The sequence below is a fragment of the Bradyrhizobium sp. HKCCYLS20291 genome, from assembly GCF_051167715.1.
GTDB lineage: Bacteria > Pseudomonadota > Alphaproteobacteria > Rhizobiales > Xanthobacteraceae > Bradyrhizobium.
In genome coordinates this window covers 108,272-164,288 of record NZ_JBNPTO010000015.1, presented here as the reverse complement: position 1 = coordinate 164,288, position 56,017 = coordinate 108,272, and the positions used below count along the sequence as shown (strand labels likewise).

Here is a 56,017-nt window from a genome sequence, read left to right as displayed (position 1 = left end):
CGTGCCCGGGCGCGGGTACCGCGTGAGAACCTGGAGGCGATCGTCGCCGGTGCGATCGATGTGATGGTGGGCGGCAGATAGCGTCTCAGTACCCCCTCTCGCGATCCACCATGTTGCGCAGTGCGCCGCCGGCCTCGAACGACGCGATCTGCTCGGCAACATAGCGCGAGATGGCGTCGGCATCGGTGTCGGCGGCGTTGTGCGGCGTCAGCACCACCTTGGGATGGGTCCAGAACGGGCTGTCAGCGGGCAGCGGCTCCTGCCCGAACACGTCGAGCGACACCGACCCGAGCGTGCCGTCGTCCAGGCAGCCGAGGATGTCGGCCTCGTTCTGCAGGCCGCCGCGGCCGGCATTGATCATGACCGGCGCGCCGAGCGGCGACGAGCGCCGCAGCTTCGCGAACATGCTGCGATCGAGAATGCCGCGCGTATCCGGCGTCAGCGGCAGCAGCGACACCAGGATGTCGGTCCGTGCCAGGAATGCGTCGAGCTGCGCCGCGCCATGGAAGCTTTCGATGCCGTTGACCTGCTTCGCGCTGCGGCTCCAGCCGGCGACCTGGAAGCCGATGCGCTTGAGCACCTCGGCCGCATCGGCACCCAACGTGCCCAGCCCGAGAATGCCGACGTTGATCGCGGCCGCCGGCCATTGATATTTCGGCGCCCAGCGCTTCACGCGCTGCGACTCGCGCAGATACAGCTCCTGACGATGGTGCATCAGCACGTGCAGCACGACATATTCGGTCATGCGCGCGGTGAGGTCGTCGACGGCGACCCGGACCAGCGGCACGCCGGGCAGGGTCTTGTCGGCCATCAACGCGTCGACCCCGGCGCCGAGGTTGAAGATCACGCGCAGGTTCGGGAAGCCGGCGAGCTCGCCGGGGACCGGCTTCCACACCGCCGCATAGTGCACGTCGGCCGGATCGAGCCCGGCATCGGGCAGCAGCACCACGGGCCGATCGGCGCAGACGTCGTCGAAGCGCGCCTTCCAGCGCTGCGGCGACCAGTTGTCGGTGCCGCCATGGATCAGGAGCGCCAGCGCGCCTTTGGTCATCGGAGGATCCTCGAAGCTTGAGTGACCTGTCCCACATACCAGATCGGGCGGGCAGGCCAATCTCCGGTCATCAACACGGAGACATCGTCATGCGCAAACTGCTTCTCGTCACCGCCCTCGTCGTCGCATCCGCCTCGGCCCAGGCTCAGACCATCGACGTCGGCTCGATCCTGTCGGCCAACGGCATCTCCATCGGCAAGGGCGGCGGTCAGCCGCAGGCTGCAGGCCAGCCGGGCGGTGGCGCACCGGGCATGGCGCAAAATGCGGGCGGTCAAACTGCCGCAGGGCAAGGCCAAGGGCAGGGTCAAGGTCAGGGGCAGGGCCAGTCGCAACGTCAGGCCGGACGGGCCAAGCAGCCGCGCGAAAGCGCCCAGGAGACGCGGGCGCGCAACATCGCCGCAAAGTACGGCATCTCCTGGTAGCCGGAGCGTTTCCGCCGAGGGAACCCGCGAATTTTCTTCGCGGGCCTGTCGGCCACGGGCATACTCCGCCGTCTTGAAGACGAATGGAGATGTGTGCCGATGCTGTATGCGCTGCTTTGCTATCACGATGAGGATGTCGTCTGCGCCTGGAGCAAGGACCAGGACGCGGCGGTCATGGCCAAGCTCGCGGTGATCCAGGAGAAGCTCACCAAACAGGGACGGCTCGGGCCGGTGGCGCGGCTGTTGCCGACCACGGCGGCCACCACGCTGCGCAAGGAGGATCCGCCGCTCGTGCTCGACGGCCCCTATGCCGAGACCAAGGAGCAGCTGCTCGGCTTCTACATCGTCGATTGTGCCAATCTCGACGAGGCGCTCGCGGTCGCGCGCGACCTCGGCGAGGCCAATCCCGGCGGCTCCTACGAGATCCGTCCGGTCGGCACGTTCAGGCCGGGCGGAGCGCTGGCATGAGCGACGCGGCCTGGATCGATGCGGCCCTGACATCAGCACGCCCCCAGGCCGTCGGCGCATTGCTGCGCTACTTCCGTAACCTCGACACCGCGGAGGAGGCGTTCCAGAACGCCTGCCTGCGCGCGCTGAAGAGCTGGCCGCAGAACGGGCCGCCGCGCGATCCGGCGGCGTGGCTGATCATGGTCGGACGCAATGCGGCCATCGACGAGGTCCGGCGCGTCCGCCGCGAGCAGCCGCTGCCGGAGGACGAGGCCATCTCCGATCTCGACGACGCCGAGAGCGCGATCGCCGACCGGCTCGACGGCTCGCATTATCGCGACGACATCCTCCGCCTGCTGTTCATCTGCTGCCACAAGGATCTGCCGGCCACGCAGCAGATCGCGCTGGCGCTGCGCGTGGTATCGGGATTGACGGTGAAGCAGATCGCCCGCGCCTTCCTGGTCAGCGAGGCGGCGATGGAGCAGCGCATCACCCGCGCCAAGGCGCGCGTCGCGCAGGCGGAGGTGCCGTTCGAAACACCGGGCGCGGTCGAGCGCTCCGAGCGCCTGTTCGCGGTCGCCGCCATGATCTACCTGATCTTCAACGAGGGCTATTCGGCCAGCGGCGACACCGCCGCGCTGCGCAAGCCGCTCTCGGACGAAGCCATTCGCTTGGCGCGGTTGTTGCTGCGGCTGTTCCCGAGCGAGCCTGAGATCATGGGACTGACCGCGCTGCTGCTGTTGCAGCACGCGCGGACGGCCGCCCGATTCGATGCCGAGGGCGCGCCGATTCTGCTCGAGGACCAGGATCGCACGCTGTGGAACCAGTCGATGATTGCCGAAGGCGTGGCGCTGATCGACAAGGCGATGCGGCATCGCCGCAGCGGTCCGTACCAGATCCAGGCCGCGATCGCCGCGCTGCATGCGCGTGCGGCCAGGCCTGAGGACACCGACTGGACGCAGATCGACCTGCTCTATGGTGCGCTCGAGGTGGTGCAGCCCTCGCCGGTGGTGACGCTCAATCGCGCCGTGGCCGTCTCCAAGGTGCGCGGCGCCGAAGCCGCGCTCGACCTGATCGCGCCGCTCGAAAGCCGGCTCGGCAACTATTTCTATTTCTTCGGCGTGCGCGGCGCGCTGCTGATGCAGCTCGGGCGCAACGAGGAAGCGCGGACCGCGTTCGATCGCGCCATCGCGCTGGCGCACAGCTCGGCCGAAGCGGCCCACATCCGCATGCAGCTCGACCGCCTGATGCAGGACGGCACCACCGCTCGCGCGAGCCGCTGAGCCTGAGATGAGCGTCATTTTTTCCGCACACATGTCGGACGTATGATCCCTCTTTCGTCCTTGAATCAGCATCACCGGGAGGAGCTTGAAATGTCGACGATCACCCTGGACCAGCCAGTCTCGCGCGCCGAGTTGTGGGGCGGCCGCATCCTCAGCGGACTGGTGATCCTGTTCCTGGCGTTCGACGGCGCGATCAAGCTGATCCCGTTGCCGGTCGTCACCCAGACCATGGATCAGATGGGCTATGGCGGCAGCGACGCCATGGCGCGGGCGCTCGGGCTGATCACGCTGCTCTGCACCGCGCTCTATGCGCTGCCGGCGACCTCGCTGCTGGGGGCGATCCTGCTCACCGGCTATCTCGGCGGCGCCATCGCCTCGCATGTCCGGATCGGCAGTCCGCTGTTCAGCCACGTGCTGTTCGGTCTCTATCTCGGGCTGATGGTGTGGGGCGGCCTGTGGCTGCGCGACCGCCGGCTGCGCGCGCTGTTGCCGCTGCGCTGACATCTGACGTCTCAACCAAGGAGCATGACCATGATCTGTCCCTATCTCACCTTCAACGGCGACTGCGAGCAGGCCCTCAAGCACTATGGCGACGTGCTCGGCGCCAAGGTCGACATGATGATGCGCTATGGCGAGGCTCCGCCGGAGATGCCGTCCGCGCCCGAGCACAAGGACAGGATCATGCACGTGCGCTTCTCGATCGGCGGCGATGCCGTGATGGCCTCGGATTCGCCGCCGGAATACTATCAAGGCAAGCCCAACGGCATTTCGGTCTCGCTCCAGATCACCGATCCGGCCGAGGCCGAGCGCAAGTTCAACGCGCTGATCGCGGGCGGCACCGTGACGATGCCGTTCGGCAAGACGTTCTGGTCGAAGGGCTTCGGCATGGGCGTCGATCGCTTCGGCATTCCGTGGATGATCAATTCCCCGGCGGACGGCTTCGAGGCGTGACGCCGCTAGCGGCACGAGGCGTACATCGCCTTGAGCTCGCGCCCGCGCAACAGCAGAAGCCGCGACGTCAGGCCGCCGCGGCGCTCGATCCAGCTGCGCACCGGTGTTGGATAGGTCTTTAGCACCAGCTTGGAGGCCTCCGGCTCCGCATAGATGCGGCCGCGCCGGTCGACTGATCGCGCGGCGTGGAAGCCGAGCGACGCGCGGCGCGTCACGCAGATGCGATCCCCGGGCACGACGCTCAGCACCAGCGTGCAGGCCGACAGGCAGGGACCGTCGATCATGACGCGCTCGCCGGAGGCGCGCACCTTCTCGAACAGGTCGAGGAACGAGCCGACCTCGCCGCCGGGCGAGGAGATGATGCGGATATCCGCGCGCGCCAGCATCGTCGCGATCCCCCACAGGACGACCGCGAGCAGCAACGTCAGGATGATGCGCATCCGGCTCGGCATCTTAGTCTCATGCGTTCCTGCGTTGACCGCGCAACGTCGGCAGTCCGATTCCGGCGGCATCGAAGCCGCCGTCCACGGCCAGCACCTGTCCGGTAATATAGCTCGATCGCTCGGAGCTGAGGAAGAAGATGGCTTCGGCCAGCTCCTCTTCGAGACCGTAGCGGTTGAGCGGAATGGCATCGTGATAGTCGGCGCGGATTTCCGGCGTGTGCACCGCCTTGGCCATCGCGGTCTCGACCGGGCCCGGCGCCACGGCATTGACGCGAATGCCGGCCGAGGCGAGCTCGACCGCAAGCTGCTTGGTGAGATGCGCCAGCGCCGCCTTGCTGGTGCCGTAGGCGGAGCGCAAGGTCGATGCGCGCACGGCCGAAATCGAGGTGATGTTGACGATCGCGCCGCCATGCTCGCGCATCAGCGGCACCGCCGCGCGCGTGCACAGGAACGGCCCCGTCAGATTGACGTCGAGGATGCGCTGCCAGTCGGTCTCGCTGGTCTCCATGATCGGCGCGAAGCGCGCAACGCCGGCATTGTTCACCAGCGCGTCGAGGCGGCCATACCGTCCATTGATGCGCTCCAGCGCATCGGCCACCATCGCGGCATCGGAGACGTCGCAATGCAAGGCGAGGGTCCGCTCCGGGCATTTGAGTGAGGTGGTCGCGTCGGCGAGCAGCTTCTGCTCGATGTCGAGAAGCGCCACGCGCCAGCCTTCGTGCAGAAATCGCCTGGCGGTCGCCAGCCCGATGCCGCGCGCCGCCCCGGTCACCAGGGCCACCTTTTCGCTCTGCGTCGTCGTCGGTGAGTCCGTCACGGCAATCGGCTCCTTCGGCCGGCGGCCCGGCTCTTTCTCATTGCGGTTCCTAACATGGGCGGTGCGGACAGGCTGTGAAGGCCGTCACAAACGGTGAGTGTGCGTTCAATCCGGACCGCGACATAACGCAGCGAAGTTCGCGCACCTTGTCAAACAGCCAGGGGTAGCAACAGGGGCATCGATTCGCGTTCTCGCGGCGCGAAGCGCCCGAGCTTTGCTCGATTCGTCTCCCTCACCGATCGGAGGGAGCAGGGAAGACCGGGAGCTTGCCGCCCCCATGGCCCCCGTGCGGGAAGAATGCACGGGGCAGGAACCACAGGTTCGGCTGAGACATCCCGGCCTTCCCTGCGCGATGGTCTGACGGCTTATACGCGCTCTCCCCGGGGACCGGCTGTCTTGCCCCCGTTTCGGCCCCAATGCGCACACGCACCGGACACGGCACCAGCTTCGGGATGCCAGGACCACACGATTTCGCCGTACGCGCCACGTTGTTCGTCTGCGTGTCCATTTCTGAGCATGATCTTGTCGGAAAGCTGTGGCGCAATACGCGTCGACAGCCTCCGGTTCCGAATCATGCTCCACGCACCAACATCGACGCGTCCACCGCATCCCACTCCCAACGTTCGTGACGACCGCGAAACGTCCCTCTCGATCGGGAACAGGACATGGTTAAGAGATCAAATTTTCTGTAAAAACGAAAGTGGAAAATTTTGACGGCAAGGACTGGACACGGGTGATCGACTTGAAAGTCTTCACGAAAAAAGCTTCTTGGCGCGGCGGGTCGATGTCGGCGCCGACGCGTCCAACAGGGCGTTTTCTGTAAAACATGATACGGCGAGCCCGTCGGCTGATTTGCCCGTCGGGTCGGATTTGGACGAATCCTGAACCGGTAGCGTAGAGTTCGAGAGCCTCGGTAGAATCGACATGGGCGGTCAGTTCATCAGCCAGCGAATCACCATTCTTTCCCAGAGCAACGGTAGCCGGAGGCTGCCGGGCGGGCTGCTGTGCGCGCATCGCACGCTGCTGCTGTCCTGCGTCCTTCTCGGCCTGACGGCGCACGGAGCGTTGTCGGCGGACGGCGCGGTCGCTGCGAAGCCCGCGGTGACAGAGCAGGCGCTGCCCCACGACGCTGCATCGCCGCCGCAGGCTCCGCCGTCCCAGCCCGCGCTGCAACCGGCACAGCCGCAGAAGCCGGAGCAGGAGACGGTCGGACGTCCGTCTGAAGCGCAGTCGTCGAGCACGAAAACCGTCATGCCGTCGACCGAGCCTGCGAAGCCGGCGACCGCCGAGCGCAAGACCGATTCGAACAAGACGGATTCGAAGACCTCGGGGCGCGACGCCAAGGATGCGAAGAGCGGCAGGAATCTATCCGTCCCGCAGCGAGCACTGCCGGCCGATGTGGCGCAGATGATCGGCCGCAAGATCTGGATCAACGAGGCCGGCGGCCGGCGCGACGCGATCACGTCGTGGAATGCCGGCGAGGAGTTCGCCTCGCTCGGCATCGGTCATTTCATCTGGTACCCGGTCACTGCGAAGCCGCCCTTCGAGGAGGGCTTTCCAGGGTTGATTGCGTTTCTGCGCAAGAGCAAGACGCCGGTCCCGGCGTGGCTCGACAAGTCATCGGTTCCGCCGTGCCCGTGGAACAGCCGGGCCGAGTTCAAGAAGAACTTCAATTCGCCGCAGATGCGCCAGTTGCGGCAATTTCTGCTCGACACGATCGCCCAGCAGACGCAGTTCCTGGTCGCCCGCGCGCAAGGCGCGATGGACAAGATCCTCGCCAACACGCCCGACAGTGCCGAGCGCGAGCACATCGTCGCGCAATATTCGCGCGTCGTGCGCGCCTCGGACGATCTCTATCCGCTGATCGATTACATCAACTTCAAGGGCGAGGGCACCAACCCGTCCGAGACGGCCGTGGACAAGGAGACCGGGCAGCGGCAGGGCTGGGGTCTCAAGCAGGTGCTGCTCAAGATGAACGGCACCACGACCGAGCCCAAGGCCGTGCTCGCGGAATATTCCGACGCGGTGCAGGGCGTGCTGCAGCAGCGGGTTCGCAATCTGCCGTCGAACCGCGTCTGGGAGGCCGGCTGGCTGCGCCGTGCCGAGACTTACCGCCGTCCGATCGCGCAATTGGAGCAGGCCCCGGAACGGGCGCCGCGCAAATCGTCGCGCTACAGGGCCGACAACACGCAGTTCTGATCGGCCCGGCGCCGCGTCCGATTACGCCTTGCTCGCAGCAGCCTTCCTCTCAGCGACCACCTTCTGATAGGCCGCCTGCAGCCGCTCGCCGACGCTCGGTCCCGCCTTCCTGCGCCGCTTGATGCCGAGATGGATCTCGCGCAGCTCGTCCATGAAGTCGGCCCACATCTTCGGTCCGCCTTCCGTCAGCAGCCGGGCGCGGATGCCGAGCTCGTCTGACACCGGCAGATATTTGTAACCCCAGCCGGCCATCTGCGCGAGGATCGGCAGCAGCTCGATGCCCTGCTCGGTCAGGGAATAGATGCCCTTCTGCTTGTGGCTCGGATCGTCCTCGCGGCTGATGATGCCGGCGGCGAGCAACGTCTTCAGCCGGTCCGCCAGGATGTTGGAAGAGATGCCCTCCTCGGAGCCGCCGAGCAGCTCGCGGTAGTGGCGGCGGTTGCCGAACATCATGTCACGGATAATCAGCAGGCTCCATTTGTCGCCGACCACTTCGAGCGTGAGGTTGATCGGGCAGCCGGAGCGCTGAAGTTCGGACATCGGAATCTCATCGGGCAATGTGCGATAAACTGCTTGCAATATTGCACCGGTCCCGGCATTCTCCAACTGCTTGCAAAATGAAAGCGGTTAGGGAGGCGTCGATGGACGGCTGTTCAAGCTGGGGCACGCATGAAGCTCAAGCTGATCGATAGCACGGCGCTGTCGAGCGGCGTCTTGATCGCGGCGCTAAGCGCCAGCGCGGCAGGCGTGAGCGCTCGATGGCGCGCCAACCTCTCCCCGCCCCTTTGCGGGGGCGCGACGAGCTGCGCTCGCGCTGAGAGGTCGGATTGCGTAGCAATCCGGGTGAGGGGCATGGCAGTGACGAAGCTCGGATCACGGTCCGTCGGACGGGCACAACTGGTCCGCAGTGATGGAAGAGATAGGGCGTACTTATCCTAGCAATCTCGTTCACCGCACAGAACCTGCACCGCCCGTGTGGCTGCCCCTCACCCCGACCCTCTCCCCGTAAGAAGGGGGAGAGGGAGCGCGCACCGTCTTAGTTGTACGAGCGGGGCGCAAGCGAAAGTGTTGTCACATCTACCAACCAGGAGCGCGCCATGTTCCTTACCCTCTACTATCACCCGCTGTCGTCGTTCTGCTGGAAGGTGCTGATCGCGCTGTATGAGAATAATGTCGCGTTCACGCCGAGGCTGGTCAATCTCGGTGATGCGGAGGAGCGCGCTGCGTTCCTGAAGCTGTGGCCGGTCGGAAAATTTCCGGTGCTGCGCGACGAGCAGAACGGGCGCACCATCCCGGAATCGAGCATCATCATCGAATATCTCGATCAGCATCATCCGGGCGCGACGCGCTTCATTCCCGAGGATCCCGACCGTGCGTTGCAGACGCGCCTGCGCGATCGCTTTCTCGATCTCTATGTGCACCTGCCGACGCAGACCATCGTGTTCGACCGGCTGCGCCCGGCCGATGCGCGCAATGCCGTTGCCGTGACCGAAGCGCGAAGCCGTCTGAGGTCATCCTATGCGATGCTCGAGGCCGAGTTGCCGCCGCAGGGCTGGGCCACCGGCGATCGCTTCACGCTGGCCGATTGCGCCGCCCTGCCGGCGTTGTTCTACGCCGACAAGGTCGAGCCGCTCGGTGCCGACCTGCCCGCAGTGACGGCCTATCTCGACCGTCTCAAGGCGCGGCCGAGCGTCGCACGGGTGCTCGCGGAGGCCGAGCCTTACTTCCATATGTTCCCGCAGGAGCCGGGTTGATCCGGGAACGGCAAAAAATAATCTCGAACCGTGTCGGTCGGCGCGGCCGCGGATCGTCTTTCTGAGGAGAGCAGGGCAGTCCTGCCGAGAGCATCAGGGAGAGCGACCATGCGGTTCATGGTGATCGTGAAGGCGACCAGGGACACGGAAGCCGGAATCCTGCCGACCACGGAGGAGTTCGCGGCGATGGGCCGCTTCAACGAGCAACTGATCGAAGCCGGCATGATGGAGGCGGGCGAAGGTCTGCATCCGACGGCCAAGGGCGCGCGCATCGCGTTCTCCGATGGAACTGCGCGCGTCGCACGCGGGCCCTTCGACTACACGAGCGATCTCGCCGCCGGCTTCTGGATGCTCAAGGCTGGTTCGCTCGATGAGGTGATCGCGTACATGCAGCGTGCTCCGTTCCCGAGCGGCGAGATCGAGATCCGCCAGGTCTATGCGGCGGAGGATTTCGGCGAAGCGTTCACGCCGCAACTGCGCGAGAAGGAAGAGCGGCAGCGCAGATTGTCTGCAAAGCGCTGAGTGCCCGGCGCGCGGATCAGGAGGAAATACGCCATGCGATTCATGATGCTGATGATCCCGCTCGGCTATGAGCGCGCGCCGCCCGACGTGCAGCTCGATCCCGAGCGCGTCGCGGCGATGATGCGCTACAACGAGGCGCTGAAGGATGCAGGCGTGCTGATCACGCTCGAAGGACTGCATCCGCCGTCGATGGGCGCGCGCGTCTCGTTCGCCGGCGGCAAGCCCGTCGTCACCGACGGACCGTTTGCCGAAGCCAAGGAGGTGCTCGGCGGCTACTGGATGATCGAGGTCGACTCCCGTGCCGAAGCGATTGTCTGGGCGAAGCAGTGTCCGGCCTCCGACAACGAGATCATCGAGATCCGTCAGGTCCAGGAGATGACGGATTTTTCAGAAGAGGTGCAACAGGCCGCGGCGGGCTTTTCCGAACTGCCGCATGCTGGCCGCGCCTGATGAGTCCATTCACAGCAGGAAGGGAAGTGCCATGAGCGACAACAGCAATACCTATCTCGCCGTCTTTCTCGGCAGCAGGACCAGTTCCGCCTGGAAAGCCTGGGAGGCGATGTCGGAGGACGAGCGCAATACCAAGGGGCAGCAAGGCATGGCCGCCTGGCACGCCTGGGTCGAAAAGCACAAGGACGCGATCGTTGCGATGGGCGGCCCGCTCGGCAAGACGAAGCGGGTCGACAAGGGTGGCGTCAACGACATCACCAACGAGATGGGCGCCTTCACGGTGGTCCGCGCCGCCTCGCACGAGGACGCCGCCAGGATGTTCGAGAATCATCCGCATTTTTCGATCTTCCCCGGCGAGCGCGTCGAGATCATGCCGGTGCTGCCGATCCCGGGAGGTTAGGGAGCACTGGTGAGAGGGGGCAAGACCAGCGCCTCCTCTCGGCGTAGAACCGCAAACCCGCGTCTCGCGGCAAGTCTGGTGCCGACCCTCTCCTGAAGGGGGAGGGTCGGCTCGGATCCGCGAAGCGGAGGCGAGCCGGGGTGGGGTGACAGACCCTCGGCGATCTCGACGCCGATGTTTAACCGGTCACCCTTGGCTACCACGGTCTGTGTATTTCATTCTGACCCCCGCTCGCCCGCTGCGCGGACGATCGACCCCCCCCTCAAGGGCAGGGGAATCGCATGTGAACCAGCCCTGTAAGGCATTGTGATCTGGTCAAAAATCGATTCTGAAGGTGGCTCCTGAGATGGAAGGAGCTGCCGATGGATCGATTCTCGGAATGCTTCGAAGACCTGCCCGACCCGCGCGCGGACAATGCGCTGCACGATCTGACCGAGCTTCTGTTCGTTGCGCTGATGGCGACGTTGTGCGGGGCCACCAGTTGTACCGACATGGCGCTGTTTGCGCGGTCGAAGGCCTATCTCTGGAAAGATGTGCTGGTGCTCAAGCATGGATTTCCGAGCCACGACACGTTCAGCCGTGTGTTCCGCATGCTCGACCCAAAGGCGTTCGAGACGGCATTCCGGCGCTTCATGGAAGCCTTCGCCGAAGGCGCGAAGATCGCACAGCCGCGGGGCGTGATCGCGCTGGATGGAAAGGCGCTCCGGCGTGGTTATGAGCGCGGCAAGAGCCACATGCCGCCGGTCATGGTCACGGCGTGGGCGGCGCAGACGCGCATGGCCCTGGCCAATGTTCTGGCGCCAGACAACAACGAAGTGGCCGGCGCTTTGCAATTGCTGCAACTCCTGCAGCTCAAGGGGTGCGTTGTGACAGCCGACGCGCTGCACTGCCATCGCGAGATGGCCAAGCAGATCGTGGCGCGAGGTGGCGACTACGTCCTGGCGGTGAAGGAGAACCAGCCCGCTCTGCTGGCCGACGCACGTGCGGCAATCGCCGCAGCGGCGCGCAAGGGCAGCAAAGCGGTTGCTACGACCGATGCAGCCCATGGCCGCAAGGAAAAGCGCAGTGCGCTCGTGGTGTCCGTCAAGGACATGGGGGCGAGGCATAACTTTCCAGGCCTCAAAGCCGTCGCGCGGATCAAGAGCAAGCGCGGCAAGGACAAAACCGTCGAGCGCTACTTTCTGATGAGTCAGAACTTCAGCCGCACGGAGGTTCTGCGCATCGTTCGTACCCATTGGAGCATCGAAAACGGCCTGCACTGGCCGCTCGACGTCGTTCTCGACGAGGATCTCGCCCGCAACCGCAAGGACAACGGTCCCGCTAACCTTGCCGTGCTCAGGCGCCTGGCCCTCAATGTCGCCAGAGCCCACCCCGATACGTCCACCTCGTTGCGTCTCAAGCTCAAGCGCGCCGGTTGGAGCGATGACTTCTTTTTCGAACTCCTCGCTCACGTGCGATAGCCCTGCCCTCAAGGGGAGGGTGGCACCTGAGTCCTGGGCCTTGAAGACTTGGCAATTGCGAACGCCTGAAAAGTTTCTGGCGTCCCTTCATGCGGCTCATGTAAAAGCCCTTCACATGAGCTGGCGTAAGGAAGAGCGCCGCGCCGAGCGCGGCTATCATCACGGCAACCTGAAGGAGGCGCTGCTGCAGGCGGCGCTCGACCTGATCGCGCAGAAGGGCGCCGCCGGCTTCACCTTCGCCGATGCCGCGCGGATGGCCGGCGTCAGCCCGGCTGCTCCGTACCGCCACTTCCGCGATCGCGACGAATTGCTGTCCAGCATCGCCCAGCGCGGCTTCGAGCAGTTCGAGGCCCAGCTGTCGGCAGCCTGGGATGACGGTCGCCCCGACACCGTCACGGCGTTCGAGCGGGTCGGCAAGGCCTACCTTGCCTTCGCGCGTTCGGAGCCCGCGTTCTATTCGGCGATGTTCGAATCCGGCGTGGCGGCGGATTCCACACCCGGACTTATGGCTGCTGGGGAGCGCGCGTTCGGCGTGATCCGTGCCGCTGCCGAGCGGCTGGCGGCGCTGGCACCGGCCGGCGTGCCGCGGCCGCCGGCGATGATGATGGCGCTGCACATCTGGTCGATGGCGCATGGCATCGCCTCGCTGTTCGCCCGCGGCGACGCCGCCCGGCGCAAGCTGCCGATGTCGCCGGAGGAACTTCTGGAAGCCGAGGTGCTGATCTATCTCCGCGGGCTCGGCTTCCCGACCGATCGCCGGCCTGCCGCGTCCGCGGCCGCCGAGCCGCCGCCGTTGCCGGATGACGAAAAGCCGGCCGGGCCCTGGGGCCGGCCGAAATAGGTTCAAAGCCAACCCAAAAATAAAATCGAGCGGCGCGTCAGGTGGCCGCCTTGACAAAATGCCGGCTTGGTCTAGCTATGTAAATGTTATTTACATTCACACGGCATGGCGCCGCGAATGGAGAGGGAGATGGCCTACACCGCAGATGTCAATCGTTGGCGCGGTTCGGAGGAGGAGCAGAGGTACCGGCCCCACATGATGGAGTCGCCCTGGCACCCCGGCTGGATCGCCGTGACCGTGCTCGGCTTCATCATCTGGTGGCCGATCGGACTTGCCCTTCTCTTTTTCACACTCGGGAGCAGAAAGATGTCGTGCTGGAACGGCGGTGACCGCTGGTCGAACAAGATGGAGCGGATGCAGTGGAAGATGGACCGCATGCGCGACAGGATGGAGCGCCGCGGCTTCAACTTCGGCTTCTCGCAGCCGGCGACGAGCGGTAACCGCGCCTTCGACGAATACCGCATGGAGACGCTGCGCCGCCTCGAGGAAGAGCAGCAGGAGTTCCGCGACTTCCTGACCCGGCTGCGTCACGCCAAGGACAAGGAAGAGTTCGACGCCTTCATGGCCCAGCACAAGCCGCGTCCGACGCCGCCGACCGACCAGCCGCAGAGCTGATCGCCTGCCGATCCCTTGGCCTCGGGGCTTTCAGCCCCCGCCCTGACGGTCGAGGACGGTCGCAAGATCGGTTCAGAGACGCCCGCCCGCGGTTCCCCCGCGCCGGCGGGCGTTTCCGTGTCTGGCACCCGCCGCCCTGCGGCGGCTCGCCGCTGCCCGTCCGGCCACCGCACGCGCAAGAGTCTGATCACAAAGGCTCTATCTCGTTCGCCGGGCTCACCCTTTGACCTCCGTATCTTCCCGCGGTAACCCCGCCTTAACCCCGGAGGGGGTTTGGTTAAGGGGCGCTTACGGGCGCCGAGAGCCCTTGTTTTGACACGTTGGCAGAGGAAGCAGGCCGCTTGTGGCTTCGGCGGGCCTCTTAAAGCGATCAGTTCAGGGTTTCTCGCGTAGGCGTTTTCGCCGCGATGGCGTCCGTTGTGGAACGGCGGATGCATGGGTTCGGATACCCGGGACGGTTGGTTGAGAGGATTCTGCGGATGGACGGCGACTTCTCCCTGATTGCGCTGTTTTGGCAGGCGCATTGGGTCGTGAAGGGTGTGATGCTCGGCCTCATCGCGTGCTCGGTCTGGGTCTGGGCGATCGCGATCGACAAGCTGTTTCTGTACTCGCGGACGCGCCGCTCGATGGACCGCTTCGAGCAGGCGTTCTGGTCCGGCGAGTCGATCGAGGAGCTGTATCGCGCGCTGTCGGCCAAGCCCACGCAATCGATGGCGGCCTGTTTCGTCGCGGCGATGCGCGAGTGGAAGCGCTCCTTCGAGGGCCACGCGCGTTCGTTTGCCGGACTGCAGATGCGGATCGAGAAGGTGATGAACGTGTCGATCGCGCGCGAGGTCGAGCGGCTGGAGCGCCGCCTCCTGGTGCTCGCCACCGTCGGCTCCGCCGGCCCGTTCGTCGGCCTGTTCGGCACCGTCTGGGGCATCATGTCGAGCTTCCAGTCGATCGCGGCGTCGAAGAATACCTCGCTGGCGGTGGTGGCGCCGGGCATCGCGGAAGCGCTGTTCGCCACCGCGATCGGCCTGATCGCGGCCATTCCGGCGACGATTTTCTACAACAAGTTCACCTCCGAGGTGAACCGGCAGGCGCAGCGGCTCGAGGGCTTCGCCGACGAATTTTCCGCCATCCTGTCCCGTCAGATCGACGAGCGGGGATGAGCGCAGCTATAGTGGCGCCCCGAAGGTGAGTACCAGACGATGGGCATGAGCACGGGAAGCGCGTCCGGCGGCAGTGGTCGCCGCGGTCGGCGCAGGGCACCGGTGATGGCGGAGATCAACGTCACGCCGATGGTCGACGTCATGCTGGTGCTGCTGATCATCTTCATGGTCGCAGCGCCCCTGCTCACCGTGAACATCCAGGTCGACCTGCCGCAGGCGCAGGGCGGCTCCGCCTCGACCGCCGATTCCAAGCCGCCGCTCGAGCTCACCGTGAAGAAGACCGGCGGCGGCTGCGCCTCCAAGGTCGACATCTATCTTGGCGAGACGCCGATCGCGATCAACGAGCTCGGGCCGAAGATCAAGGCGATGAAGGAGGCGGGCGCCGGCGGCGGCGACAACGTCGTCAAGATCCGCGGCGACCGCGATGCCTGCTACGCCGACATGATGAAGGTGCTGGGGCTCGCGCGCGACGCCGGCTATCGCGCCAGCATCGTCGTGCTGCCGGAACAGGGCTCATGACGTTCTCCGACCTCACCCAGTTCGTCCGGACGCGCAAGGGCACGGTTCTGTCCGTGGTGCTGCACGTCCTCGTGCTGGGCTGGGGTCTGTTCAGCTTCTCCGCCCGCTCCATGGTGGTCCCGGCCGAGGACCTGGTCCCGGTCGACGTGATCTCCGAGGACAACACCTCGAAGGCCAAGGCCGGCGCGCTCATCGGGAAGAAGGAATCGCCGAAGCTGCTGGCCGACCGGATCGGCGAGAAGAAACCGACCGAGGACATCGTCGGCAGGGTCGACACCAAGCAGGTCACCGAGACCGATGCTGCGCCGGATCCGCAGCCCAAGCCGGAGAAGCCGGTCGAGAAGAAGCCCGATCCGCCGAAGCCCGTCGAGAAGCAGCCGGACACGCCGAAGCCGGTGGCCGAGAAGAAGCCTGATCCGCCCAAGCCCGCGCCGGCCGAAAAGCCGAAGCCGGAAGAGAAGAAGCCGGACGCGTTCAATCCGGATCAGATCGCCAATCTGCTCAAAAAGGACAAGCCGAAGCCGCAACAGACCGCCGCGGCCACGCCGGAGCCGCCGAAGCACAAGAGCGAACGCAAATACGATGTCGAGAAGATTGCGGCCGCGATCAACCAGAAGGATCCGACGCGGCAGGCGGTGACCGGTGACGAGATGAATGCGAATGCGGCGCTGGGATCGGTGCGCGGGACCTCCGAGGCCAACGTCGCCAGTTGGCAGAATGCCTTCCAAGAGGCGGTCAGCCGCTGCTTCAATCCGCCTTACAACGGCGTGGACGAGGACAAGATCGAGGTCGATATCGACATCCTGCTGCGCCCCGACGGGTCGCTCGCCGGAGTGCCCAACGCCGTGGCCATGCGCGGACCGACGCGGTCGGTCAATCTGGCGATGGCGGAAAGCGCAAAGCGGGCGGTCGAGAATTGCGCGCCTTATTCGTTCCTGCCGAAGAACCGGTACAGCGAGTGGAAGCTGATACCGACCACGTTCAATCTCAAAATGATGAATTCCATAAGAGGCCGAACTTGACGACACCTCCGACGCGGAACACCGGACAGATCACGCGACGCCAGGCCCTGCTGGCGGGCGGGACCGCCATGGCTGCGTTGGGCCTCGGCCCCGCCTGGGCGCAGCAGCAGGGCCGGATCCCAATCATCCCGAGCGGCGAGTTCAAACCGTTCCCGATCGCGATCCCGCCCTTTGTTCCGGGCGGTGCCGGCGACGTCGATGTCAGCAACGGCATTTCTCAGGTCATCACCAACAACCTCAAGCGCAGTGGATTGTTTGCGCCGATCGATCCGGCCGCCTTTCCCGAACGCATCAGTAATTTCGACGCGCCGCCGCAATTTGCCAGCTGGAAGCCGCTCGACTTGCGAGGCCTGGTGACGGGCCGCGCGACGCGCCAGCCGGACGGAAGATTGAAGGCCGAGTTTCGGCTGTGGGACCCGAGCTCGGGCCAGCAACTGACCGGCCAACAATATGTCACCGCCCCGGAATATTGGCGGCGGATCGCCCATATCATCTCCGACCAGATCTACACGCAGATGACCGGCGAGAAGGGCTACTTCGACAGCCGCGTCGTGTTCGTCGACGAGAGCGGGCCGTCGGAGCGGCGCGTCAAGCGGCTGGCGCTGATGGACCAGGACGGCGCCAATGTCCGCTATCTCACCCGCGGCGCCGATCTCGTGCTGACGCCGCGGTTCTCGCCGTCGAGCCAGGAAATCACCTACATGGAGTTCGGGCAGGGCGACCCGAAGGTCTATCTGTTCAACATCGAGACCGGCCAGCGCGAGATCGTCGGCAACTTCCCCGGCATGTCGTTCTCGCCGCGCTTCTCGCCGGACGGCCAGCGCATCATCCTGAGCCTGCAGCAGGGCGGCAATTCCAACCTGTTCGTGATGGATCTGCGCTCGCGCTCGACCACGCGCCTCACCGACACGCCGGCGATCGACACCTCGCCGTGCTACTCGCCGGACGGCAGCCAGATCTGCTTCGAGAGCGATCGCGGCGGCAAGCCGCAGATCTACGTGATGCCGGCCAATGGCGGCAACGCGCAGCGCATCTCGTTCGGCGAGGGTAGCTACTCGACGCCGGTGTGGTCGCCGCGCGGCGACTACATCGCCTTCACCAAGCAGGGCGGCGGCCAGTTCGCCATCGGCATCATGAAGACCGACGGCTCGGGCGAGCGCATCCTCACGTCAGGCTTCCACAATGAGGGCCCGACGTTCTCGCCGAACGGCCGCGTCATCATGTTCTTCCGCGATCCCGGCGGGACCCAAGGTCCGTCGCTCTACTCGATCGACGTGTCCGGCCGCAACGAGCTCAAGGTGCCAACGCCTGGCTACGCCTCCGACCCGGCCTGGTCGCCGCTGTTGTCCTGACCGACTGCGGCCCGCGGGCCGCAGCCGCTCACGCCCTGGTGGCGCGATTTGTTCGGTCGCGTCATGCGTGTTGTCGAAAAAATTGGAACCGCTCGTTGCAACAAATAGGTAGGGTTTGCCTAGTTTGCTGAATTTTCATTGGAATTTGGCTGCTTCGCGCCTGCGGCAACGGTCCGCTAACGATGTTCCCTCAGAAAGACTTCACCTGCGAACGGTAATAGTACGCACCGAACAGGACGCGTGCCACGAATGCAGGTCATCAAGCAGAGCGATGAAATCGACTACAGGTTGCAGTCGTCAATCAATGCTGCCCTGGTAGATTCGCTATTCCAGAATCCACAATCGCTCGCCGCCGGGGCCGCGCTCGTCGCGATGGCGGCCACGCTCACGGCGATGAAGACCGGGCTGCCCGCGTTGTGGGCCTGCGTCGCTCTGCTGGTGCTGAGCGGGGCGTGGCGAGCGCTCGACATGTACTGGTACCGCGTCGGCCGTGCGCATGCGACGGCGTCGCAGGCCGAGCGCTGGGAGATGCGATACCAGATCGGCGCGATCGTCTATGCCGCGGCACTCGGAGCCTGGTGCGCGATCAGTCTGCTGTTTTCCTCGGATGCCGTCGTGCACATGATTTCGATCGTGGTCACCGTCGGCTACATCGCGGGCGGCGTCGGCCGGACGTTCGGACGGCCGTGGATCTATCATCTGCAGATTGCGCTGTCGTTTGGGATCACCTCGATTGCGCTGATCTTCCACGGCACGGTCTACTACATCGGCCTGTCCTTCGTGGCCGCCGGCTTCCTGTTTGCGCTGCGCGAGATCACCAACAATCTGCAGCAGATCTTCGTCGATGCGTTGACCGCCCGCGACCGCGAGGCGGCACTCGCCAATCAGTTCGACACCGCCCTGAACAACATGCCGCATGGACTGTGCATGTTCCGCCCGGGCGGCCGTCTTGCGGTGATGAACCACCGCTTCGGCGAGATGATGGGACTTCCGGACGATCTGCTGCGCCACGGCGGCGCGGCGGCCGACATCATCAATGCCTGCGTGCTCTCGGGGGCGATCTCGGCCTCGAGCGGCCGGCTGATCCTGTCGGAGATCCAGAACACCAAGACCCACAACATCATCACGAGCGATCCCGACGTCGTGCGCGATCGGTCGCTGTCATGGACCTTCCAGCCGATGGCCGACGGCGGCGCCGTGGTCCTGCTCGAGGACATCACCGAGCGGCAGAATGCCGAGGCCCGGATCTCGCATCTCGCCCGTTACGACGAGCTCACGACACTGCCGAACCGCGTCAGCTTCCGCGACGAGATCGAGCGCCTGTTGAAGATTCCGCAGCGTCACGGCGAGTTGTCGGCGCTGCTGTTCGTCGATCTCGATCGCTTCAAGCAGGTGAACGATACGCTCGGCCACCCCTGCGGCGACCAACTGCTCTGCGCCGTCTCCGAACGGCTCCGCGACATGCTGCGGCCGGAAGATTTCGTGGCGCGCTTCGGCGGCGACGAGTTCGTCGTGTTCCAGCGCAACATCCGCTCCAACGACGACGCCGCCGTGCTGGCGCGACGCATCGTCGACCAGCTGAGCGAGCGCTACAAGGTCGACAATCATCTGGTCGAGATCGGCGCCAGCGTCGGCATCGCCATGACCGCGCCGGGAATCAGCGCCGACACGCTGCTGAAAAACGCCGACATGGCGCTGTATCGCGCCAAGGCGGAGGGACGCGGCACGTTCTGCTTCTTCCGCGACGAGCTTGCCCAGACCGTCGAGGCCCGGCGCATCCTCGAGCTCGACCTGCGCAAGGCGCTGGCGAACGAGGAGTTCGAGCTGTTCTATCAGCCGCTGGTCAATCTGAAGTCGGGCAAGATCTCGACCTGCGAGGCGTTGCTGCGCTGGAATCATCCGGTTCGCGGCACCGTCTCTCCGGTCGACATCATCCCGGTCGCCGAGGACATGGGCCTGATCGTGGATCTCGGCCGCTGGATCCTGCGCAAGGCCTGCCTGGAATGCATGAAGTGGCCGGACGCGGTGAGCGTCGCCGTGAACTTCTCGCCCCAGCAGTTCCATCAGCGCGACGTCCTCAGCGAGGTCCGCTATGCGCTCGAGGTCTCCGGCCTGCCGCCGCACCGTCTCGAGATCGAGATCACCGAGTCCTCGTTGCTGCGCAACACCCAGCTGACGCATGACGTGCTGTCGCAGCTCCATATGCTCGGCGTGCGGATCTCGCTCGACGATTTCGGCACCGGCTATTCGAGCTTGAGCTATCTGCACAACTTCCCGCTGGAGAAGGTGAAGATCGATCGCTCCTTCCTCGAGGGCATCGACAGTGATCGCCCGCTGACCCTGCTGAGGGGTGTGGCCCGGCTGTCCGCCGATCTCGGCATGTCCGTCGTGGTCGAGGGCATCGAAACCAACGAGCAGCTCGAGCTGGTCAGCGCCGATGGCACGGTCACCGAGGCCCAGGGCTATCTGTTCAGCCGTCCCGTTCCAGCCTTGCGGATTCGCCAGCTCCTGAACGCTTCGCACGGGCGGCGTATGGGTGAAGAGGTGCTCATGACCAGCGACGGGATCCGCTCCATCGCCTGACGGCGCACCCTGTTGGTACAATCGCAAATTGCGTCACACACGCAAGGAGATTTCGTATCCCAGGTGATTTTGCCTTAATATGCTACAGAAGTGAACCGAAACGGCTTTCGCCTCGCCCATCCAGCTCCGGTAAACCACGGGAATAGCGTCGCTATTCGAGTCGCTGTTAACTTTATACCACCGAATGTTTTGCGCCGCATTTTACGAGCTGTTAAGCTTGAGCAAGCTCGTAAAAGTTGCGTAACGTGAGGTTTCTCTAATGGGTGCTGCGACAGCGGCGAAAAGCGCGGCCAGCATGCGGGGTTTGGACCTGCTGGACCACGTGGACTACCGACTGGCTCAGACGGCGCAGGAACGGGACGAGATCTATCATTTGCGCTACCGGGCCTATCTTCGCGAGGGCGCCGTTCATGCCTCTGCGGACGAGCGCGTCTTCGATGAATATGACGAGCTTCCGAGCACCTGGATCTTCGGCGTTCATGTCGACGGCCAATTGTGCAGTTCGATCCGGATCAACATCGCCACGCCGACCTGGCGCAAGTCACCGTCGGTCGACGTATTCGGCGACATCATGCATCCCAAGCTCGACCAGGGCCTGGTGTTCGTGGATTCCACGCGCTTCGTGGCCGATCCGGACAAGGCTAGAACCTGGACGGCATTGCCCTACGTCACCGTGCGTCTCGGCTCGATGGCCGGCGTGCATTTCGATGCTGATTATGGACTCGCGATGGTGCGGCCTGAGCATCAGGCGTTCTATCATCGCGTCTTCCTGCATGAGACGTGGGGCCCGCCGCGCCTGTTCCCCGGACTGGTCAAGCCGGTCGGCCTGATGGCCTCGCATCTGCCGACGGTTCGTGAACGGGTTCTGGCGCGCTATCCGTTCCTTCATTCCACCATGTTCGAGCGTCGCATGTTGTTCGACCGGCCGTCGCCCGACGCCTTCTCTGATTCGTTCAGGATTCATCCGGTCGCCAGCGTCGGCTGACCAAAACGGCCGGCCACCAGCCTTCCGGCCGGTGCGGTCCCCGTCGACGCGTGGCTTTTGCGCCAAAACCAGCGGAAAAGCGCCGCCATGCGGGCGCGGCAACACTTGCCTTCACCCTGGCGCCACATTTACAACCCATTAACCATCGCGGTCGCTTTTTCGGGTTTCGTTAGCATTTGACGGGGTTCGGCAACACCCCATCAAGGTTGACGGAACGTTCGCTTAACCATCGCCCTGTAGACCGGATGGCAGTTGAGAACGTGAGCGTGGAGGCTCCGGGAATGAAATATCAGATGCGTATCCTCCAGGGATTGAAGTTGGCCGCCGTGCTCGCCGTCGCGCTGTCGATGGGCGCCTGCGCCAACAAGAATCTCACCGGGGCCGATGGTGCGATGGCCAGCGCTGCGACTCCAGGCAGCCAGCAGGACTTCGTCGTCAACGTCGGAGACCGCGTGTTCTTCGAGAGCGATCAGACCGATCTCACGCCGCAGGCGATCGCGACGCTGGAGAAGCAGGCGCAGTGGCTGCAGACCTATCCGCGCTACAGCTTCACCGTCGAGGGCCACGCCGACGAGCGCGGCACCCGCGAGTACAACATTGCCCTCGGCGCGCGCCGTGCGCAGTCGGTGCGCAACTTCCTGGCCTCGCGCGGCATCGACCAGGGCCGCATGCGCACGATCTCCTACGGCAAGGAGCGTCCGGTGGCGGTGTGCAACGACATCTCGTGCTGGTCGCAGAACCGCCGTGCGGTGACGGTGCTGAACGCCAGTTCATAAATCTGAACGGATAGCTGTTCATGAAGCCGGCGTCGGTGATCGACGCCGGCTTCATCTTTTCGTCTTCGCTTGAACGTCATTTGTCGCTAATCGGATTCTGACGTACAGCCTTCGCCCGCAGGGCTCGTTTTCACCGTTCGTCGATCCGGTCGTCAGGACAGCATGTCTTTGTCATTTCTCCCCAGGAGCGCCGCCGCGATTGTCGCAGCGCTCGTCGTCTTCTCGTGTCAGGCCTTGTCGTCGCGGGCGCTCGCCCAGACCGACGATGATCCGGAGATCCGGATCCAGCGGCTGGAAAACCAGCTTCGGCAGCTCACCGGCCAGAACGAAGAGCTGCAATATCGCAACCGGCAGCTCGAGGAGCGGCTGCGTCAGTTGCAGCAGAACGGAGCGCAGACCGCGGCCCCCGCAGCCCCGCCGGCCGCGGCGGCGCCATCGCCGCAGACCGCTCCGGCCTATGGGCAACCGGGCCAGCCGGCATACGGTCAGCCGCAATACGGTCAGCAGCAGCAGCCTTATCCGCAGCAGCAGGCCTATCCGCAACAGCCGCCAACCTACGCGCAACCGCAGGCCGCGCCGGCCGCCCCGATCGCGCTGGATCCGCCGGCGGCAGGGCAGGGCACCCGCCGCCGCGGTGATGCGTTCGATCCGAACCAGAATCCGAGTGCGCCCGGCGCACCGCAGGCGCTCGGTGGCGGGCAGCTGCCGATGCAGCCCGGTGGCCAGCCGGTGGCCCGGCCCGGTGCGGGTGCCCGCGTCGACCAGGCGCCGCCGGCCGCTGCGGCGGCCGCAGGACTCGACACCGCGCCGCCGACGCAGACGCCGCGCGACGAGTACGATCTCGGCATCGGCTACATGCAGCGCCGCGACTATGCGCTTGCCGAGCAGACGATGCGGAACTTCACGCAGAAATATCCGAACGATCCGATGATCGGCGACGCGAAGTACTGGCTCGGCGAGAGCTTCTATCAACGCCAGCAATATCGCGAGGCGGCCGAAGTGTTCCTGGCGGTGACGACCAAGCACGAGAAGTCGTCGAAAGCGCCGGACGCGCTGCTGCGCCTCGGCCAGTCGCTCGCCGCCTTGAAGGAGAAGGAAGCCGCCTGTGCGGCATTCGGCGAGATCTCGCGCAAATATCCGCGTGCGTCAGCTGGCGTGAAGACGACAGTCGACCGCGAGCAGAAGCGGGTGAAGTGCTGAGCGGGCGGTTCGCATAGGGCTCTCGCGCGCGATCGGCAACGCCGCTAGTCTTACGCGCCATGTCCAACGGCCGATCCGAAGACGAACTGCCGATTTCCGTCGGCGAAGCGGAGCGCCTGTTCGCGCCGCTCGCCGGCAGCAGTGCGCTCGTGCTCGCGGTGTCCGGCGGCCCGGACTCGATGGCCCTGATGTGGATGGCCGCCCGCTGGCGCAGCGCCTTGAGCGACGGGCCGCGCCTGCTCGCCGTGACGGTCGATCACGGCCTGCGCCGCGAGGCGCGGCGCGAGGCGCAGATGGTCAAGGATGTCGCGCGCCAGATCGGTCTCGCTCATCGGACATTGCGCTGGAGCGGCGACAAGCCTGAGACCGGAATCCCCGAAGCGGCACGCCTGGCGCGCTACCGGCTGCTGGCCGGCGCGGCGCATCGGGCCGGCGCCAGCCATGTGGTGACCGCGCATACCCGCGATGATCAGGCCGAGACTGTCTTGATGAGGCTGTTGCGCGGCAGCGGCATCGTCGGTCTCGCGGCCATGGCGCCGGTCAGCCACCGTCACGGGCTGCTGCTCGCACGCCCGTTGCTCGACATCCCGAAGGTGAGGCTGGTCGCCACGCTGCAATCCGCCGGCCTGCCTTGCGCTGATGATCCGACCAATCGTGATCACGCCTTCACCCGGCCACGGCTGCGCGCGCTGCTGCCGGCGCTGGCGGCCGAGGGCGGCGACGCGCGCACTTTGGTGACGCTGGCCGCTCGGCTGCGGCGGGCCAACGCAGCCATCGAGCTGATGGCGGATGGCGCCGAGCAGTATCTCGCGCAGCGGTCCGCCGCCGAGGAAACGGGGCATGCAGAAGCGGGGCAGATGTTCCAACCGCGCGCCTTTGCCGCACTCCCTGCGGAACTCCGGCTGCGGCTGTTGATGCGCGCCATTGATCGTGTCGGCACCGAAGGGCCGGTGGAACTCGGCAAGGCCGAAGCCCTGCTCGATCGGCTGGACCGGATTCTTGCGGGGACCGCGGATGGTGGTACAGCTGTGCCGGGCAGGTTAAAACAGACCCTTGCCGGTGCACTGGTAAGCCTGACGAAGGGCTCGCTCCGCATCACGGCCGCGCCGCCCCGGCGATCGCGCGGCAGATGATGCGGCCGACACCCCTTCGCGGAGCCTTAACCACCTGCATCGGCGATGCTTTCGGTAGCCATTTTTTGAGCGGGAATCAGGCTATGATGCGATAAATAGTCCTGTCTGGTTCCCTTGGCATTGCTGCGAGTGGTACCTAGATTACGAGATGGTCGACCGGGGGCTTCCCTCGTGGCTACCTAGGGATGAGTCCGAGGACAGACGGCCGCGATCCGCGCGACCACGAAGGAAAATCGATGAACGCCAATCTGCGCAATTTCGCCCTTTGGGTCATTATTGTCCTGTTGCTATTGGCGCTGTTCACGCTCTTCCAGAATCCTGGCCAACGCGCCTCGTCCCAAGACATCACGTTCTCGCAGCTGCTGAGCGATGTCGATGCGGGCAACGTGCGCGACGTCGTGATCCAGGGGCCGGAGATCCACGGCACCTTCAAGAACGGGTCCTCATTCCAGACCTACGCGCCGAGCGATCCGAACCTCGTGAAGCGGCTCTACGACGCCAAGGTGTCGATCACCGCCAAGCCGCCCGGCGACAACGTGCCGTGGTTCGTCTCGCTGCTGGTGTCCTGGCTCCCGTTCATCGCACTGATCGGCGTCTGGATCTTTCTGTCACGCCAGATGCAGGGCGGCGCCGGCAAGGCGATGGGCTTCGGCAAGTCGCGGGCGAAGATGCTGACGGAAGCGCATGGCCGCGTCACCTTCGAAGACGTCGCCGGCGTCGACGAGGCCAAGCAGGACCTGCAGGAGATCGTCGAATTCCTGCGTGACCCCGGCAAATTCCAGCGGCTCGGTGGCCGCATTCCGCGCGGTGTGCTGCTGGTCGGACCTCCCGGCACCGGCAAGACGCTGATTGCGCGCGCCGTCGCCGGCGAAGCCAACGTGCCGTTCTTCACCATCTCCGGCTCGGACTTCGTCGAAATGTTCGTCGGCGTCGGCGCCAGCCGCGTCCGCGACATGTTCGAGCAGGCCAAGAAGAACGCGCCCTGCATCATCTTCATCGACGAAATCGACGCCGTCGGCCGTCATCGTGGCGCCGGTCTCGGCGGCGGCAATGACGAGCGCGAGCAGACCCTCAACCAGCTGCTGGTCGAGATGGACGGCTTCGAGGCCAATGAGGGCGTGATCCTGATCGCCGCCACCAACCGTCCCGACGTGCTCGATCCGGCCCTGATGCGTCCCGGCCGCTTCGATCGTCAGGTTGTCGTGTCCAATCCGGACATCATGGGCCGCGAGCAGATCCTCAAGGTCCACGTCCGCAAGGTGCCGCTGGCGCCGGACGTCAACCTCAAGACCATCGCCCGCGGTACGCCCGGCTTCTCCGGCGCCGACCTGATGAACCTCGTCAACGAGGCCGCGCTGACCGCCGCTCGCCGCAATAAGCGGATGGTGACGCAGGCCGAGTTCGAGGAGGCCAAGGACAAGGTGCTGATGGGCGCCGAGCGCCGCTCGATGGTCATGACCGAGGAAGAGAAGATGCTGACCGCCTATCATGAGGCGGGCCATGCGATCGTCGGCCTCAATGTCCCGAGCCACGACCCGATCCACAAGGCGACCATCATTCCGCGCGGCCGCGCGCTCGGCATGGTGCAATCGCTGCCCGAGGCCGACCGTCACTCGCACACCCGCGAATGGTGCGTGTCGAAGCTCGCGATGATGTTCGGCGGCCGCGAGGCCGAGGTGCAGAAGTTCGGCGCCGAGAAGGTCACCAACGGCGCCACCGGCGACATCCAGCAGGCCACCAACCTCGCCCGCGCGATGGTGATGGAATGGGGCATGTCGGACAAGCTCGGCCGCGTCCGCTACCAGAGCAATGAGCAGGAGGTGTTCCTGGGGCATTCGGTGGCGCGTTCGACCAACATCTCGGACGACACCGCGCGCCTCATCGACTCGGAAATCCGCGGCCTGATCGAGGCCGGCGAACTCGAGGCGCGCCGCATCATCACCGAGAAGCACGACGACTGGGAGGCGATTGCCCAGGCGCTGCTCGAATACGAGACGCTGACCGGCGAGGAGATTCTCGACCTGCTCAAGGGCAAGAAGCCGAATCGCGAATCGGCGATCGAGCCCTCGACGCCGCGCGCATCGGCCGTGCCGCCCGCCGGCAAGCCGCGTCCGCGGCCCGATCCGGATCCCGGCCTGGAGCCGCAGCCCCAGGCGTAAGGCCGATCATGTCAGCGGGGCGCGCGACGTGCCCCGCGACACAGGACATCAAGAGATTGAGACGACAGGCCCGGTTCGCAACCGGGCTTTTCGTTGTCTGCAACCCATTGTCGTTGTTAACGAATACCTAAGGGCTGGGTATTCGGATGATGATGATTTTGCGTACGGCACGCCGTCCGGCGTGCAGGTTTTTGCTGTTGTCTTGCGTCGGTTTGGCCGTATTTGGCGGCCGTGATGCTGCCGCGCAGGGCGTTTTCGATACCGCTGCAGCGGGTCCTTTCACGTCGAGCTATTTTGGCGAGGCGACCCACGCGACCGGCAGCAGCTGCTTCGGCTCCTACATTTACGGCACGGGGGTGAGCGCGTCGGGGCTCGCGGTCGGCAGTGCCGGCAAGATCTGTGAGACGCCCTATCTGCGCGTCAGCGCGATCGAGGTGCCGATCGTCTGGACGCCCAACACCGCGAGCGGCGGGCTGGACTCGGGCGCCTTCACCGAACTCGCTCTGCCCACGGCGCGGCTCAGCAATTTCGTCAGCGGCGCGGCCACTGGCGTCGACGCGGCCGGAAGGACCGTCGTCGGCGTTGTGCTCGGCGCCGATGGCAGCCAAGCCAACTACGACATCTACCCCTACATCTGGCAGGCCACCACCGCCGGCGCGTTCGCCGGCGTGACGCCGACGCAGCTGCCGCTGCACGGCGCCGACACCGATGGCGCCGCCTACGGCATCAGCCCGGCCGCGACCTATGCCACCGGATGGAGCGGCAACCTGCAATTCGGTTCGAGCTGGCCGCACGACATCCTGACCGGCACCAGCACGATGCAGGCCGCGATCTGGAATCTCTCCACCAATTCGGTGCAGCTGCTCGGCGCGACGCCCGATCCGGTCAACGCCCCTGCTAGCGCGGGCAAGGCGGTGGCCGACAACGGCACGGTCGTCGGCTGGTACGGGCTGTTTCCGCGCGGTGCCTTCACCAACGACATCAACCTCGCGCGCGGCTCGGGCCTGTTGCTGTCGGACACCAGCGGATTCGGCGACTACACGACGATCTGGCAGCCTAAGCCGTTCGTCTGGACGCTCGCATCCGGCACGATGACCCAGCTCGGCATGACGCCGCTGAACAACAGCTCGACGACCTACACCTATGGCGAGGCGCGGGCGCTCAACGCGGGCACGAGCAGTGTTGCCACCGCGAGCGTCGCTGTCGGTTGGCTCGGCAACACGGCCAGCAATTTCGAGGCGGTGCGCTGGAGCACGACCGACAATTGGGCGACGCATTCGACCCTGCAACTCGCCACGGTCACGCCGACCGATGCCGACAATCTCGGCCGCATCGGCACGGTCGCCAATGCGGTCGATGCCTCCGGCAACAACGTAGTGGGCCGCGTCGAATACGCCTGCACGGCGAGCAGCAGCGGATCGTGCTCGCAGGCGGTCTACTGGTCGGTCTCCGCCGACGGCCAGTCATCGTCGGACGCCACGCTGGCCTCGATCCTGGCGAGCCTCGGCGTCGGCACGAGCAACGTGACGCTGACCGACGCGACCGGGATCGTGGTGTCCACGAGCAATTCGTCGTCGCAAGTCCTGATCCTCGGCAACGGCACGCGCAACGATGCTGACAGCACGCGGGACCTGTTCCTGATCAAGCTCGATCGGGTCTCGTCGACACCGACCTCCGGCGGCATCACCAGCGTGCGCGAGCAGCAGGGCTCGCTCGCAAGCCTGGGCGTCATCGCCAACCAGGGCGTGACCGCGACCGATGCGGCGATGGGCGCGCTGGCGACTGCTGCGGACCATTATCGTTGTGCCAAGACGGCAGGCGGCGAGGCGGCGCAATGGTGCGGCTTCGCCTATGGGCTGGTGGCTGGCAACGCGAGCTACGGCAGCAGCGGCACCGAGCTGTCGGGCACCTTCGGCCTGGCCCGTGCGCTTGCGCCGTCGACTTCGATCGGCCTGTCGGTCGGCGTCGCCGGGCTGCGCAACGGGCTCGGCTACGGCGGCCGCTTCGATGCGCCGGGCGCGACCTTCGGCGCCTACCTCGCGCATCGCCCGGACAGCGGATTTCAGTTCCTGGCGATGGCAGTGGCCTCGCTCTATCCCGAGCTGACGCTGACCCGCGGCTATCTGAACGGCACCGCGCTGACGGGCTCGCAGGGCACCACCCATGCCAATTCGGCCGGCGCGATGGCGCGGGTCGGCTGGGCGCTGCCGGTGCCGGGAGGCAAGGCGACGGTGACGCCGTTCGCGCAGTTGTCCTACGTCAACGCGCGCGTCGGCGGCTTCGTCGAAAGCGGCGGACCGTTTCCGGCGATGATCTCGGCGTTCAACGCGTCGGCGACTACGCTGCGCGTCGGCACGCAGCTGCGCGGCACGCTGACGACGCGGATCACCGCATTCGGCGGGCTCGCCTGGGCCAGCAATCTCGGCAACGATGCGCCTGTCGTGCGAGGCTCGCTGCTGGCGGCCGATTGCACCGGCGCCGCGCCGCTCACGGCGTTCTGCGGCCTGTCCGGATCGGGGCCGCGCCTGAGCCGGAGCTGGGTCGAGGGCCAAGCCGGCCTCCGCTTCGAGCTTGCGCCAGGCTCTGCGGCGATGATCAGCGCCAATGCCGCAAGCCAGAACACGCTCACCTATGGCCTTCAGCTCGGCTACAGCCGCGCCTTCTGAGCGCGGCGGAGGCTGCGCTTAAGCCTTCTTCAAGCGTCGGCGCCTATGTCTCGACGAGGTGCGCGCCTTGTCCGGGGCGCCGGGCGAGGGTGCCGATGGCCCACACTTCTGATGCCACCGCGACGCCGTCGACGCGTCGTGCCATTCCGTCCAGCCTGTTCGCAGCGTGCTTCGCGCTCGCCTGCATCAATGCGACGTTCTTTCCGGCCGGTCTTTTGTCCGGCGTCTGGATCTGGGGGGCTGACGGGCTCGGCATCCCCACCGACTTCGTCAACGTCTGGGCGGCCGGCAAGCTGGCGCTGCAGGGCCAGCCGGCGCTGGCCTGGGACTGGGACGTGCAGCGTCGGATCGAGCTCGATCTGCTGGGGCAGGATTTCCCGGGCTATTTCGCCTGGCACTATCCGCCGCCGTTCCTGTTCGTTGCGGCCTTCCTCGCGCAATTTCCCTACGTCATCGCCTTTGCCGCCTGGGCCTATGCGAGCTTCATCCCGTTCGCGCTGGTGATGCGCGCCATCGTCGGGCGGAGCTTCGGCCTGCTGCTCGCGGCGGGCTTTCCGGCGCTGTTCTCGAACACTTTGGTCGGGCAGAACGGATGTCTCACCGCGGCCCTCGTCGGCGGCACCTTGTATCTGCTGCCGGTGCGGCCAGTGCTGGCCGGGATCTGTCTCGGGCTGCTGACCTACAAGCCGCAATATGGCCTGCTGTTTCCGATCGTCCTGATCGCAAGCCAGCGCTGGACTGCGTTTGCCTCCGCGAGCATCACCGCTGTCCTGCTGGCGCTGGTGTCCTGGCTCGCCTTCGGGCTGGAGAGCTGGCAGGCCTTCGTGCACTGGATGCCGGCGTTCTCCCAGGCGTTTCTGACCGAGGGCAAGGCCACCTGGTGGAAGTTGCAGAGCCTGTTCTCCATGGTGCGCTATTTCGGCGGCTCCGAAGCGCTGGGCTGGACTGTGCAATGGGTGTTCACCGCGGCGGTCGCCGTGGTGCTGGTGATCGTGTGGCGGAGCCCGGTCCGCTACGCGCTCAAGGCCGCGGCGCTGGCCGTCGGACTGCTGCTCACGACGCCCTATCTGTTCATGTACGACATGATGGTGCAGGCGATCGCGGTGGCCTGGCTGGTGCGGATCGGTCTCAGCGAAGGGTTCCGCCGCTATGAGCTGCCGGCGCTCGGCGGCAGCGCCGCGCTGCAGATCACCTTCATGGTCAGCGGAATTCCTCTTGGCCTGGCGTCCAACCTAATCGTCGGCGGCCTCGTTCTGGCTCGGGCGGGCGGATGGTGGCGGCGGCAGCCAGCGGACGTCCACGCGGTCCCCGCCGCGGCTTGAGGGCCGGGCTTCGGCCCCTGCGCAACAACGCTCTTGTGTTGTGCTCTGAACAGGTGTTCAGTTCTTCCCGAGATTTGGGAGGACCTTCCTCCAAAAAAGACTGAACCAGCATTCGCCAGGTCCTGCCTGGACGACATGCGTCCGGGACGAGAAACGCCATGGTCTACCGGCGAACCCACCAGGTCGTGAAACGGCTCGCCGCGCGCCGCAGCGCCATCCTGGCCGCCGCGCGTGACGCCGCTGCCGAGGGCGGCATGTCGGCCGTCCAGATCGCCCCCGTGGCGGTCCGCGCCAATGTCGCGGCCGGCACCGTGTACCGCTACTTTCCTTCCAAGGCCGACCTGATTTCGGAGCTGATCGCCGAGGTGTCGCGCGACGAGCTCGCCGCCGTCCGCCGCGCCGCCGATGCGGCGCCCGGGCCGTCCTCGGCTCTCGCCGCCGCCGTGTCGACGGTCGCCGTCCACGTCCTGTCCCAGCGCAAGCTCGCCTGGGGCATCCTGGCCGAGCCAGTCGACGTCGATGTTACCGCCTCGCGTATCGCCAGCCGTCGGGAGATCGTCGGCGAGATTGCCTCCCGGATCGATGCCGCCGTCCGCGCTGGCCATCTGCCGGCGCAGGATACCCAGCTGGCGGCAACGGCGTTGCTGGGCGCGCTGCACGAGGCGCTGGTCGGACCGCTCGCGACCGATATCCATGAGGATCCCGCCAAGCTCCGTGACACCGTTCAGGCCGTCACACTGCTGGCGTTGCGCGCGGTCGGTGTGATGGATGCGCGTGCCCGCGGTCTCGTCGTGCAGGCCGTGTTGCCGGTGAAGAGCCTGGTCGGCGCCTGAGCGCCACCCCCGGCGCTTAAGCAAGGATTCATGCCTGGCCGCCATGGTCGAGTGCGGCGCCGGGACGGCCGCCGTGGCTCTCGATTCCCAGGCGTTGCTCCCGCATCCATGGCCCTCGCACGCAAACAATTGGCGACGCCGCTCGTGATCGCCGGATCGGCGGCCGCAGGCGCCATCTATGCCTACCTCGCCGGCGAGGACATCAATTGGGATTGGCAGAACTATCACGAATATGCCGGCTACGCGCTGCTGCATGGCCGCTTCGACGTCGACGTCGCGCCCGGCGGTTTTCAGAGCTACCTCAATCCGCTGATCTATGTGTTGCCTTACGTTGTCCGGCACGGGCTCGCTGCGCCCTGGTGGGGGATCGCGCTCGGCGCGCTGCACGGGCTCACGCTGGTCATCGTGTACTGGGTTGCGCGGATGCTGCTGGGGCGCATGGCCAATGCCGCCACGCTCGCCGCCGCTGTCGTGATCGCCGCGCTCAGCCCCATGGCGCTGTCCGAGGTCGGTACCAGCTTCGCCGACATCCTCACCGCGATGCCGATCCTCGCCGCGATCGGGCTGATGTTCAGTGATGACGAGCAGCGCGGGCGACGGTTCGTGCTCGCCGGATTGCTGATCGGCGCGGCCACTGGATTGAAGCTCACCAACGCGATCTTCCTGGTCGGTGCCGGCGTGTCGCTGCTGCTGGTCGCGCAGCCGTTGCGCGCCATGATCGGCTTTGCCGGCGGCAGTGCGCTGGCCGGGATCGTCACGGCGGGACCATGGGCGCTGAAGATGGCGCGTGATTTCGGCAGTCCGCTCTATCCGTTCTACAACAGCATCTTCCGCTCGCCCGAGGCGCCGCTGGTCTCGATCGCCGACACGCGCTTCATGCCGCATGGTGTGCTGGATGCGCTCGCCTATCCGTTCTACTGGGTGATCGGCAAACATCCGTCCTCGGAGGAGCCGTTTCGCGATCCGCGCTTCGCCACCCTCATCGTGCTGCTGATCGCGCTGGTGGTCACCGGCCTCTGGCAGAAGCGCGAGGTGCTGCCGCTGCGCGATCGGCGTCTCATCATCTTCTTCTGGGTCAGCTACGTCCTATGGCTGCTGGCCTTCTCGATTCAGCGCTATCTGATGCCGCTGGAATTGCTGTCGGCGCCGTTGATCCTGCTGCTGCTGCTGCGCCTGATCGAAGCCTGGCGCGAACCGGTCTCGCCGGGCGCGACATCAGGGCGGGTGCAGGGCGCCGTCATCGCCGTGGCGCTTCTCATCGCGCTGACGTCCATGCCGACCGACTGGATGCGGCGGCCCTGGTCGGATCCGTACCGGCCGCAACTCGCGCAGGCGCTGCAACAACCGGCCACCTTCCTGCTGCTGCACAAGCCGCTCGGCTACATCGTCTCGCTGCTGCCGGAAGGCTCGCGCGTGTATCAGCTGTCCGAAGTGGTCGTTCCGATCGTCCCGGGCGGCGTGCGCGACCGCCGCATTCGCGCCGGCCTATCAGATGCGCTGCCCGGCGGCGTGTGGGCGTTGTATTTTTCCAAGTACCGGGACGACAATCCGCCACGGCTCGAGGCGCTCGCGGACTACGATCTCGGGATCGACGATCCCGATCATTGTGAGCGCATTCCAGCCGTCGACAGCATCGACATCCTGGCCTGCCGGGCAACGCCGCGCGGCGCGGCCGCGGCATCGACCGCGGGCCTGAAGCCAAGTAGCAGCACCGACTGATCAGCTCAGACTGATAAGCTCAGAGATTGGCTTCGCTGGACGGCCCGACATAGGCGATGCGCACCATGTTGGTGGTGCCGGGTGTGCCGAGCGGAACGCCGGCGACCACGATCACGCGCTGGCCGGCGCGCACGAAGCCGTCGCGGAACGCGATCGAGCCGGCACGTTCGACCATGTCGTCCTGGTCACGGGCATCCTCCGCCACCACGCAATGCACGCCCCACACCACCGAAAGCCTGCGGCCGGTCGCCAGATTGGGCGTGATCGCCACCACCGGCGGCTTCGGCCGTTCGCGCGCGACGCGGACGGCGGTGGAGCCGGACGATGTCCAGCAGATGATGGCGGGCAGGTCGAGGGTCTCGGCGATCCGCCGCGCGGCCTCGGCGATGGCATCGCCGGCGGTGGATTCGGGCTCGGGGCGCTGGGCTGCGATCACCGAGCGGTAGACGGCGTCGCGCTCGACCTCTTCGCCGATCCTGTTCATGGTCGCGACGGCCTCGACCGGAAACTTGCCGGCCGCCGACTCCGCCGACAGCATGATCGCATCGGCGCCCTCATAGACGGCGGTGGCGACGTCGGAGACTTCCGCGCGGGTCGGGACCGGCGACTGGATCATCGATTCCAGCATCTGCGTCGCGACCACCACCGGCTTGCCGGCGCGGCGCGCCAGCCGCGTCATCTGCTTCTGCAGGCCGGGCACGCGCTCCAGCGGCAGCTCCACGCCGAGATCGCCACGCGCCACCATCAGGGCGTCGGAGACGTCGACGATGTCATTGAGACGGTCGATTGCCTGCGGCTTCTCGATCTTGGACATCACGGCGGCGCGGCCGCGGATGATCTTCTTCGCCTCGAGCACGTCGTCGGCGCGCTGCACGAAGGACAGGGCGATCCAGTCGACGCCGGTGTTGAGCGCCGCGTCGAGATCGGCGCGATCCTTCGGCGTCATCGCCGAGACCGGCAGGTCGGTGTCGGGAAGGCTGACGCCCTTGCGGTCCGACATTTTGCCGCCGATCACCACCCGCGTGACCGCGCGGGTCGGCGAGGTCTCCTCGGCGATCAGCCGCACCTTGCCGTCGTCCAGCAGCAGCGCGTGACCGGGCTGCAGCGCGGCCAGGATCTCCGGGTGGGGCAGGTGGACCCGGGTCGCGTCGCCGGGCGTCTTGTCGGAGTCGAGCAGGAAGCTCTGGCCGTTGTTCAGCTGCACCGGCCCGTCGGCGAAGGTACCGACCCTTAGCTTCGGCCCCTGCAGATCGACCAGAATGCCGATCGGCCGGCCGTAGCTGGATTCGACGCTGCGGATCGTCGCCACCATCTCCCGCAGCTTGTCGTGCGGGGTGTGGCTCATGTTGATCCGGAAGATGTCGGCGCCGGCCTCGAACAGCTTGCGAATCATCGCGCTGTCCGACGATGCCGGGCCGAGCGTGGCGAGGATCTTGATGCGTCGCAGCCGCCTCATGGTTTCGGCGCTAGCCCCGGCGCGCCCGCGGGCGGCGTTCCCTGCGCCCCATTGGGCAGACCCGGCACATTGCCTCCTGGACCCAGGGTGCCCGGAATGCCGGGAACGCGCTGCTGCGCCGGCTGCTCGTTGGCCTCGGTCAGCTGCACCGTCCAGGCGCGCTGGTCCCCGGTGTCGACCTCGAAGAAGCCGGTCCGGTCGAAGCCGCGGGCCAGACAATTGTCGGTGCCCTTGATGGTGAATTCCTTGTCCCGCGAGCACATGAACGCCTGGCCCGACCATTCGCCGCCGCGGTCATAGTCGAGCGCGTAGATGTAGTAATAGCGCGCCACCAGCGTGCCCTTGAGCAGGGTTTCGCAACTGCGAGATGACACGTTCCACCAGCCTTCGGTGGTCCAACCCTCGGCATCCTTGTAGCCGAGGGCGATCCCGACCCGGCTCGAGGTGTTGTTGCACAGCCGGAAATCGGCTGCCGCCGGGCTGGAGGACAGACACAACGCGGCGAGCCCAAGCAGCGAAAGCAGTCCGAAACCGGGGCGGCGGGGAATGCGATGCAAGAGGGAGGAGGTTTTGGGGATCATTGCGCGACGCTATATCAAACGTTGGATGATGTCGCGTGACTCGGCTGCGGCTGTCAACGGCAAGGCGACATCGTGGCAACGGCGGATGCGCGCGCGATTCTCGCCCGTGACGGTGCTGCGATATGTAAAAGCCAGCGACGACGCCGCATCCTATAGCAGACATCCGTCATGGCGCGGAACAGGGAACGAAAGAGACGACGATGGACACCACCACCAGAACCGAGCTCGAAGCCGCCGCTTTCCGCCGGCTCGTCGAGCACCTGCGGACCAGAACCGACGTTCAGAACATCGACCTGATGAATCTGGCCGGGTTCTGCCGCAACTGCCTCTCCAACTGGCTGAAGGACGCAGCCGATGCCAAGGGGGCGGCCCTGACCAAGGATGAGAGCCGCGAGGCCGTCTATGGCATGCCCTATGAGGAATGGAAGGCGAAGTATCAGCGCGAGGCCAGCGCCGAGCAGATCGAGACGATGAAGAAGGTGCATCCGGGCCACTGAGCCCTCCAGCCCGGGCTGGCGGTCTGCGAATCGGGCTGCTGTCCGGGAGACGCACAAAAGGCAAGCAGCGTGGCCGATGATGTGGCCGCGCTGCTCGTCGTGCCCAACAACATGTGGGCGCTCTGTGGATGAGGGCGATGTCAGCTTGACGCAGGGCACGCCAGATTTGAGGGTCGCGCCGAGCACGCGCGCCTCACCGGCGCCTTCACAGGACACACGAGTTCCACTCAGGAGTATCAGATGGCCACCTCCGCCGCCGCGAAGGACGACGACTCGCCCGCGACCCGCTTTGCCGTAGATCAGCTCAAGTCGATCATCGAGCGCATCGAACGGCTGGAGGAGGAGAAGAAGGCAATCTCCGAAGACATCAAGGACGTGTACGCCGAGAGCAAAGGCAATGGCTTCGACGTGAAGGCGCTGCGCACCATCATCCGGCTGCGCAAGCAGGATCCGAATGAGCGCCAGGAAGAGGAAAGCATTCTCGAGACCTACATGCAGGCGCTCGGGATGATCTGAGCCGCCGCGCCCCCCACGCCCGAGGACGTTCGATGCCCCCGAAATCAACCGCCGGGGGCATTTGCGTTGTGAGGTCGTGTCGCAGGAGGCGCCTGCCTGCTCAGCGCAACGCGGCGGCGCGCATCGTGAAGCTTCGGGTTTCGAGCTTGATGATCGCAGGCCCGCTGAACTGGTCGTAGCTCAGTCCCGGCGTCGGATCGGCGGCGAAGCCGAGGGCCAGCGCCACCTGCGGCTTGACGAAGAAGCTGCGCATAACCGTCAGGTCGGCATCGCCCATCTTGGTGACCGACATCGACGACGACGCGCTTGGCGTCAGCATGATCGCCCGCATCCAGGTCGAATCCGGACCCTTGGCAGCCGCGATCCGCGTCGACATCGTGATCAGGCCATCCTGGCCCTGGCCGTTCCTGGCGGCCGGCGCTGCCGTTTCCGGGGCGGGGGCTGCACTGCGAGTCGCGGGTCGGGAGTTGCGCGCGGGAATCGGTGCCGTCGCGGCAGTGCTACGATCGACGGAGGAGGGCGGCGGAGCGAAGGCCATCGCCTCCATCAGGCTGGCAGTCTGCGACGGCTCGATCGTCGACAGCGCCCGGCGGGCGTTGATCGCCGCCACCTGCTCGGGCGTCGCCTGCCTGGGCGTGCTCGGATTGTCGCCCCAGAAGCCGCGCGCGTTGATGATGTCGGCAACGCTCTGTGGCGCGCCCTCACGTGACCCGCCGGCGATCGCGCTCGTGGTCTCCGGCTTCGCATCCGGCTTGGATTCTGACTTGGCTTCAGACTTGGCCGCCACCGGCTGCGCGCCCTGCGAATCGGCCGAAGCGAGCTGCAGGGCATTGGTGATCTTGCCGCGAGCCGTCGACTTGGTGTCTGCCTGCTTCGCAGTGAGCGCGGCAGTCTGCACCGGCTTCGTCTCCGCCTCCGACGCTTCCTCGTCATCCTCGGTCGGGCGTCCGCGGAACAGCCGCGCGAACAGGCTGGGCCTGCCGCCCGAGGCGTCGTCGCCGTTGCCGCGCTTCTCGATCTCGGCCTTGGCGAGCTCATAGCCCTTCAGCGGCACGCCATTGGTCGGAACGTGCACGGTCTTGCCGTCCGGGAACACGCGGGCGAGCTGGTCGGCGGTCATGCGCGGCCAGTGGCGGATGTTGCCGGTGTCCAGGTGGACGAAGGGCGAGCCGCTGGTCGGATAGAAGCCGACGCCGCCGCGCTGCAGGCGCAGGCCGGCGAAGCGGATCTGCTCCAGCGGCACGCCGGGAATGTAGAAGTCCATCGCGTGGCCGAGCATGTGCTGGCTGTGGCGGGCGACCCCGGAATGCGCCGAGCGCCGGCGCAGCATCGAGTTGGTGGCAGGAGAACGGTATGACGAGATGATCTGGATTGGCTGCTTGCCGTCGACGTCGCGATAGACTTCCCAAAGGATGTCGAACAGCCGACGGTCCATGACCGTCTCGTCCTGGGTCCGCCAATCGCGCAGGAAGTGGTTGAGCTTCTTCAGCGAGTCTTCGTCGTAGCGGCCTTCGCGCTTGAACGTGACCGTCAGATCTTCGCCGGAATGGGTGTGGTGGAAGGCGAGGGTCTTGGTCTCGTTGAGGGCCGCCGCATCATGCACCGTTCCGGCACCGAGCAGCAGCAGCAGAGCTGCCAGCCCGTACTGGCATCCAGCCTTCCAACCCGAAACCGATTGGCGCGCGAAAACAGACAGCAAATGCAGCCCACCCCGTCGACGAGCGTTTACGCAATACCCTCTTGCGGCCCGTCCGGCGGAAGAGAGAGGAAACGCTTACCTAAGGCGGGATGGTTAAGGGATACTGACCGACCCGCCCCCCAATTACCCTTAACATATACTCTTGAGTGTGGCGAAAAAGTGCCATCGAATCGTGGTTGATCATTGTGGTTAACCTAAAATGAAAGACCTCGCCGGCGGAAGCCCGCCGGCGAGGTCTTTGATCTCTCATCGAAATTCAGGTTGGGCCGAAGCCCTGATCAGCGGGTGAAGACCCGCCGTGCCGGGCGTCCGACCGGGGCCGGCGGGGTCGGCTGACCGCCACCACCGAACAGACGTTCGAAGAAGTTGGGGCCGGGGGAGGGGCCGGACGAGAAGCTGTTGTCGCTGACGTTGACCGCGTTGGGCAGCGGTCCCTTCGGCCGCGAATAGTTCGGCTGCGCGTGGGCGACGACGTTCTCGAGATCCTTGCCGCGGCTGTTCTTGAGGATCGAGATCATGGCCGCGTCGCGGCCATAGACGTCCTTGCGGAGCTGGAGCTTGCCGGCATCGTCGACGAAGGCGGTCTGGTAGGTGATGTTGACCGGGATCGGCGTCGGGAATTTCAGGTCGATCTCGCTCGAACCGTACATGCTGCGGATGCGCTCCGGCGTGTAACGCTCGCCCGGCATGGTCAGGTTCAGCAGCACCGATGCGTATTGATCCGGGTACTGAACGCGCATGCAGCCGTGGCTGAAGGCGCGTTCGTCGCGCGCGAACAGGTTCTTGTCCGGCGTGTCGTGCTGATAGACCAGGAACTTGTTCGGGAAGTTGAAGCGGATGCGGCCGAGCGCGTTGGCTTCGCCCGGTGGCTGCGAGATGTGGATCGAGCCGTCGCGGGCGCGCTCCAGCCGCAATCCCATGCGGTCGAGCACGGTCGGATCCTGCTGCAGCGCGGGCAGATACTCGTTGTAGATGATCGACGGCGGCACGTTCCAGGTCGGATTGACGGTGATGAACTTCATCGTCTCGCTGAGCAGCGGCGTCGCGTGCTGGCCCGGCTTGCCGGTCACGACGCGGGTGGTCCACACCTGGGCGCCGTGCTGCATCACCTTGAGTGTATAGTCCGGAACGTTCAGGATCACATAGGCATCGCCGATCGCGGGCGCGCCGAGGTCACGCGGCAGCCAGCGCCAGCGCTCCATGTTGACGACGATCGTGTCGATCTGCTTGTCGCGCTTCGGCGTGTTCAGCGCCTTCACGGTGCGGTCGTCCAGCACGCCGGTCGGCTTGAGATCGACGCTGTCCTGGAATTTGCGGACTGCGGCGGCAACCTTGGCGTCGTAGCGGATGTCGTCGAGGTTCTCGGTCATGCCGAGCTTGGCGCGCAGCTTCGGCACGCGCGGGTCCGACATCTGCGCCTCGGCCTCCGGCGCATTCTTGCCGCGCGCCGGCGTGTATTTCAGCGGCTCGCCTTCGTCGATGATGATCGGGGGGCCGTCCTGGCCGCCGCGCAACTCGGCGAGCTTGGCGCGAAGCAGCTTGTAGAGCTTGTGCGGCGGGTTGTAGCCCTCCAGCGCCGCGGAGGCGTTCTTCGCCCCGGTCACGTTGGCGAGCACCTCGTTCGGGTCGATCGGGTGCTCGGGATACTGGATGTCGGCGGAGACCTGCGACCAGTGCATCCGACCGCTCTGGGCCTGACGCGCGTAGTCCATCATGCTCTCGGTGAGCTTGAGGTCGGCCTCCGCGAGCGCGTCCGGCGCCGAGCCGGCAGCGGCGAAGTCGGGCACCGGGTAGTCGGCGGGGTTGAGGCCGTCGGCAGCGGCGTCCTTGAGCCGGGCAATCACGCCCTTGGCGGCCGGAGTCAGAGTGCCCGCCTGCGTCCAGATCGGCGCGTAGTCGCGGCCGGTGTAGAACTTCTCGACCGCCGCGCGCTCCGCCTTGCGATCGAAATAGCGCTGACCCTTGGTGGCGATCAAGTCGCGCAGGCGGTCCGCAACCGGCTGGTCCGCCGCGGGAACGTTGCTCGCCGCCTTGACCGGATCCTTGGCAGGCTCGGGCGCGGTCGCAGTGGCCGGGGCCGCCGCCGGCGGGTTTGCAACGTTCTTGGCCGGATCGGCCGCAGGTGCTGCGGCGGAGTCGATGGGCTTGGTGGGTTCGGGCGCCTTGGCCTGGCTGGGCGAGACGGTCGCGGTCGTGTCGGGCTTGAAATCGCTGGCGGTGGGCGGCGGCACGTTGGCAGGCTCAGGGATCGGGACTGCCGCATCGATGGCCAAGTCGGCAGCGCTGCGCGGCGTATCCCCCTGGGCGAGGGCCGCGGTCGAGGACATCGCGAGGAAGGCTGCCGCAACGGCCATCAGCACCCGGTCATATCCGCCGCGGGTGGTCACACAATCTCGCATCGTCAATCCCTCGGATGATTCTGTTCCGCCAGGAACAGGGTCGGTAACAAGGTCGCTTCTGCCCGCCGGCTTCGGCTCAAGTACCCGCGAGTGAGAATGGGTCACGCCTGCACGCAAAGAATCACGCTCAAACGGTACTCAAGCCCCACTTCTGCGGCCAGCGCCACACGGGACAACTCACGACAAACTGACTCTTGGGAAACCCCGGCCAAACCGATCGTGCGTTTGTGCCACGCGTCTTTTCCTTTGTCTGTCACCGCAAGGCAACGGTTCAGAGGTTCTATCGTTGCGCGGTGTTGCGGCATTTTTCGGACATGAGCCGAGCGCAACGATGTCTCCTGACACAATCGGCTCAGCCAAGCGGCGGGCTCTCCGTGGTGGGCGTTTCGCCATTGGCCTCGTCGAGCTTGCGGTACAGCGTGGAGCGTCCGATCTTGAGACGCCGCGCCACCTCCGACATCTGGCCGCGATAGTGGGCGATGGCAAAGCGGATGATCTCGTGCTCCAGCTCCTCGAGCGGCCGCACCTCGCCGCCGGCGGTCAGCAGCGGCAGACTTCCGTGAGAGGGCAGGGGTGCGATGGGTACTTCACTACCCGGCACCATGGCGGGAAGCGACGAGATGGGCCGGTCCACCGTGAGCGGCGGCGCCGGCTCCACCGGCGGCGCATGCGTGGGGATCAGAGGGAAATCGGCCACATCGAGCTGGTCGGCCTCGCTCATGACCACCGCACGATAGACGGCGTTCTCGAGCTGGCGGATGTTGCCGGGCCAGTCGAGATTGGCCAGATAGGCCACGGCCTCGCCGGCAATGCCCGAGACGGCGCGATTCTCCTCCGCTGCGAACCGTGCCAGGAAGTGCCGCAGCAGGTGAGGAATGTCCTCGCGGCGCGCGCGCAGCGGCGGAATCGTCAGCGGCAGCACGTGCAGCCGGTAGAACAGATCCTCGCGGAAATGGCCTTCCTTGACGCGGTCCAGCAGCCGGCGGTTGGTCGCCGAGATGATGCGGACGTCGACCTTGACCGGCTTGCGGCCGCCAACCGCCTCGACGGCGCCCTCCTGCAGCGCGCGGAGCAGCTTGACCTGCGCGGTGAGCGGCAGCTCCGAGACCTCGTCGAGGAACAGCGTGCCGCCATGAGCCTCGACGAACTTGCCCATGTGACGCTCGGTCGCGCCGGTGAATGCCCCCTTCTCGTGGCCGAACAGGATCGACTCCACGAGATTGTCCGGGATCGCGCCGCAATTGACCGCGACGAACGGCTTGGTCTTGCGCTCGCTGGTGCCATGGATGGCGCGGGCGAACAGTTCCTTGCCGACGCCCGATTCGCCTTCGATCAGCACGGGGATCGACGAGGCCGCAGCCTTCTCGGCGATGCGAAGGATCGGCGTCATGGCTTCGGCGCGGGTGATGATGTCCGAGAAAGTCAGCCGCCCTTCGCGGCTGTGCCGTATCCGCTGCAGCTCGCCCTTCAGCGCCGAGGTATTGAGCGCATTGCGCAGCGAGACCTGCAGCCGCTCCATGCCGACAGGTTTGACGACGAAATCCAGCGCTCCGGCGCGCATCGCGGAGACCACGTTGTCGATGCCGCCATGTGCGGTCTGCACGATTACCGGAATCGCAATTCCGGCCTCGCGCATCTTGGAGAGCACGCCCATGCCGTCGAGGCCGGGCATCACGAGATCGAGCACGATCGCATCGATCGGACCGGCATCGGGATGGGTCAGCTTCTCGATCACGGCGTCGCCGGTCTCGACGACGACCGCCTCGTAGCCGCATTTCTGCACCATGTTCTCCACCAGCCGGCGCTGGACCGGATCATCATCGGCAATCAAAATGCTGGCAGCCATGGCTTTCCTTGCACGCTACGACTATCTGTCTCGAATCGGGGCACTCTCGCCGACGCCGATTAACGCAACCTTAAACCTCGCTGATCGGGATAAACGTTCGAACAACAGGTTACCCATCCGATGACCTCGCGCGCCTCTTCTGCCCTTCGCAAGCCCACCAGATCCGCTCCGTCTTCCAAAGCCGCCAATTCCAAAGCCAAGCCGGCCAAGAAGTCGGCGGCCAAGCCGGCCTCCAAGGCCAAGCCTGCAGTGTCCAAGACTTCAGTGTCCAAGCCTGCAGTCTCGAAGACTGCGCGTGGTGCAACAGCCAAATCGTCGGCCAAGCCCGCAAAGAAGGTGGTCACGGCAAAGGCCGGCATCGGTGCGCTGCCCGAGTGGAATCTCGGCGACCTTTATACCGGCATCGACGCCCCGGAGATCGCTCACGATCTCGCGAAGATGGACGCCGAATGCGTCGCGTTTGAGACCGACTACAAGGGCAAGCTCGCCGAGCATGTCGCGCGCGAAGATGGCGGCGAATGGCTCGCAGGAGCGGTGCGTCGTTACGAAGCAATCGACGATGTCGCGGGACGGCTTGGCTCGTTCGCAGGTCTCGCGCATGCCGGCGACAGTGTCGACCCGGCGATCTCGAAGTTCTACGGCGACATCTCCGAGCGGCTGACTTCCGCGTCGACGCATCTGCTGTTCTTTCCGCTGGAGCTTAACCGCATCGACGACGCGGTGATCGAGCGTGCGATGGAAACCCCGGCGCTCGGCCACTACCGGCCGTGGATCGAGGATCTGCGCAAGGACAAGCCCTATCAGCTCGAGGATCGCGTCGAGCAGCTGTTCCACGAGAAGTCGCAGACGGGCTATTCCGCCTGGAACCGGCTGTTCGACCAGACCATCGCGGGTTTGCGCTTCCAGGTCGGCGGCAAGGAGCTTGCGATCGAGCCGACGCTCAGTTTCCTGCAGGACCGCGACGGTGCCAAGCGCAAGGCCGCAGCCGAAGCGCTGGCCAAGACTTTCAAGGCCAATGAGCGCACCTTCGCGCTGATAACCAACACGCTCGCCAAGGACAAGGACATCTCCGACCGCTGGCGCGGCTTCCAGGATGTCGCCGACTCGCGGCATCTCAACAACCGCGTCGAGCGCGAGGTGGTCGATGCGCTGGTGGCATCGGTGCGAGCAGCCTATCCGAAGCTGTCGCACCGCTACTATCACCTCAAGGCGCGCTGGTTCAAAAAGAAGAAGCTCGCGCATTGGGACCGCAACGCGCCGCTGCCCTTCGCGGCCAACGCCACCATCGCATGGCCGGAAGCCAAGAGCATGGTGCTGACGGCCTATCGCGGCTTCTCGCCCGAGATGGCCGACATCGCGCAGCGCTTCTTCGACCAGAGCTGGATCGACGCGCCGGTGCGGCCCGGCAAGGCGCCCGGTGCGTTCTCGCATCCGACGACGCCGTCGGCGCATCCCTATGTGCTGATGAACTACCAGGGCAAACCGCGCGACGTGATGACGCTCGCGCACGAGCTCGGCCACGGCGTGCATCAGGTGCTGGCGGCGAAGAACGGCGCGCTGATGGCGCCGACGCCGCTGACGCTGGCGGAGACCGCGAGCGTGTTCGGCGAGATGCTGACCTTCAAGCGCCTGCTGTCCGAGACTAAGGACGGCAAGCAGCGCCAGGCGCTGCTCGCCGGCAAGGTCGAGGACATGATCAACACGGTGGTGCGGCAGATCGCGTTCTATTCGTTCGAGCGCGCCGTGCACACCGAGCGCAAGAACGGCGAGCTGACCGCCGAGCGGCTCGGCCAGATCTGGATGTCGGTGCAGACCGAGAGCCTCGGCGAGGCGATCGAGATCAAGCCGGGCTACGAGAACTTCTGGATGTACATCCCGCACTTCATCCATTCGCCGTTCTACGTCTACGCCTACGCGTTCGGCGACTGTCTCGTGAACTCGCTCTATGCCGTCTACGAGCACGCCGCCGAGGGCTTCGCCGAGCGCTACCTCGCCATGCTCGCGGCCGGCGGCACTAAGCATTATTCCGAGCTGCTCAAGCCTTTCGGGCTCGACGCCAAGGATCCCAAGTTCTGGGACGGAGGCCTGTCGGTAATCGCCGGCATGATCGACGAGCTGGAGGCGATGGGGTAGGGGTGTAAAACATTTGTTGAACGGATCAAGGAGGCGCGTTATACATTTGTACAACGTGCCTCATTGCGTTTGGGCGGGCCTCAATGAAGATCGAGATCAAGAAGATCGGCAATTCTGACGGGCTACTGCTGCCGCGCGAGTTGATGCAGCGGCTCGATCTCAAACGCGGTCAGCAGCTGCATATCGTGGAACTGCCCGGCGGGGGGTTCCAGGCGCTTCCCTACGATCCGGATTTCGATAGGACGATGGAAATCGCCGACGGGCTCATGGACGAGTATCGCGACACGCTTGCCGCGCTCGCCAAATGAGCGAGCAGCAGGAGCCGCTCTGGATCACCTACGAGCAGGCCATCGCGATCCATGCGCGACAGCTGCGCCGCTTCGGCGGCGCGCCGGGATTGCGCGATGAAGGCATGCTGCGCTCAGCTCTGGAGCGCCCGATCAACAAATGGAGCTATGAGCAGGCCACGCTGCCAGAGCTTGCCGCAGCCTACGCGTTCGGGTTGGCCAAGAACCACGCCTTCGTCGACGGCAACAAGCGCATCGCCTTCATGGCGATGATGACATTTCTGCGCAGAAACGAAATCGCATTTGCACCGGACCCTGCTCAGGCGACTGCCGTCATCCTCGCCCTCGCCGCCGGCGAGGTCAGCGAGGCCAGTCTGACGCGCTGGATCCGTGACAATTGGCCTCGCCAATAGGTCGATCGGAAAAACCGATAAAACTGCCTTGCATGCCAGCCGTTGCCCTTGCATTGGCTTTGGGGTATGCGACCTTAACAAAGCATATTCTCTCTGGGGGACCCCGATGGCAGACCATGGCCAGATCGCCTACTCGACGGCTGACGGCAACGACTACGCGGCGCATGAAGCAACCTATGAGGGCTTCATCGCGCTGGTGAAGTACGGCACGATCGGTGTCGGCCTCATCGTCATCTTGATGGCTATTTTCCTCGCCTAATGTCGTTTTCGGCCCGCTGGCGTGACCGTCGGCGGGCTTTCAGCTGAGCGCTGTCAAGGCTGCCTGCTGAAGACAATGGACGTCCCGCCCTTAAAGCTCGCGCGCGCATTCGCGCCGGAGGCCTCATGAAGATTGCCGTCGCCAAGGAAATCGACCCGTTGGAGCCGCGGGTCGCCGCCTCTCCCGATACGGTGAAGAAGTTCAAGGCTTTGGGCGCCGAGATCGCGATCGAGCCCGGCGCTGGCATCAAGTCCGGCGTGCCGGATGCGGAGTTCACGGCGGCTGGCGCGACCGTGAGCGCGGATGCGCTCAAGGACGCCGACATCATCATCAAGGTGAAGCGGCCCGAGGCCTCCGAGCTCGCCAGTTACCGCCGCGGCGCGCTGGTGTTCGCGATCATGGACCCTTACGGCAACGACGCAGCCCTGAAGGCGATGGCCGATGCCGGGATTGCGGCCTTCGCAATGGAGCTGATGCCACGCATTACCCGCGCGCAGGTGATGGACGTGCTGTCGAGCCAGGCCAACCTCGCCGGCTACCGCGCCGTCATCGAAGGCGCCGAGGCGTTCGGCCGCGCCTTTCCGATGATGATGACCGCCGCCGGCACCGTGCCGGCGACCAAGGTCTTCATCATGGGCGTCGGCGTCGCCGGACTGCAGGCCATCGCGACCGCGCGCCGGCTGGGCGCCATCGTCTCCGCGACCGACGTGCGTCCGGCCACTAAGGAGCAGGTCGAGAGCCTTGGCGCCAAGTTCCTCGCCGTTGAGGACGAGGAGTTCAAGAACGCGCAGACCGCGGGCGGCTACGCCAAGGAAATGTCCAAGGAGTACCAGGCCAAGCAGGCGGCGCTGACGGCGGAACACATCAAGAAGCAGGACGTCATCATCACGACCGCACTGATCCCGGGCCGCCCGGCGCCGCGGCTGGTCACCATGGAGATGGTGAAGTCGATGCGCCCCGGCTCCGTGCTGGTCGATCTCGCGGTCGAGCGCGGCGGCAACGTCGAAGGCGTCAAGCTTGGCGAGATCGTCGACATCGACGGCGTGAAGATCATCGGTTTCCCGAATCTGGCAGGCCGTGTCCCTGCCTCGGCCTCGGGACTCTACGCCCGCAACCTGTTCTCCTTCATCGAGACGATGATCGACAAAAAGGAGAAGACGCTGGCGGTGAACTGGGACGACGAACTGGTCAAGGCCACGGCTTTGACAAAGGACGGCGCCATCGTCCACCCGAACTTCCAGCCCAAGGCCTGAGGAGCAAAGCCATGGAACATGTCGTCCAAGCCGTCGATCCCTTCGTCTTCCGGCTTTCGATTTTCGTGCTGGCGGTCTTCGTCGGCTACTTCGTGGTGTGGTCGGTGACGCCGGCCCTGCATACGCCGCTGATGTCGGTGACCAATGCGATCTCCTCGGTGATCGTGGTCGGCGCGCTGCTCGCAGTCGGCGTTCCCATGCTGTCGAGCGGCAGCGGTCTGGCGCGGGCGTTCGGCTTCGTCGCGCTGATCTTCGCTTGCGTGAACATCTTCGGAGGCTTCCTCGTCACCCAGCGCATGCTCGCGATGTACAAGAAGAAGTCCAAATAACAACGTCGCTTAACAACGCCGCACGACGCGGGATGACAGGCACAACGGGGCATCTGCAATGAACGCCAATCTGTCGGCACTCCTTTATCTCGTGGCGGGTGTGCTGTTCATCCTGTCGCTCCGCGGGCTGTCGAGCCCGGCCAGCAGCCGCCAGGGCAATTTCTTCGGCATGGCCGGCATGGCGATCGCTGTGGTCACCACACTCGCCGGCCATCCGCCGGCGGATGCGGTGGCCTGGATCCTGGTGATCCTGGGCGTCGCGATCGGCGGCGGTATCGGTGCGGTCATCGCGCGCCGGGTGCCGATGACGGCGATGCCGGAGCTGGTCGCGGCGTTCCACTCGCTGGTCGGCATGGCCGCGGTGCTGGTCGCCGCGGGCGCGTTCTTTGCGCCGGAAGCCTTCGACATCGGCACGCCCGGCAACATCCATCCGCAGAGCCTGGTCGAGATGTCGCTCGGCGTCGCCATCGGCGCGCTGACGTTCACCGGCTCGGTGATCGCCTTCATGAAGCTGTCGGGACGGATGAGCGGCGCACCGATCATGCTGCCCGCGCGCCATCTCATCAACATTGCGCTCGCTGTCGCGCTGGTGTTCTTCGTCGTCCGCCTCGTGATGACCGGCGGCGGCTTCGACTTCCTGATGGTCACGTTGCTGGCGCTGGCCCTCGGCGTGCTGATGATCATCCCGATCGGCGGCGCCGACATGCCGGTCGTGATCTCGATGCTGAACTCCTATTCGGGTTGGGCGGCCGCCGGCATCGGCTTCACGCTCGGCAATTCGGCGCTGATCATCACCGGCGCGCTGGTCGGCTCGTCCGGCGCGATCCTGTCCTACATCATGTGCCACGCGATGAACCGGTCCTTCATCTCGGTCATCCTCGGCGGTTTCGGCGGTGAGACGGCGACTGCGGGCGCAGGCACGGGCGAGCAGAAGCCGGCCAAGCTCGGCTCGGCCGACGACGCGGCCTTCATCATGAAGAACGCCTCCAAGGTTATCATCGTGCCCGGTTACGGCATGGCGGTCGCCCAGGCCCAGCACGCGCTGCGCGAGATGGCCGACACGCTGAAGAAGGAAGGCGTCGAGGTGAAGTACGCGATTCATCCGGTTGCGGGCCGCATGCCCGGCCACATGAACGTGCTGCTCGCCGAGGCCAACGTGCCCTATGACGAGGTGTTCGAACTCGAGGACATCAACTCCGAGTTCGCCCAGGCAGACATCGCCTTCGTCATCGGCGCCAACGACGTCACCAATCCGGCGGCGGAAGAGGACAAGACCTCTCCGATCTACGGCATGCCGGTGCTGCAGGTCTGGAAGGCCGGCACCGTGATGTTCATCAAGCGCTCGCTCGCCTCGGGCTATGCCGGCATCGACAATCCGCTGTTCTATCGCGACAACACGATGATGCTGCTCGGCGACGCCAAGAAGATGACCGAGAACATCGTCAAGGCGATGTAGGCGAGACCAGCAGGAGCCATGACGATCCTGAAATGGCTCCTGATTGTCCTGGTGGCACTCTATGTCACCGCTCTTGCCGTGCTGTTCGCACGCCAGCGCGCCATGCTGTTTCCGATCCCGCCGGTCGGCCGCACGCCGCCGGCTTTGGCGGGATTTGCGCAGGCTGAAGAGCACGTGCTGACGTCGGCAGACGGTGAGAAGATCATCGCTTGGCACGTCCCGGCACAGCCCGGCCGCAAGGTTGTCCTGTACTTTCCGGGGAACGGCGATTTCCTCGCCGGCGTGGTCTCGCGCTTCAAGGCGATCACCGCCGACGGCACCGGTCTCGTCGCGCTGTCGTATCGCGGCTACGCGGGATCGAGCGGCAGCCCCAGCGAGACCGGCCTGCTTCAGGATGCCGCAGCCGCCTATGCATTCACGCGGGAGCGTTACGATGCGGCGCGCATCGTCGCCTGGGGCTTCTCGCTCGGCAGCGGCGTGGCAACCGCCATTGCCGCCGACCATCCCATCGCCAAGCTGATCCTCGAAGCGCCGTACACGTCGACTGTCGATGTCGCCTCGGAGATGCTGAAAGTGGTTCCCGTCGGTCTGCTGATGCTCGACCGCTTCCATTCTGACCGGCGCATCGCCAAGGTGCATGTGCCGCTTTTGATCATGCATGGAGCGAAGGATCCTGCGATCTCGATCCGGTTCGGGGAACGATTGGTCGCACTTGCGCATGACCCCAAGCGCTTCGTACGGTTTCCCGAGGGCGGCCACAACGATCTGGATCTTTTTGGTGCGACGGATACGGCAAAGAATTTCATCAACGACCCGTAGCGCTCACGTCTCAGGATGGCCGGCTCTGCTCCTGGCCGTCGTTGGTTTCGCATGTCTCCCGATCCCGGCGAACGCCGCTGAGCTGAACGGCGCAACGATGTCCTGGCCGTTCGCGCTGCCGTTCGGGGGCCTGCTGCTGTCGATCGCGCTCGGGCCGCTGCTGTTCGCCAGCTTCTGGCATCACCACTACGGCAAGATCGCCGCTTCATGGGCGTTGGTCACGCTGGCCGCCCTGGCCTGGCAGGCCGGACCGGCGGCTGCAGCCGCGGCGTTCATCCATGCGCTGCTTGCCGAATATCTCAGCTTCATCGTGCTGCTGTTCGCGCTCTATACGGTGGCTGGCGGCATCCTGGTGACCGGCGACATCCGGGGAACGCCGGCGACGAACACGGCCATTCTGGCACTCGGGACCATCATCGCGAGCGTGGTCGGCACCACGGGCGCCGCGATGATCCTGGTGCGACCGCTGATCCGCGCCAATCTGGCGCGGCCCCACAACGTGCATGTGCTGATCTTCTTCATCATCCTCGCTGCCAACGTCGGCGGCGCTTTGAGCCCGCTGGGCGACCCGCCGCTGTTCGTCGGCTTCCTGCGCGGCGTCGACTTCTTCTGGACGACGCGCAACATCTGGCTGCAGACCGCGATCGTCGCCGGATGTCTGCTCGTGATCTTTGCCGCCATCGATGCTTGGCGCTTTCGCGCGGAGAAGCCGTCGGCCACGCAGGGCAGGGGAGAGCCGGTGCGGATTCGCGGGCTCATCAACATCGTCCTGATCGCCGCGATCGTCGCCAACACACTGGTGTCAGCCACGTGGAAGCCTGGCGTCTCCTTCGACATCGTGGGCACGCATATGGAGCTGCAGAACCTCGTCCGCGACGCCCTCCTGATCGTGATCGCCGGCCTGTCGCTCTGGCTGACGCCTGACGAGCACCGCGAAGCCAACGGCTTCAACTGGGAGCCGATCCGCGAGGTCGCCAAACTGTTCGCGGCGATCTTCACGGCCATCGTGCCGGTGATCGCGATGCTCAATGCCGGGCATGAAGGCGCGTTCGGCTGGCTGCTGAATGCCGTGACCACACCGGCCGGCGCGCCGCGCGAGGTCGCCTATTTCTGGTTCACCGGCTTGATGTCGGCCTTTCTCGACAATGCGCCGACCTACCTGTTGTTCTTCGAGCTGGCGGGCGGCGATCCCAAGGTGCTGATGGGCGAGCTCTCGGGAACGCTGGCCGCGATCTCGATGGGCGCCGTGTACATGGGCGCGCTGACCTATATCGGCAATGCGCCGAACTTCATGGTTGCGGCCATTGCCAATGAGCGCGGCATCAAGATGCCGAGCTTCTTCGGCTACATGCTGGCGGCGGGCGCCGTGATGATTCCGCTGTTCGTGCTTTTGACCCTGCTGCCCATCCACCCGCTGCTCAGCTCCCATTGATCTGATCGGCGGCACTCGCGAGCCGTCCCGCGGCGGACGATCGCCGGGGCCGGGTGACGATCGCCGCGGCATCGCGCATAGTCGGGCGGAACAGGGATCGAGGACCAATTCATGAGCGTGAAGAGCGCGACGCCGGCATCGTCCGTGATCTTTCCGGGCCTGGCGATCGCACTGGTCGCGGCCGTCACCGTGGCGCATTACGACTTCACACCATCGGCGGCCGGGGTGGGGTTTGCTGCCGTGCTGCTGATCATCCTGTTCGGCACGGTGTTCGCGGCGGTCCATCACGCCGAGGTGATCGCGCATGAGATCGGCGAGCCATTCGGCACACTGCTGCTGACCCTGGCGGTGACGGTCATCGAAGTGGCGCTGATCGCGACCATCATGCTCGGCGACAAGGCCGCGCCGGCGCTGGCGCGTGATACGGTCTTTGCCGTCGTGATGATCGTCTGCAACGGCCTGGTCGGCCTCTGCGTCTTCATCGGCGGCCTGCGTTATCGCGAGCAGGATTTCCTGCTCTCCGGCGCCAATCTCTATCTCAGCGTGCTGTTTACGATGGCCACCATCACCCTGGTGCTGCCGAACTACACCTTGACCTCGCCGGGGCCGGTGTTTTCGGCGGCCCAGCTCGCCTTCGTCAGTGTGGCGACGATCCTCCTCTACGCCGTATTCCTCTACACCCAGACCAGGAGGCACCGGGATTACTTCGTCGGCAGCGCGGCCGGCTTCAGCGATGACGATGTACGTTTGCCACGGCGGCAGCTGCTGCTCAGCGTCGGGCTGTTGCTGCTGGCCTTGCTCGCGGTGGTGATGCTGGCCAAGAAATTCTCTCTGGTCGTCGATGCCGGAGTCGCGGCGACCGGCGCGCCGCCGGCTGTGGCGGGTGTGCTGGTGGCGCTGCTGATCCTGCTGCCGGAGAGCGTGGCGGCGCTGTCCGCGGCGCGCGCCAACGACCTGCAGAAGAGCATCAACCTGGCGCTGGGGTCCTCGCTCGCCACGATCGGCCTGACCATCCCGGCCGTCGCGGTCGCCGCCTACGCGCTGCAGAAGCAACTCGTGCTCGGGCTCGATGCACAGGGAATGGTGCTGCTGGTGCTGACCTTCATTCTGAGCATGCTGACCTTCGGCACCGGGCGGACGAACATCCTGTTCGGGCTGGTGCACATGGTGGTGTTCGCGATATTCCTGTTCCTGCTCTTCGTGCCCTGATTTCCTGCGAGGTCCCCATGCTCAGCGCCCAATCCGACGTCCAGGTCGACACGCCCGAGGTCCGCGTCACGGAGTGGCGGCTGGCGCCCGGCAGCGCGACGGGGCGCCACATTCATGAGATGGACTATGTCATCGTGCCCGTCACCGCGGGGGAGATGACGATCGTGGCGCCGTCGGGCGAGCGCTCCAAGGCGCAGCTCGCAACCGGAAAATCCTACTTCCGCAAAGCCGGCGTCGAACACGATGTGCTGAACGAGACCAGTTCCGAGATCGTTTTCCTGGAAGTTGAATTGAAGCCGTAACCAATTGTTTACCGGGATGCCGCTGATTGTGGTATCTTGAGCCGGCGATCCGGAGTGCTGTTGCAGCGCCGTTGTGATGTTGAACGGCCGCAGGGCTCGCGTTCCAAAGGCTTTCAGAATAACGACTTTCGGCGGCCCCGCGCTTGTGTGCATTGCAGGTGGCGAGCTTCGGAAGGTGGGGAATGGTCCCTTAATTGTGCCTCAAAGTTCCCGCAAATACCGCGCGGGAGTGGTCAGCATGCTGAAATATCTCACAAAGTTCGCCATGGAGATCATCCCGTCGGTGGTGGCCACCATCATCGGGGCCTACATCGTCAACCACTACATCAATACCAAGCCCGACTCGCCGCCATCGACCGTGGCGGCCATGGCGTCTGCGGCCTATGCCAAGCTCACGGGCTCCAAGAGCGACACGTCCAAGAGCGACACTTCCAAGAGCGACACGGCACAGTCTTCAGCCAAGGGGACGGAGCCTGCGAAGCTGGAGGCAAAGGCGGACCTCAAGGCAGATTCCAAGGCTGCCGCCAAGCCGGCCGAAACGTCGGCCGAGGTGTCCAACATCCCGGCTCCGGGCATCAAGGCCAAGGGGGTCTCCGAGAAGTCGCTGGCCGACAAGGCTTCGGAGAAGGCCGTCGACGTGAAGCCGACCGAGACGGCAAGCCTCCCCGCCGAGGAGAAGGCAGCGCGACGCGCCGTGTCGGCGCGTGAGAAGTTGATTTCTCGGGGAACGCAGACCGAGGCGCCGGCGACCCCTCCGGAGGATCGCCGCGACGCCGCTGATCTCGCCCGCGCTGCGATTGAGCGGCTGCGTGCGAGCGAAAGTGCCGGAAAGACGGCTGCAGACAAGTCCGCGAACGATTCGGCTCGCGGTGCCGGCGAACCGCCGCGGATCGCGACAATGGCGCCCCAGGTGTCGCCGGTTCGCCCGTTACCGCCGCCGGTCACGGTATCAGCGCCGCCGGCCGAGCAGGGCTTCGCCATGCCGTCGGCGACGAGCCCGAGCTACACCGGAGCATTGCAGCCCGATGGCCGTCCGACGCCACCGGCAGAGATTCCCGCGCAGCAATTGCGTCCGCTCGACCTGCGTGCCGACAGGGCTGATCCGTCGATCAAGGATCAGATGTCCAACGTCGCGCACGACATGGTGTCTGCGGCCAAGTCGGTTTTCCACTCGGTGCTTCCGAAGTAGATCGGACGCGATCTGGCGTTCCCCGCGAAGCGGTAGACCGTTGGTCTGCCGCTTTTTTGTTTTCAGCGGGAGGCCTCTGCAGCGCGATCGAGAGGCCGTCACCTCGAGGCGCGCGCGATCGGCGCGACGCCGAAGTTCGGTAGTTCAACAAGGCCCAAAACGAAAAAACGCGAGCCCAGGGCCCGCGTTTTCAGAGTTCTACAATCGAAGTGGCAGATCAGCGCGGCGCACCGGGGCGAGGGCCACCAGCGCCCGGACCACGACCAGCGCCGCCACGGTCACCACCTGCGCCAGCGCCGAACACCGGCTTCGGCTTCATCGGCAGCAGACCTTCACGCTGCAGCTTCTTGCGGGCCAGCTTGCGCGCACGGCGCACGGCTTCGGCCTTCTCGCGGGCTTTCTTCTCAGAGGGCTTCTCGTAATGGCCGCGGAGCTTCATCTCGCGGAAAATGCCCTCGCGCTGCATCTTCTTCTTGAGCGCCTTGAGGGCTTGATCGACATTGTTATCGCGAACGAGAACCTGCACGCGGCATCCTCTTTCTCAGTCTATCGGTTTGAAATCTGGTGAAAGCCAGGGCTGGCAGAAGGCCGCGCCCTTAACCTTGAGGGCGCCCGTGTATCAGACAACACCAGGGCTGTCCACCCGGTGCCGGGCTTTGGCTGAAAGATTAACGCTCAGGACCGCGGTTTTTTGGCCGGCGCAGACGGGGCGACCAGGGTTACATGACCCATTTTGCGGCCCGGGCGAGCGGCGCCCTTGCCGTAGAGATGGACGGTCGCGCCGGGAACCGTGAGCCATTGCTCGTAGCTGTCGATCTCGTCCCCGATCAGGTTGGTCATGGTGACGTCGCCGTGCCGCACCGGCTTGCCGAGCGGCCAGCCCGCGATCGCTCTGATGTGCTGCTCGAACTGCGAAATCGACGCCCCATCGAGCGTCCAGTGACCGGAATTGTGGACGCGGGGAGCGATCTCGTTGACCAGAACGCCCGGAGTGGGGCCGCCCGACACCACGAACATTTCGACCGCGAGCACCCCGACATAGTCCAATGCGGTCGCGATCCGGCTCGCGATGTCGCGGGCCTCGTCGGCGAGGGCATCCGGAATGGCGGCCGGCGCGCGTGACACTTTGAGGATGTGATCGCGATGCTCGTTCTCGGTCACGTCGAAACACTCGACCTGACCATCGGCAGCCCGCGCCGCAACGACCGAGATCTCGCGCTCGAACGGCACGAAAGCCTCGAGAATGGCGGACTTGGTGCCGAGCTCGGCCCAGACCCGCTCGAGGTTGTCGCCCTGCTGGATCTTGACCTGGCCCTTGCCGTCATAGCCGAAGCGGCGGGTTTTCAGCACGGCCGGCAAGCCGATCCGCAGGATCGCCTCCCGCAGCGTTCCGACCGAGGAGACGTCGGCGTAGTTGGCGGTGCGGATGCCGAGCGAGGTGACGAAATCCTTCTCGGTCAGGCGGTCCTGGGTGGTCTCGAGCGACGACCGGCTCGGCAACACCGGACGGCGCGCGCCCAGCACGAGGGCGGCAGCGGAGGGGACGTTCTCGAACTCGTAGGTGACGACATCGACGTCGTTGGCAAACAGCTCCAGCGCCTCCACGTCGGCATATTCGGCGCAGGTCGCGTGCAGGACGACGTCGAAGGCCGGTGAGTCCGGGTCGGGCGAGAACACCTGGCAGCGCAGCCCGAGCCGGGCCGCGGCCAGCGCCAGCATGCGGCCGAGCTGGCCGCCGCCGAGAATGCCGATGGTGTCGCCGGGCTTGAGCTTGACCCGATTGGACCCGGTCACGCCGTGCCCTCCGGACGTTCGGCGATTGCGTTGGTCTGGGCCTGTCGCCACGCCGCGAGGCGGCTGGCCAGCGCCGGATCTGACAGCGCCAGCACGCTGGCAGCCAGCAGCGCCGCGTTGATCGCGCCGGACCTGCCGATGGCGAGGGTTCCCACCGGAATGCCGGCCGGCATCTGCACGATGGAATAGAGCGAGTCGATTCCCGACAGGGCCTTGGATTCGACGGGAACGCCGAATACGGGCAGTTCTGTCAGGGATGCCGTCATGCCGGGCAAATGGGCGGCGCCGCCGGCACCGGCGATCACGACCTTGTAGCCGGCAGCCTTGGCGCCCTTGGCAAACGCGTACAGCCGGTCCGGGGTGCGATGCGCGGAGACGATGCGGGCGTCATAGTTCACGCCCAGGGCATCGAGTGTCTCGGCGGCGTTGCGCATGGTATCCCAGTCGGACTGGCTTCCCATGATGATGGCGATCGGGGCGGTCATGAACTCAATTCGTCTCGGGAATCCAGAAGCATGGGCCGGAGTATAGGATCGGTCCCGACAGCGGCAAACCATGGCATGGAGGTCTAAATGGACTATCCTGACTTGGTTTGGCCCGGCAAGCCAAAATGACGGCGGGGGTGAGGGGTGGGATGAAAAAGAAGCGCATGAAGATGGCCGCGTCAGCCGGCCGGCGCCGATCCCGCTACCACCGCAAGGGACCACTGGGACGGCGTGCGCCGGGCCCGGGTTCGGCGCCGGCCGGCGCGCGGCAGGCCATCCGGCGCCTCAAGGCCGAGCTCGCCATCGCGCACGTCCGGATCGAGGAACTGTCGGCGACCGCCGAGCGCGATTTCCTGCTCGACATCTTCAACCGACGCGGCTTCGCCCGCGAGCTGCACCGTTCGATCGCGTTCATCAAACGCTACGACGCGACCGGCGCCCTGGTCGTCCTCGACGTCGATCGTCTCAAGCCGATCAACGACACCTTCGGGCATGCCGCAGGTGACGAGGTGCTCAAGGCGGTCGCGCGCGTTCTCGCTGAGGAGGTTCGGTTGTCCGATGTGATCGGACGGTTGGGCGGCGACG

The 56,017-nt window shown here is 65.6% G+C and carries 55 protein-coding genes (2 of these 55 cut by a window edge); 43 read left to right on the top strand and 12 right to left on the bottom strand.

Translation table 11 applies throughout. From position 1 onward, the window contains the following. Positions 1-81 carry the final stretch of a TetR/AcrR family transcriptional regulator gene (locus ACQR07_RS27985; RefSeq protein ID WP_434905312.1) on the top strand. The gene continues 591 nt to the left of window position 1, outside the view, so the window shows 81 of its 672 coding nt (coding positions 592-672); the start codon falls outside the window, past its left edge; it ends in the stop codon at positions 79-81. A 4-nt stretch (positions 82-85) separates the two neighbouring features. On the opposite strand, the gene ACQR07_RS27980 is transcribed toward ACQR07_RS27985, so the two are convergent. Then, positions 86-1,051, bottom strand: coding sequence for a 2-hydroxyacid dehydrogenase (locus ACQR07_RS27980; protein ID WP_434905311.1), 966 nt, complete (start codon positions 1,049-1,051; stop codon positions 86-88). An 89-nt stretch (positions 1,052-1,140) separates the two neighbouring features. Here ACQR07_RS27980 and ACQR07_RS27975 point away from each other — a divergent pair, with 89 nt between their 5' ends. The 5 genes from ACQR07_RS27975 to ACQR07_RS27955 all read left to right on the top strand — a co-directional run bounded on the left by ACQR07_RS27975 (position 1,141) and on the right by ACQR07_RS27955 (position 4,154). Further along, positions 1,141-1,473 carry a hypothetical protein gene (locus ACQR07_RS27975; RefSeq protein WP_434905310.1) on the top strand — a complete coding sequence of 111 codons (333 nt, stop codon included), beginning with the start codon at positions 1,141-1,143 and terminating at the stop codon, positions 1,471-1,473. A 99-nt stretch (positions 1,474-1,572) separates the two neighbouring features. Then, the gene (locus ACQR07_RS27970; protein WP_434905309.1) at positions 1,573-1,941 is read left to right on the top strand and encodes a YciI family protein; all 369 of its coding nucleotides are present in this window, start codon (positions 1,573-1,575) and stop codon (positions 1,939-1,941) included. After that, positions 1,938-3,203 carry an RNA polymerase sigma factor gene (locus ACQR07_RS27965; RefSeq protein WP_434905308.1) on the top strand — a complete coding sequence of 422 codons (1,266 nt, stop codon included), beginning with the start codon at positions 1,938-1,940 and terminating at the stop codon, positions 3,201-3,203. Before ACQR07_RS27970 ends, ACQR07_RS27965 begins: the two co-directional genes overlap by 4 nt. A gap of 132 nt (positions 3,204-3,335) precedes the next feature. Then, the gene (locus ACQR07_RS27960; protein WP_434905338.1) at positions 3,336-3,704 is read left to right on the top strand and encodes a DoxX family protein; all 369 of its coding nucleotides are present in this window, start codon (positions 3,336-3,338) and stop codon (positions 3,702-3,704) included. A 30-nt stretch (positions 3,705-3,734) separates the two neighbouring features. Further along, positions 3,735-4,154, top strand: coding sequence for a VOC family protein (locus tag ACQR07_RS27955; RefSeq protein ID WP_434905307.1), 420 nt, complete (start codon positions 3,735-3,737; stop codon positions 4,152-4,154). A gap of 5 nt (positions 4,155-4,159) precedes the next feature. On the opposite strand, the gene ACQR07_RS27950 is transcribed toward ACQR07_RS27955, so the two are convergent. Together ACQR07_RS27950 and ACQR07_RS27945 are read right to left on the bottom strand one after the other, a co-directional pair. Then, on the bottom strand, positions 4,160-4,606 hold the full coding sequence (locus ACQR07_RS27950) for a hypothetical protein (RefSeq protein ID WP_434905306.1): 447 nt from the start codon (positions 4,604-4,606) through the stop codon (positions 4,160-4,162). A gap of 7 nt (positions 4,607-4,613) precedes the next feature. Continuing rightward, complete coding sequence (locus tag ACQR07_RS27945) at positions 4,614-5,414, bottom strand: SDR family NAD(P)-dependent oxidoreductase (RefSeq protein ID WP_434865741.1); 801 nt, start codon at positions 5,412-5,414, stop codon at positions 4,614-4,616. A gap of 924 nt (positions 5,415-6,338) precedes the next feature. Here ACQR07_RS27945 and ACQR07_RS27940 point away from each other — a divergent pair. Beyond that, complete coding sequence (locus ACQR07_RS27940; RefSeq protein ID WP_434905305.1) at positions 6,339-7,613, top strand: hypothetical protein; 1,275 nt, start codon at positions 6,339-6,341, stop codon at positions 7,611-7,613. Positions 7,614-7,634: 21 nt separating this feature from the next. Here the strand turns inward: ACQR07_RS27940 and ACQR07_RS27935 are convergent, their stop codons facing one another. Then, the gene (locus ACQR07_RS27935) at positions 7,635-8,153 is read right to left on the bottom strand and encodes a winged helix-turn-helix transcriptional regulator (RefSeq protein ID WP_434905304.1); all 519 of its coding nucleotides are present in this window, start codon (positions 8,151-8,153) and stop codon (positions 7,635-7,637) included. Between the two features lie 557 nt (positions 8,154-8,710). On the opposite strand from ACQR07_RS27935, the gene ACQR07_RS27930 reads away from it, so the two are divergent. From ACQR07_RS27930 to ACQR07_RS27830, 21 genes are all read left to right on the top strand, one after another. Continuing rightward, the gene (locus ACQR07_RS27930) at positions 8,711-9,367 is read left to right on the top strand and encodes a glutathione S-transferase family protein (protein ID WP_434905303.1); all 657 of its coding nucleotides are present in this window, start codon (positions 8,711-8,713) and stop codon (positions 9,365-9,367) included. A gap of 108 nt (positions 9,368-9,475) precedes the next feature. Next, positions 9,476-9,889, top strand: a complete 414-nt coding sequence (locus ACQR07_RS27925; RefSeq protein ID WP_434905302.1) for a YciI family protein — start codon at positions 9,476-9,478, stop codon at positions 9,887-9,889. 33 nt (positions 9,890-9,922) lie between these two features. After that, on the top strand, positions 9,923-10,339 hold the full coding sequence (locus tag ACQR07_RS27920; RefSeq protein ID WP_434905301.1) for a YciI family protein: 417 nt from the start codon (positions 9,923-9,925) through the stop codon (positions 10,337-10,339). 31 nt (positions 10,340-10,370) lie between these two features. Beyond that, complete coding sequence (locus tag ACQR07_RS27915) at positions 10,371-10,739, top strand: hypothetical protein (protein ID WP_434905300.1); 369 nt, start codon at positions 10,371-10,373, stop codon at positions 10,737-10,739. 362 nt (positions 10,740-11,101) lie between these two features. Next, the gene (locus ACQR07_RS27910) at positions 11,102-12,199 is read left to right on the top strand and encodes an ISAs1 family transposase (RefSeq protein ID WP_434902783.1); all 1,098 of its coding nucleotides are present in this window, start codon (positions 11,102-11,104) and stop codon (positions 12,197-12,199) included. A gap of 115 nt (positions 12,200-12,314) precedes the next feature. Then, positions 12,315-13,040 carry a TetR/AcrR family transcriptional regulator gene (locus ACQR07_RS27905; RefSeq protein ID WP_434905299.1) on the top strand — a complete coding sequence of 242 codons (726 nt, stop codon included), beginning with the start codon at positions 12,315-12,317 and terminating at the stop codon, positions 13,038-13,040. A gap of 129 nt (positions 13,041-13,169) precedes the next feature. Beyond that, on the top strand, positions 13,170-13,655 hold the full coding sequence (locus tag ACQR07_RS27900; RefSeq protein WP_434905298.1) for a DUF2852 domain-containing protein: 486 nt from the start codon (positions 13,170-13,172) through the stop codon (positions 13,653-13,655). Positions 13,656-14,134: 479 nt separating this feature from the next. Beyond that, complete coding sequence (gene tolQ / locus ACQR07_RS27895) at positions 14,135-14,809, top strand: protein TolQ (RefSeq protein WP_434865751.1); 675 nt, start codon at positions 14,135-14,137, stop codon at positions 14,807-14,809. A 39-nt stretch (positions 14,810-14,848) separates the two neighbouring features. Then, a complete protein-coding gene (locus ACQR07_RS27890; RefSeq protein ID WP_434905297.1) occupies positions 14,849-15,328 on the top strand; it encodes an ExbD/TolR family protein in 480 nt (159 codons plus the stop codon). Then, positions 15,325-16,350, top strand: coding sequence for a protein TolA (locus ACQR07_RS27885; RefSeq protein WP_434905296.1), 1,026 nt, complete (start codon positions 15,325-15,327; stop codon positions 16,348-16,350). The genes ACQR07_RS27890 and ACQR07_RS27885 overlap by 4 nt, the downstream gene beginning before the upstream one ends. Before the next feature lie 68 nt (positions 16,351-16,418). Then, complete coding sequence (gene tolB / locus ACQR07_RS27880; RefSeq protein ID WP_434905337.1) at positions 16,419-17,702, top strand: Tol-Pal system beta propeller repeat protein TolB; 1,284 nt, start codon at positions 16,419-16,421, stop codon at positions 17,700-17,702. Positions 17,703-17,951: 249 nt separating this feature from the next. Beyond that, on the top strand, positions 17,952-20,285 hold the full coding sequence (locus ACQR07_RS27875; protein ID WP_434905295.1) for a putative bifunctional diguanylate cyclase/phosphodiesterase: 2,334 nt from the start codon (positions 17,952-17,954) through the stop codon (positions 20,283-20,285). Positions 20,286-20,544: 259 nt separating this feature from the next. Beyond that, on the top strand, positions 20,545-21,270 hold the full coding sequence (locus tag ACQR07_RS27870) for an N-acyl amino acid synthase FeeM domain-containing protein (RefSeq protein WP_434905294.1): 726 nt from the start codon (positions 20,545-20,547) through the stop codon (positions 21,268-21,270). A 281-nt stretch (positions 21,271-21,551) separates the two neighbouring features. Beyond that, positions 21,552-22,046 (top strand): peptidoglycan-associated lipoprotein Pal, encoded by a 495-nt coding sequence (gene pal, locus ACQR07_RS27865; RefSeq protein ID WP_434865757.1) that lies wholly within the window; start codon positions 21,552-21,554, stop codon positions 22,044-22,046. Positions 22,047-22,208: 162 nt separating this feature from the next. After that, positions 22,209-23,246 carry a tol-pal system protein YbgF gene (gene ybgF / locus ACQR07_RS27860; RefSeq protein WP_434905293.1) on the top strand — a complete coding sequence of 346 codons (1,038 nt, stop codon included), beginning with the start codon at positions 22,209-22,211 and terminating at the stop codon, positions 23,244-23,246. A 59-nt stretch (positions 23,247-23,305) separates the two neighbouring features. Further along, positions 23,306-24,379, top strand: coding sequence for a tRNA lysidine(34) synthetase TilS (gene tilS, locus ACQR07_RS27855; RefSeq protein WP_434905292.1), 1,074 nt, complete (start codon positions 23,306-23,308; stop codon positions 24,377-24,379). A 236-nt stretch (positions 24,380-24,615) separates the two neighbouring features. Further along, positions 24,616-26,538 (top strand): ATP-dependent zinc metalloprotease FtsH, encoded by a 1,923-nt coding sequence (gene ftsH, locus ACQR07_RS27850; protein ID WP_434905291.1) that lies wholly within the window; start codon positions 24,616-24,618, stop codon positions 26,536-26,538. 197 nt (positions 26,539-26,735) lie between these two features. Beyond that, the gene (locus tag ACQR07_RS27845; RefSeq protein ID WP_434905290.1) at positions 26,736-29,204 is read left to right on the top strand and encodes an autotransporter domain-containing protein; all 2,469 of its coding nucleotides are present in this window, start codon (positions 26,736-26,738) and stop codon (positions 29,202-29,204) included. 95 nt (positions 29,205-29,299) lie between these two features. Then, positions 29,300-30,526 (top strand): glycosyltransferase family 87 protein, encoded by a 1,227-nt coding sequence (locus tag ACQR07_RS27840; RefSeq protein WP_434905289.1) that lies wholly within the window; start codon positions 29,300-29,302, stop codon positions 30,524-30,526. Between the two features lie 158 nt (positions 30,527-30,684). Continuing rightward, a complete protein-coding gene (locus ACQR07_RS27835) occupies positions 30,685-31,359 on the top strand; it encodes a TetR/AcrR family transcriptional regulator (protein WP_434865763.1) in 675 nt (224 codons plus the stop codon). Positions 31,360-31,467: 108 nt separating this feature from the next. Next, the gene (locus tag ACQR07_RS27830) at positions 31,468-33,078 is read left to right on the top strand and encodes a glycosyltransferase family 87 protein (RefSeq protein ID WP_434905288.1); all 1,611 of its coding nucleotides are present in this window, start codon (positions 31,468-31,470) and stop codon (positions 33,076-33,078) included. Between the two features lie 19 nt (positions 33,079-33,097). Here ACQR07_RS27830 and pyk read toward each other — a convergent pair whose 3' ends face one another. Further along, positions 33,098-34,534, bottom strand: coding sequence for a pyruvate kinase (pyk, locus tag ACQR07_RS27825; RefSeq protein WP_434905287.1), 1,437 nt, complete (start codon positions 34,532-34,534; stop codon positions 33,098-33,100). Beyond that, complete coding sequence (locus ACQR07_RS27820) at positions 34,531-35,115, bottom strand: DUF1036 domain-containing protein (protein WP_434905286.1); 585 nt, start codon at positions 35,113-35,115, stop codon at positions 34,531-34,533. Before ACQR07_RS27820 ends, pyk begins: the two co-directional genes overlap by 4 nt. A 200-nt stretch (positions 35,116-35,315) precedes the next feature. On the opposite strand from ACQR07_RS27820, the gene ACQR07_RS27815 reads away from it, so the two are divergent. Both ACQR07_RS27815 and ACQR07_RS27810 read left to right on the top strand, forming a co-directional pair. After that, entirely contained in the window at positions 35,316-35,612 is a 297-nt protein-coding gene (locus ACQR07_RS27815; RefSeq protein WP_434865767.1) for a DUF1244 domain-containing protein, read from the top strand. A 240-nt stretch (positions 35,613-35,852) separates the two neighbouring features. Continuing rightward, positions 35,853-36,128: a DUF2312 domain-containing protein gene (locus tag ACQR07_RS27810; protein ID WP_008961835.1), complete on the top strand. Its 276-nt coding sequence runs from the start codon at positions 35,853-35,855 to the stop codon at positions 36,126-36,128. A 100-nt stretch (positions 36,129-36,228) separates the two neighbouring features. Here ACQR07_RS27810 and ACQR07_RS27805 read toward each other — a convergent pair whose 3' ends face one another. The 3 genes from ACQR07_RS27805 to ACQR07_RS27795 form a co-directional block, all read right to left on the bottom strand. Beyond that, positions 36,229-37,827: a DUF882 domain-containing protein gene (locus ACQR07_RS27805; RefSeq protein ID WP_434905285.1), complete on the bottom strand. Its 1,599-nt coding sequence runs from the start codon at positions 37,825-37,827 to the stop codon at positions 36,229-36,231. Positions 37,828-38,105: 278 nt separating this feature from the next. Then, the gene (locus ACQR07_RS27800) at positions 38,106-40,181 is read right to left on the bottom strand and encodes a L,D-transpeptidase family protein (protein ID WP_434905336.1); all 2,076 of its coding nucleotides are present in this window, start codon (positions 40,179-40,181) and stop codon (positions 38,106-38,108) included. 397 nt (positions 40,182-40,578) lie between these two features. Further along, positions 40,579-42,072 carry a sigma-54-dependent transcriptional regulator gene (locus tag ACQR07_RS27795; RefSeq protein WP_434905284.1) on the bottom strand — a complete coding sequence of 498 codons (1,494 nt, stop codon included), beginning with the start codon at positions 42,070-42,072 and terminating at the stop codon, positions 40,579-40,581. A 120-nt stretch (positions 42,073-42,192) separates the two neighbouring features. On the opposite strand from ACQR07_RS27795, the gene ACQR07_RS27790 reads away from it, so the two are divergent. From ACQR07_RS27790 to ACQR07_RS27735, 12 genes are all read left to right on the top strand, one after another. Further along, positions 42,193-44,205: a M3 family oligoendopeptidase gene (locus ACQR07_RS27790; protein WP_434905283.1), complete on the top strand. Its 2,013-nt coding sequence runs from the start codon at positions 42,193-42,195 to the stop codon at positions 44,203-44,205. Positions 44,206-44,288: 83 nt separating this feature from the next. After that, positions 44,289-44,513, top strand: a complete 225-nt coding sequence (locus tag ACQR07_RS27785) for an AbrB/MazE/SpoVT family DNA-binding domain-containing protein (RefSeq protein WP_434905282.1) — start codon at positions 44,289-44,291, stop codon at positions 44,511-44,513. Then, the gene (locus ACQR07_RS27780; RefSeq protein WP_434905281.1) at positions 44,510-44,905 is read left to right on the top strand and encodes a type II toxin-antitoxin system death-on-curing family toxin; all 396 of its coding nucleotides are present in this window, start codon (positions 44,510-44,512) and stop codon (positions 44,903-44,905) included. The genes ACQR07_RS27785 and ACQR07_RS27780 overlap by 4 nt, the downstream gene beginning before the upstream one ends. 106 nt (positions 44,906-45,011) lie before the next feature. Then, positions 45,012-45,164 (top strand): aa3-type cytochrome c oxidase subunit IV, encoded by a 153-nt coding sequence (locus ACQR07_RS27775; protein ID WP_434865774.1) that lies wholly within the window; start codon positions 45,012-45,014, stop codon positions 45,162-45,164. Between the two features lie 125 nt (positions 45,165-45,289). After that, a complete protein-coding gene (locus tag ACQR07_RS27770) occupies positions 45,290-46,417 on the top strand; it encodes a Re/Si-specific NAD(P)(+) transhydrogenase subunit alpha (protein ID WP_434905280.1) in 1,128 nt (375 codons plus the stop codon). Between the two features lie 11 nt (positions 46,418-46,428). Continuing rightward, on the top strand, positions 46,429-46,746 hold the full coding sequence (locus tag ACQR07_RS27765; RefSeq protein ID WP_172109941.1) for a proton-translocating transhydrogenase family protein: 318 nt from the start codon (positions 46,429-46,431) through the stop codon (positions 46,744-46,746). A 58-nt stretch (positions 46,747-46,804) separates the two neighbouring features. Continuing rightward, the gene (locus ACQR07_RS27760; protein ID WP_434865776.1) at positions 46,805-48,202 is read left to right on the top strand and encodes an NAD(P)(+) transhydrogenase (Re/Si-specific) subunit beta; all 1,398 of its coding nucleotides are present in this window, start codon (positions 46,805-46,807) and stop codon (positions 48,200-48,202) included. A gap of 18 nt (positions 48,203-48,220) precedes the next feature. Then, positions 48,221-49,021, top strand: coding sequence for an alpha/beta hydrolase (locus tag ACQR07_RS27755; RefSeq protein ID WP_434905279.1), 801 nt, complete (start codon positions 48,221-48,223; stop codon positions 49,019-49,021). 97 nt (positions 49,022-49,118) lie between these two features. Further along, a complete protein-coding gene (locus tag ACQR07_RS27750; RefSeq protein ID WP_434905278.1) occupies positions 49,119-50,453 on the top strand; it encodes a sodium:proton antiporter in 1,335 nt (444 codons plus the stop codon). Between the two features lie 111 nt (positions 50,454-50,564). Continuing rightward, the gene (locus tag ACQR07_RS27745; RefSeq protein WP_434905277.1) at positions 50,565-51,662 is read left to right on the top strand and encodes a calcium:proton antiporter; all 1,098 of its coding nucleotides are present in this window, start codon (positions 50,565-50,567) and stop codon (positions 51,660-51,662) included. A gap of 17 nt (positions 51,663-51,679) precedes the next feature. Next, positions 51,680-51,964 (top strand): cupin domain-containing protein, encoded by a 285-nt coding sequence (locus ACQR07_RS27740; RefSeq protein ID WP_434905276.1) that lies wholly within the window; start codon positions 51,680-51,682, stop codon positions 51,962-51,964. A 238-nt stretch (positions 51,965-52,202) separates the two neighbouring features. Beyond that, on the top strand, positions 52,203-53,153 hold the full coding sequence (locus tag ACQR07_RS27735; protein WP_434905275.1) for a hypothetical protein: 951 nt from the start codon (positions 52,203-52,205) through the stop codon (positions 53,151-53,153). 217 nt (positions 53,154-53,370) lie between these two features. Here the strand turns inward: ACQR07_RS27735 and rpsU are convergent, their stop codons facing one another. From rpsU to purE, 3 genes are all read right to left on the bottom strand, one after another. Beyond that, positions 53,371-53,679: a 30S ribosomal protein S21 gene (gene rpsU, locus ACQR07_RS27730; RefSeq protein WP_434865782.1), complete on the bottom strand. Its 309-nt coding sequence runs from the start codon at positions 53,677-53,679 to the stop codon at positions 53,371-53,373. A gap of 149 nt (positions 53,680-53,828) precedes the next feature. Next, positions 53,829-54,947: a 5-(carboxyamino)imidazole ribonucleotide synthase gene (locus tag ACQR07_RS27725; RefSeq protein ID WP_434905274.1), complete on the bottom strand. Its 1,119-nt coding sequence runs from the start codon at positions 54,945-54,947 to the stop codon at positions 53,829-53,831. After that, on the bottom strand, positions 54,944-55,432 hold the full coding sequence (purE, locus tag ACQR07_RS27720) for a 5-(carboxyamino)imidazole ribonucleotide mutase (RefSeq protein WP_434905273.1): 489 nt from the start codon (positions 55,430-55,432) through the stop codon (positions 54,944-54,946). Before purE ends, ACQR07_RS27725 begins: the two co-directional genes overlap by 4 nt. Positions 55,433-55,581: 149 nt before the next feature. Between purE and ACQR07_RS27715 the strand changes: the two genes are divergently transcribed. Beyond that, positions 55,582-56,017: the 5' portion of a GGDEF domain-containing protein gene (locus ACQR07_RS27715; protein WP_434905272.1), read on the top strand. It continues 251 nt past the right edge of the window; 436 of the gene's 687 nt are visible here — the first part of the coding sequence; it begins with the start codon at positions 55,582-55,584; its stop codon lies off the right edge, out of view.

Excerpts from the sequence above, each read along its gene's own strand:
- ACQR07_RS27980 (WP_434905311.1), bottom strand. The coding sequence starts at position 1,051 with ATGACCAAAGGCGCGCTGGCGCTCCTGATCCATGGCGGCACCGACAAC.
- ACQR07_RS27975 (WP_434905310.1), top strand. The coding sequence starts at position 1,141 with ATGCGCAAACTGCTTCTCGTCACCGCCCTCGTCGTCGCATCCGCCTCG.
- ACQR07_RS27970 (WP_434905309.1), top strand. The coding sequence starts at position 1,573 with ATGCTGTATGCGCTGCTTTGCTATCACGATGAGGATGTCGTCTGCGCC.
- ACQR07_RS27965 (WP_434905308.1), top strand. The coding sequence starts at position 1,938 with ATGAGCGACGCGGCCTGGATCGATGCGGCCCTGACATCAGCACGCCCC.
- ACQR07_RS27955 (WP_434905307.1), top strand. The coding sequence starts at position 3,735 with ATGATCTGTCCCTATCTCACCTTCAACGGCGACTGCGAGCAGGCCCTC.
- ACQR07_RS27950 (WP_434905306.1), bottom strand. The coding sequence starts at position 4,606 with ATGCCGAGCCGGATGCGCATCATCCTGACGTTGCTGCTCGCGGTCGTC.
- ACQR07_RS27940 (WP_434905305.1), top strand. The coding sequence starts at position 6,339 with ATGGGCGGTCAGTTCATCAGCCAGCGAATCACCATTCTTTCCCAGAGC.
- ACQR07_RS27935 (WP_434905304.1), bottom strand. The coding sequence starts at position 8,153 with ATGTCCGAACTTCAGCGCTCCGGCTGCCCGATCAACCTCACGCTCGAA.
- ACQR07_RS27930 (WP_434905303.1), top strand. The coding sequence starts at position 8,711 with ATGTTCCTTACCCTCTACTATCACCCGCTGTCGTCGTTCTGCTGGAAG.
- ACQR07_RS27925 (WP_434905302.1), top strand. The coding sequence starts at position 9,476 with ATGCGGTTCATGGTGATCGTGAAGGCGACCAGGGACACGGAAGCCGGA.
- ACQR07_RS27920 (WP_434905301.1), top strand. The coding sequence starts at position 9,923 with ATGCGATTCATGATGCTGATGATCCCGCTCGGCTATGAGCGCGCGCCG.
- ACQR07_RS27915 (WP_434905300.1), top strand. The coding sequence starts at position 10,371 with ATGAGCGACAACAGCAATACCTATCTCGCCGTCTTTCTCGGCAGCAGG.
- ACQR07_RS27910 (WP_434902783.1), top strand. The coding sequence starts at position 11,102 with ATGGATCGATTCTCGGAATGCTTCGAAGACCTGCCCGACCCGCGCGCG.
- ACQR07_RS27905 (WP_434905299.1), top strand. The coding sequence starts at position 12,315 with ATGAGCTGGCGTAAGGAAGAGCGCCGCGCCGAGCGCGGCTATCATCAC.
- ACQR07_RS27900 (WP_434905298.1), top strand. The coding sequence starts at position 13,170 with ATGGCCTACACCGCAGATGTCAATCGTTGGCGCGGTTCGGAGGAGGAG.
- tolQ (WP_434865751.1), top strand. The coding sequence starts at position 14,135 with ATGGACGGCGACTTCTCCCTGATTGCGCTGTTTTGGCAGGCGCATTGG.
- ACQR07_RS27890 (WP_434905297.1), top strand. The coding sequence starts at position 14,849 with ATGGGCATGAGCACGGGAAGCGCGTCCGGCGGCAGTGGTCGCCGCGGT.
- ACQR07_RS27885 (WP_434905296.1), top strand. The coding sequence starts at position 15,325 with ATGACGTTCTCCGACCTCACCCAGTTCGTCCGGACGCGCAAGGGCACG.
- tolB (WP_434905337.1), top strand. The coding sequence starts at position 16,419 with ATGGCTGCGTTGGGCCTCGGCCCCGCCTGGGCGCAGCAGCAGGGCCGG.
- ACQR07_RS27875 (WP_434905295.1), top strand. The coding sequence starts at position 17,952 with ATGCAGGTCATCAAGCAGAGCGATGAAATCGACTACAGGTTGCAGTCG.
- ACQR07_RS27870 (WP_434905294.1), top strand. The coding sequence starts at position 20,545 with ATGGGTGCTGCGACAGCGGCGAAAAGCGCGGCCAGCATGCGGGGTTTG.
- pal (WP_434865757.1), top strand. The coding sequence starts at position 21,552 with ATGAAATATCAGATGCGTATCCTCCAGGGATTGAAGTTGGCCGCCGTG.
- ybgF (WP_434905293.1), top strand. The coding sequence starts at position 22,209 with ATGTCTTTGTCATTTCTCCCCAGGAGCGCCGCCGCGATTGTCGCAGCG.
- tilS (WP_434905292.1), top strand. The coding sequence starts at position 23,306 with ATGTCCAACGGCCGATCCGAAGACGAACTGCCGATTTCCGTCGGCGAA.
- ftsH (WP_434905291.1), top strand. The coding sequence starts at position 24,616 with ATGAACGCCAATCTGCGCAATTTCGCCCTTTGGGTCATTATTGTCCTG.
- ACQR07_RS27840 (WP_434905289.1), top strand. The coding sequence starts at position 29,300 with ATGGCCCACACTTCTGATGCCACCGCGACGCCGTCGACGCGTCGTGCC.
- ACQR07_RS27835 (WP_434865763.1), top strand. The coding sequence starts at position 30,685 with ATGGTCTACCGGCGAACCCACCAGGTCGTGAAACGGCTCGCCGCGCGC.
- ACQR07_RS27830 (WP_434905288.1), top strand. The coding sequence starts at position 31,468 with ATGGCCCTCGCACGCAAACAATTGGCGACGCCGCTCGTGATCGCCGGA.
- pyk (WP_434905287.1), bottom strand. The coding sequence starts at position 34,534 with ATGAGGCGGCTGCGACGCATCAAGATCCTCGCCACGCTCGGCCCGGCA.
- ACQR07_RS27820 (WP_434905286.1), bottom strand. The coding sequence starts at position 35,115 with ATGATCCCCAAAACCTCCTCCCTCTTGCATCGCATTCCCCGCCGCCCC.
- ACQR07_RS27815 (WP_434865767.1), top strand. The coding sequence starts at position 35,316 with ATGGACACCACCACCAGAACCGAGCTCGAAGCCGCCGCTTTCCGCCGG.
- ACQR07_RS27810 (WP_008961835.1), top strand. The coding sequence starts at position 35,853 with ATGGCCACCTCCGCCGCCGCGAAGGACGACGACTCGCCCGCGACCCGC.
- ACQR07_RS27800 (WP_434905336.1), bottom strand. The coding sequence starts at position 40,181 with ATGGCCGTTGCGGCAGCCTTCCTCGCGATGTCCTCGACCGCGGCCCTC.
- ACQR07_RS27795 (WP_434905284.1), bottom strand. The coding sequence starts at position 42,072 with ATGGCTGCCAGCATTTTGATTGCCGATGATGATCCGGTCCAGCGCCGG.
- ACQR07_RS27790 (WP_434905283.1), top strand. The coding sequence starts at position 42,193 with ATGACCTCGCGCGCCTCTTCTGCCCTTCGCAAGCCCACCAGATCCGCT.
- ACQR07_RS27785 (WP_434905282.1), top strand. The coding sequence starts at position 44,289 with ATGAAGATCGAGATCAAGAAGATCGGCAATTCTGACGGGCTACTGCTG.
- ACQR07_RS27780 (WP_434905281.1), top strand. The coding sequence starts at position 44,510 with ATGAGCGAGCAGCAGGAGCCGCTCTGGATCACCTACGAGCAGGCCATC.
- ACQR07_RS27775 (WP_434865774.1), top strand. The coding sequence starts at position 45,012 with ATGGCAGACCATGGCCAGATCGCCTACTCGACGGCTGACGGCAACGAC.
- ACQR07_RS27770 (WP_434905280.1), top strand. The coding sequence starts at position 45,290 with ATGAAGATTGCCGTCGCCAAGGAAATCGACCCGTTGGAGCCGCGGGTC.
- ACQR07_RS27765 (WP_172109941.1), top strand. The coding sequence starts at position 46,429 with ATGGAACATGTCGTCCAAGCCGTCGATCCCTTCGTCTTCCGGCTTTCG.
- ACQR07_RS27760 (WP_434865776.1), top strand. The coding sequence starts at position 46,805 with ATGAACGCCAATCTGTCGGCACTCCTTTATCTCGTGGCGGGTGTGCTG.
- ACQR07_RS27755 (WP_434905279.1), top strand. The coding sequence starts at position 48,221 with ATGACGATCCTGAAATGGCTCCTGATTGTCCTGGTGGCACTCTATGTC.
- ACQR07_RS27750 (WP_434905278.1), top strand. The coding sequence starts at position 49,119 with ATGTCCTGGCCGTTCGCGCTGCCGTTCGGGGGCCTGCTGCTGTCGATC.
- ACQR07_RS27745 (WP_434905277.1), top strand. The coding sequence starts at position 50,565 with ATGAGCGTGAAGAGCGCGACGCCGGCATCGTCCGTGATCTTTCCGGGC.
- ACQR07_RS27740 (WP_434905276.1), top strand. The coding sequence starts at position 51,680 with ATGCTCAGCGCCCAATCCGACGTCCAGGTCGACACGCCCGAGGTCCGC.
- ACQR07_RS27735 (WP_434905275.1), top strand. The coding sequence starts at position 52,203 with ATGCTGAAATATCTCACAAAGTTCGCCATGGAGATCATCCCGTCGGTG.
- purE (WP_434905273.1), bottom strand. The coding sequence starts at position 55,432 with ATGACCGCCCCGATCGCCATCATCATGGGAAGCCAGTCCGACTGGGAT.